Source organism: Stenotrophomonas sp. STEN023 (assembly GCF_056760135.1).
This window is the reverse complement of the sequence record NZ_JBRREF010000007.1, coordinates 1-54,480: the sequence shown is the minus strand read 5'-3', so window position 1 is coordinate 54,480 and position 54,480 is coordinate 1. Positions and strand designations below refer to the sequence as shown.

At 64.7% G+C, this 54,480-nt stretch carries 58 protein-coding genes and 1 tRNA gene (1 of these 59 only partly in view); 31 read left to right on the top strand and 28 right to left on the bottom strand.

Features of this window, described 5'->3' with window-relative positions; all coding sequences use genetic code 11:
* The 20 genes from ACVOLV_RS03305 to ACVOLV_RS03210 form a co-directional block, all read left to right on the top strand.
* A protein-coding gene (locus ACVOLV_RS03305; RefSeq protein WP_481553130.1) for a hypothetical protein crosses the window boundary here: on the top strand, positions 1-120 show its 3' portion. Its footprint begins 489 nt before the window's first position; the window shows 120 of its 609 coding nt (coding positions 490-609); its start codon lies off the left edge, out of view; its stop codon occupies positions 118-120.
* Positions 121-225: 105 nt separating this feature from the next.
* Positions 226-573, top strand: coding sequence for a hypothetical protein (locus tag ACVOLV_RS03300; protein WP_481553129.1), 348 nt, complete (start codon positions 226-228; stop codon positions 571-573).
* Positions 570-722, top strand: a complete 153-nt coding sequence (locus ACVOLV_RS03295) for a hypothetical protein (RefSeq protein WP_481553128.1) — start codon at positions 570-572, stop codon at positions 720-722. The genes ACVOLV_RS03300 and ACVOLV_RS03295 overlap by 4 nt, the downstream gene beginning before the upstream one ends.
* A complete protein-coding gene (locus ACVOLV_RS03290) occupies positions 722-856 on the top strand; it encodes a hypothetical protein (RefSeq protein ID WP_481553127.1) in 135 nt (44 codons plus the stop codon). Before ACVOLV_RS03295 ends, ACVOLV_RS03290 begins: the two co-directional genes overlap by 1 nt.
* Positions 853-978, top strand: a complete 126-nt coding sequence (locus tag ACVOLV_RS03285; RefSeq protein WP_481553126.1) for a hypothetical protein — start codon at positions 853-855, stop codon at positions 976-978. Before ACVOLV_RS03290 ends, ACVOLV_RS03285 begins: the two co-directional genes overlap by 4 nt.
* Positions 975-1,199, top strand: a complete 225-nt coding sequence (locus ACVOLV_RS03280) for a hypothetical protein (protein ID WP_481553125.1) — start codon at positions 975-977, stop codon at positions 1,197-1,199. The genes ACVOLV_RS03285 and ACVOLV_RS03280 overlap by 4 nt, the downstream gene beginning before the upstream one ends.
* 34 nt (positions 1,200-1,233) lie before the next feature.
* Positions 1,234-1,911 carry a pentapeptide repeat-containing protein gene (locus ACVOLV_RS03275; protein WP_481553124.1) on the top strand — a complete coding sequence of 226 codons (678 nt, stop codon included), beginning with the start codon at positions 1,234-1,236 and terminating at the stop codon, positions 1,909-1,911.
* 43 nt (positions 1,912-1,954) lie between these two features.
* The gene (locus tag ACVOLV_RS03270) at positions 1,955-2,242 is read left to right on the top strand and encodes a hypothetical protein (RefSeq protein WP_481553123.1); all 288 of its coding nucleotides are present in this window, start codon (positions 1,955-1,957) and stop codon (positions 2,240-2,242) included.
* Positions 2,243-2,358: 116 nt separating this feature from the next.
* Entirely contained in the window at positions 2,359-3,096 is a 738-nt protein-coding gene (locus ACVOLV_RS03265) for a Gabija anti-defense Gad2 family protein (protein WP_481553122.1), read from the top strand.
* Between the two features lie 106 nt (positions 3,097-3,202).
* The gene (locus ACVOLV_RS03260) at positions 3,203-4,066 is read left to right on the top strand and encodes a recombinase RecT (protein ID WP_481553121.1); all 864 of its coding nucleotides are present in this window, start codon (positions 3,203-3,205) and stop codon (positions 4,064-4,066) included.
* Positions 4,063-4,683 (top strand): hypothetical protein, encoded by a 621-nt coding sequence (locus ACVOLV_RS03255; protein ID WP_481553120.1) that lies wholly within the window; start codon positions 4,063-4,065, stop codon positions 4,681-4,683. The genes ACVOLV_RS03260 and ACVOLV_RS03255 overlap by 4 nt, the downstream gene beginning before the upstream one ends.
* Positions 4,680-6,347: a lambda-exonuclease family protein gene (locus ACVOLV_RS03250; RefSeq protein ID WP_481553119.1), complete on the top strand. Its 1,668-nt coding sequence runs from the start codon at positions 4,680-4,682 to the stop codon at positions 6,345-6,347. Before ACVOLV_RS03255 ends, ACVOLV_RS03250 begins: the two co-directional genes overlap by 4 nt.
* A 1-nt stretch (position 6,348) precedes the next feature.
* Positions 6,349-6,576, top strand: a complete 228-nt coding sequence (locus tag ACVOLV_RS03245) for a hypothetical protein (RefSeq protein ID WP_481553118.1) — start codon at positions 6,349-6,351, stop codon at positions 6,574-6,576.
* Positions 6,573-7,802 (top strand): hypothetical protein, encoded by a 1,230-nt coding sequence (locus ACVOLV_RS03240; RefSeq protein WP_481553117.1) that lies wholly within the window; start codon positions 6,573-6,575, stop codon positions 7,800-7,802. The genes ACVOLV_RS03245 and ACVOLV_RS03240 overlap by 4 nt, the downstream gene beginning before the upstream one ends.
* Positions 7,799-8,182 carry a hypothetical protein gene (locus ACVOLV_RS03235; RefSeq protein ID WP_481553116.1) on the top strand — a complete coding sequence of 128 codons (384 nt, stop codon included), beginning with the start codon at positions 7,799-7,801 and terminating at the stop codon, positions 8,180-8,182. The genes ACVOLV_RS03240 and ACVOLV_RS03235 overlap by 4 nt, the downstream gene beginning before the upstream one ends.
* A 210-nt stretch (positions 8,183-8,392) precedes the next feature.
* Positions 8,393-8,806, top strand: a complete 414-nt coding sequence (locus ACVOLV_RS03230) for a hypothetical protein (protein ID WP_481553115.1) — start codon at positions 8,393-8,395, stop codon at positions 8,804-8,806.
* Positions 8,807-9,019: 213 nt separating this feature from the next.
* Positions 9,020-9,217 carry a hypothetical protein gene (locus ACVOLV_RS03225; RefSeq protein ID WP_481553114.1) on the top strand — a complete coding sequence of 66 codons (198 nt, stop codon included), beginning with the start codon at positions 9,020-9,022 and terminating at the stop codon, positions 9,215-9,217.
* On the top strand, positions 9,214-9,396 hold the full coding sequence (locus ACVOLV_RS03220; protein WP_481553113.1) for a hypothetical protein: 183 nt from the start codon (positions 9,214-9,216) through the stop codon (positions 9,394-9,396). The genes ACVOLV_RS03225 and ACVOLV_RS03220 overlap by 4 nt, the downstream gene beginning before the upstream one ends.
* Positions 9,389-9,601 carry a DUF4224 domain-containing protein gene (locus ACVOLV_RS03215; RefSeq protein WP_481539775.1) on the top strand — a complete coding sequence of 71 codons (213 nt, stop codon included), beginning with the start codon at positions 9,389-9,391 and terminating at the stop codon, positions 9,599-9,601. The genes ACVOLV_RS03220 and ACVOLV_RS03215 overlap by 8 nt, the downstream gene beginning before the upstream one ends.
* Positions 9,601-10,629: a site-specific integrase gene (locus ACVOLV_RS03210; protein WP_481553112.1), complete on the top strand. Its 1,029-nt coding sequence runs from the start codon at positions 9,601-9,603 to the stop codon at positions 10,627-10,629. The genes ACVOLV_RS03215 and ACVOLV_RS03210 overlap by 1 nt, the downstream gene beginning before the upstream one ends.
* 71 nt (positions 10,630-10,700) lie before the next feature.
* Here ACVOLV_RS03210 and ACVOLV_RS03205 read toward each other — a convergent pair.
* From ACVOLV_RS03205 to ACVOLV_RS03125, 17 genes are all read right to left on the bottom strand, one after another.
* Positions 10,701-10,776: transfer RNA gene (locus tag ACVOLV_RS03205), tRNA-Lys, on the bottom strand.
* Positions 10,777-10,836: 60 nt separating this feature from the next.
* Positions 10,837-11,508 (bottom strand): 7-cyano-7-deazaguanine synthase QueC, encoded by a 672-nt coding sequence (gene queC / locus ACVOLV_RS03200; RefSeq protein WP_481553111.1) that lies wholly within the window; start codon positions 11,506-11,508, stop codon positions 10,837-10,839.
* Positions 11,509-11,586: 78 nt separating this feature from the next.
* Positions 11,587-12,276, bottom strand: a complete 690-nt coding sequence (gene queE, locus ACVOLV_RS03195; RefSeq protein ID WP_481553110.1) for a 7-carboxy-7-deazaguanine synthase QueE — start codon at positions 12,274-12,276, stop codon at positions 11,587-11,589.
* A 33-nt stretch (positions 12,277-12,309) separates the two neighbouring features.
* Positions 12,310-13,119 carry a tol-pal system protein YbgF gene (gene ybgF / locus ACVOLV_RS03190; RefSeq protein WP_481553109.1) on the bottom strand — a complete coding sequence of 270 codons (810 nt, stop codon included), beginning with the start codon at positions 13,117-13,119 and terminating at the stop codon, positions 12,310-12,312.
* A gap of 3 nt (positions 13,120-13,122) precedes the next feature.
* The gene (pal, locus tag ACVOLV_RS03185; protein ID WP_057628800.1) at positions 13,123-13,641 is read right to left on the bottom strand and encodes a peptidoglycan-associated lipoprotein Pal; all 519 of its coding nucleotides are present in this window, start codon (positions 13,639-13,641) and stop codon (positions 13,123-13,125) included.
* Between the two features lie 61 nt (positions 13,642-13,702).
* On the bottom strand, positions 13,703-15,022 hold the full coding sequence (gene tolB / locus ACVOLV_RS03180) for a Tol-Pal system beta propeller repeat protein TolB (RefSeq protein WP_481553108.1): 1,320 nt from the start codon (positions 15,020-15,022) through the stop codon (positions 13,703-13,705).
* Between the two features lie 157 nt (positions 15,023-15,179).
* A complete protein-coding gene (gene tolA, locus ACVOLV_RS03175) occupies positions 15,180-16,247 on the bottom strand; it encodes a cell envelope integrity protein TolA (RefSeq protein WP_481553107.1) in 1,068 nt (355 codons plus the stop codon).
* Positions 16,237-16,665 carry a protein TolR gene (tolR, locus tag ACVOLV_RS03170; protein WP_481515770.1) on the bottom strand — a complete coding sequence of 143 codons (429 nt, stop codon included), beginning with the start codon at positions 16,663-16,665 and terminating at the stop codon, positions 16,237-16,239. Before tolR ends, tolA begins: the two co-directional genes overlap by 11 nt.
* A gap of 38 nt (positions 16,666-16,703) precedes the next feature.
* Positions 16,704-17,486: a protein TolQ gene (gene tolQ, locus ACVOLV_RS03165; protein WP_481553106.1), complete on the bottom strand. Its 783-nt coding sequence runs from the start codon at positions 17,484-17,486 to the stop codon at positions 16,704-16,706.
* Positions 17,487-17,506: 20 nt separating this feature from the next.
* On the bottom strand, positions 17,507-17,932 hold the full coding sequence (ybgC, locus tag ACVOLV_RS03160; protein WP_481553105.1) for a tol-pal system-associated acyl-CoA thioesterase: 426 nt from the start codon (positions 17,930-17,932) through the stop codon (positions 17,507-17,509).
* Entirely contained in the window at positions 17,922-18,968 is a 1,047-nt protein-coding gene (gene ruvB, locus ACVOLV_RS03155) for a Holliday junction branch migration DNA helicase RuvB (protein WP_481553104.1), read from the bottom strand. The genes ybgC and ruvB overlap by 11 nt, the downstream gene beginning before the upstream one ends.
* A gap of 33 nt (positions 18,969-19,001) precedes the next feature.
* The gene (locus tag ACVOLV_RS03150) at positions 19,002-20,927 is read right to left on the bottom strand and encodes a potassium transporter Kup (RefSeq protein WP_481553103.1); all 1,926 of its coding nucleotides are present in this window, start codon (positions 20,925-20,927) and stop codon (positions 19,002-19,004) included.
* A gap of 35 nt (positions 20,928-20,962) precedes the next feature.
* The gene (gene ruvA / locus ACVOLV_RS03145; protein WP_481553102.1) at positions 20,963-21,550 is read right to left on the bottom strand and encodes a Holliday junction branch migration protein RuvA; all 588 of its coding nucleotides are present in this window, start codon (positions 21,548-21,550) and stop codon (positions 20,963-20,965) included.
* A 10-nt stretch (positions 21,551-21,560) separates the two neighbouring features.
* Positions 21,561-22,082 (bottom strand): crossover junction endodeoxyribonuclease RuvC, encoded by a 522-nt coding sequence (gene ruvC / locus ACVOLV_RS03140; RefSeq protein ID WP_282269162.1) that lies wholly within the window; start codon positions 22,080-22,082, stop codon positions 21,561-21,563.
* Between the two features lie 73 nt (positions 22,083-22,155).
* The gene (locus ACVOLV_RS03135) at positions 22,156-22,887 is read right to left on the bottom strand and encodes a YebC/PmpR family DNA-binding transcriptional regulator (RefSeq protein ID WP_481553101.1); all 732 of its coding nucleotides are present in this window, start codon (positions 22,885-22,887) and stop codon (positions 22,156-22,158) included.
* A 67-nt stretch (positions 22,888-22,954) separates the two neighbouring features.
* Complete coding sequence (locus ACVOLV_RS03130; RefSeq protein ID WP_481553100.1) at positions 22,955-23,602, bottom strand: esterase/lipase family protein; 648 nt, start codon at positions 23,600-23,602, stop codon at positions 22,955-22,957.
* 54 nt (positions 23,603-23,656) lie between these two features.
* Positions 23,657-26,722 (bottom strand): TonB-dependent receptor domain-containing protein, encoded by a 3,066-nt coding sequence (locus ACVOLV_RS03125; protein ID WP_481553099.1) that lies wholly within the window; start codon positions 26,720-26,722, stop codon positions 23,657-23,659.
* Between the two features lie 200 nt (positions 26,723-26,922).
* On the opposite strand from ACVOLV_RS03125, the gene ACVOLV_RS03120 reads away from it, so the two are divergent.
* Complete coding sequence (locus ACVOLV_RS03120; RefSeq protein WP_481553098.1) at positions 26,923-27,405, top strand: RNA polymerase sigma factor; 483 nt, start codon at positions 26,923-26,925, stop codon at positions 27,403-27,405.
* A complete protein-coding gene (locus ACVOLV_RS03115; RefSeq protein WP_481553097.1) occupies positions 27,402-28,412 on the top strand; it encodes a FecR family protein in 1,011 nt (336 codons plus the stop codon). Before ACVOLV_RS03120 ends, ACVOLV_RS03115 begins: the two co-directional genes overlap by 4 nt.
* A 41-nt stretch (positions 28,413-28,453) precedes the next feature.
* Here ACVOLV_RS03115 and ACVOLV_RS03110 read toward each other — a convergent pair whose 3' ends face one another.
* The 3 genes from ACVOLV_RS03110 to aspS form a co-directional block, all read right to left on the bottom strand.
* Positions 28,454-28,717 (bottom strand): transposase, encoded by a 264-nt coding sequence (locus tag ACVOLV_RS03110; RefSeq protein WP_481553096.1) that lies wholly within the window; start codon positions 28,715-28,717, stop codon positions 28,454-28,456.
* 317 nt (positions 28,718-29,034) lie between these two features.
* Positions 29,035-29,556 carry an N-acetyltransferase family protein gene (locus tag ACVOLV_RS03105; protein WP_481553095.1) on the bottom strand — a complete coding sequence of 174 codons (522 nt, stop codon included), beginning with the start codon at positions 29,554-29,556 and terminating at the stop codon, positions 29,035-29,037.
* Positions 29,557-29,559: 3 nt separating this feature from the next.
* Positions 29,560-31,317, bottom strand: coding sequence for an aspartate--tRNA ligase (gene aspS / locus ACVOLV_RS03100; protein ID WP_481553094.1), 1,758 nt, complete (start codon positions 31,315-31,317; stop codon positions 29,560-29,562).
* A 155-nt stretch (positions 31,318-31,472) separates the two neighbouring features.
* On the opposite strand from aspS, the gene ACVOLV_RS03095 reads away from it, so the two are divergent.
* Positions 31,473-32,438, top strand: coding sequence for a DUF3011 domain-containing protein (locus ACVOLV_RS03095; protein WP_481553093.1), 966 nt, complete (start codon positions 31,473-31,475; stop codon positions 32,436-32,438).
* A gap of 60 nt (positions 32,439-32,498) precedes the next feature.
* Here ACVOLV_RS03095 and ACVOLV_RS03090 read toward each other — a convergent pair whose 3' ends face one another.
* The 4 genes from ACVOLV_RS03090 to blaCESS form a co-directional block, all read right to left on the bottom strand.
* Entirely contained in the window at positions 32,499-33,098 is a 600-nt protein-coding gene (locus ACVOLV_RS03090; RefSeq protein ID WP_481553166.1) for a hypothetical protein, read from the bottom strand.
* A gap of 114 nt (positions 33,099-33,212) precedes the next feature.
* Positions 33,213-36,002 (bottom strand): protein kinase domain-containing protein, encoded by a 2,790-nt coding sequence (locus ACVOLV_RS03085; RefSeq protein WP_481553092.1) that lies wholly within the window; start codon positions 36,000-36,002, stop codon positions 33,213-33,215.
* A gap of 69 nt (positions 36,003-36,071) precedes the next feature.
* Positions 36,072-37,319, bottom strand: a complete 1,248-nt coding sequence (locus ACVOLV_RS03080) for a cation:proton antiporter (RefSeq protein WP_481553091.1) — start codon at positions 37,317-37,319, stop codon at positions 36,072-36,074.
* Between the two features lie 71 nt (positions 37,320-37,390).
* Positions 37,391-38,293: a CESS family extended-spectrum class A beta-lactamase gene (blaCESS, locus tag ACVOLV_RS03075; protein ID WP_481553090.1), complete on the bottom strand. Its 903-nt coding sequence runs from the start codon at positions 38,291-38,293 to the stop codon at positions 37,391-37,393.
* 167 nt (positions 38,294-38,460) lie between these two features.
* Here blaCESS and ACVOLV_RS03070 point away from each other — a divergent pair, with 167 nt between their 5' ends.
* Positions 38,461-39,336 carry a LysR family transcriptional regulator gene (locus ACVOLV_RS03070; protein ID WP_481553089.1) on the top strand — a complete coding sequence of 292 codons (876 nt, stop codon included), beginning with the start codon at positions 38,461-38,463 and terminating at the stop codon, positions 39,334-39,336.
* A gap of 236 nt (positions 39,337-39,572) precedes the next feature.
* On the opposite strand, the gene ACVOLV_RS03065 is transcribed toward ACVOLV_RS03070, so the two are convergent.
* The gene (locus tag ACVOLV_RS03065; protein ID WP_481553088.1) at positions 39,573-41,447 is read right to left on the bottom strand and encodes an ABC-F family ATP-binding cassette domain-containing protein; all 1,875 of its coding nucleotides are present in this window, start codon (positions 41,445-41,447) and stop codon (positions 39,573-39,575) included.
* 312 nt (positions 41,448-41,759) lie between these two features.
* On the opposite strand from ACVOLV_RS03065, the gene ACVOLV_RS03060 reads away from it, so the two are divergent.
* Positions 41,760-44,138 carry a TonB-dependent receptor plug domain-containing protein gene (locus tag ACVOLV_RS03060; RefSeq protein WP_481553087.1) on the top strand — a complete coding sequence of 793 codons (2,379 nt, stop codon included), beginning with the start codon at positions 41,760-41,762 and terminating at the stop codon, positions 44,136-44,138.
* Positions 44,139-44,244: 106 nt separating this feature from the next.
* Here ACVOLV_RS03060 and ACVOLV_RS03055 read toward each other — a convergent pair whose 3' ends face one another.
* Positions 44,245-45,138: a LysR family transcriptional regulator gene (locus tag ACVOLV_RS03055; protein WP_481553086.1), complete on the bottom strand. Its 894-nt coding sequence runs from the start codon at positions 45,136-45,138 to the stop codon at positions 44,245-44,247.
* A 121-nt stretch (positions 45,139-45,259) separates the two neighbouring features.
* Between ACVOLV_RS03055 and ACVOLV_RS03050 the strand changes: the two genes are divergently transcribed.
* The 5 genes from ACVOLV_RS03050 (at position 45,260) to ybaL (ending at position 51,753) form a co-directional block, all read left to right on the top strand.
* Positions 45,260-46,450 carry a serine hydrolase domain-containing protein gene (locus ACVOLV_RS03050; RefSeq protein WP_481553085.1) on the top strand — a complete coding sequence of 397 codons (1,191 nt, stop codon included), beginning with the start codon at positions 45,260-45,262 and terminating at the stop codon, positions 46,448-46,450.
* 20 nt (positions 46,451-46,470) lie between these two features.
* Positions 46,471-47,523, top strand: coding sequence for a zinc-binding alcohol dehydrogenase family protein (locus tag ACVOLV_RS03045; protein WP_481553165.1), 1,053 nt, complete (start codon positions 46,471-46,473; stop codon positions 47,521-47,523).
* A complete protein-coding gene (locus ACVOLV_RS03040; RefSeq protein ID WP_481553084.1) occupies positions 47,520-48,743 on the top strand; it encodes an MFS transporter in 1,224 nt (407 codons plus the stop codon). Before ACVOLV_RS03045 ends, ACVOLV_RS03040 begins: the two co-directional genes overlap by 4 nt.
* Positions 48,740-49,897 (top strand): MFS transporter, encoded by a 1,158-nt coding sequence (locus ACVOLV_RS03035; RefSeq protein WP_481553083.1) that lies wholly within the window; start codon positions 48,740-48,742, stop codon positions 49,895-49,897. Before ACVOLV_RS03040 ends, ACVOLV_RS03035 begins: the two co-directional genes overlap by 4 nt.
* Before the next feature lie 143 nt (positions 49,898-50,040).
* Positions 50,041-51,753: a YbaL family putative K(+) efflux transporter gene (gene ybaL / locus ACVOLV_RS03030; RefSeq protein ID WP_481553082.1), complete on the top strand. Its 1,713-nt coding sequence runs from the start codon at positions 50,041-50,043 to the stop codon at positions 51,751-51,753.
* Here ybaL and ACVOLV_RS03025 read toward each other — a convergent pair.
* Together ACVOLV_RS03025 and ACVOLV_RS03020 are read right to left on the bottom strand one after the other, a co-directional pair.
* Positions 51,729-52,607, bottom strand: a complete 879-nt coding sequence (locus ACVOLV_RS03025; RefSeq protein ID WP_481553081.1) for an AraC family transcriptional regulator — start codon at positions 52,605-52,607, stop codon at positions 51,729-51,731. The genes ybaL and ACVOLV_RS03025 overlap by 25 nt on opposite strands.
* A gap of 44 nt (positions 52,608-52,651) precedes the next feature.
* Positions 52,652-53,578, bottom strand: coding sequence for a LysR family transcriptional regulator (locus tag ACVOLV_RS03020; protein WP_481553080.1), 927 nt, complete (start codon positions 53,576-53,578; stop codon positions 52,652-52,654).
* A gap of 119 nt (positions 53,579-53,697) precedes the next feature.
* On the opposite strand from ACVOLV_RS03020, the gene ACVOLV_RS03015 reads away from it, so the two are divergent.
* Positions 53,698-54,348, top strand: coding sequence for an NAD(P)-dependent oxidoreductase (locus ACVOLV_RS03015; RefSeq protein ID WP_481553079.1), 651 nt, complete (start codon positions 53,698-53,700; stop codon positions 54,346-54,348).
* Positions 54,349-54,480 lie beyond the last annotated feature (132 nt).

The following is a 54,480-nucleotide window of genomic DNA, read 5'->3' as shown; positions in this document are numbered from 1 at the left end:
TCATCACGCCATGACATCGTCCGCGCTACGGCCCGAGCCGCCCTAGGCGATGCCGACACATTCCACCACCTCCACCAAAAGCGCGTGGTCTGGCTCCGTCGCTCTAGCTCCGGTCTCTAAGTTCAGTTGATTCAAAAATTTCTATGGAATCCCATTGACACGTAATTATGGGATGCCATAGTCTTACCCCGTCGGCCCACCCGGGCCATCCACGGGGCAAGGCTCATGGCTTTCCAGCTCTCCAGCGACCGCCAGCACTCAGCGGCTCGCCAGTACGACCACCAGGAAGACCCGGCGATCACCCGCCGCGAGGCTGCAGAAGCCGTCCAGACCGCCAAGGCTCCGCTGCTCGCCAGCCCTGCCCTGTTCTCGGAGCTGCTGGGCGACCTGACCACCTCCGACCACGAAGCTCTGGCCGCCGCGCTGGATTCCGGCGACGCCATCGAGTTCGCCCGGCTGTTCACTGAGGCCCGCGAGAACTTCGCTGATGCGCTGATCGACAACCGCCTTGATGACCAGCCGTGGCTGTCGCGCGGTGCTGCTGCAGAGCAGCTGGCGAGGATCTACGCATGAGCGCCCGCCGCCTCAACGCATGGCTGCACTGCTTCGCCAAGTCGCGGGAATACAGCGCCCTGCTCTACGCGGGCTGGCTGATCGTAGCTGCAACAGCGGTGCTGTTCGTACCGCTGCGCCTGCTGCTGATCGCGGAGGGCCTGTGCTGATGGACGCAATGGTCATTGTCCGCGCCGTGCTTGCCAACAACCGCAAGTGGCCCGACGAGCTGACTAGCGGAGTGATGTTCTTCGAAGGCCAGCGAATCACCTACACCGCGTTCATGGAGGTTGCTCGCTCATGACTCCGCACATCCCAACCGCCGCCGACATAGGCGCAGTGGTGTTCCCGCCGATCAAGGCACCGGACCCGCTGGACTCGCTCGAAGCATCCGAAGGCGTGTGCGCGCAGGAAGGTGACGAATGATCCGCCTGCTCGTCTACACGATGGCGCTGTTCTTCTTCGCCGACATGCTGCGGAAAGCATGGATGGTGCGCGCCGACTCGCTGCCGCTACCCATCGCCGCCGTCGTGCTGGTGTTCCTGGTGCTGGTCATCAAGCACTCCCGCCTGCAGCTGCGCCGCCTTCGCCGCAAGAACGTCGCCTTCGTCCGCCCGCGCCGTCCGCGCTGGGACGACATCCGCTGATTCCCCGAAGTACCCCGCCCAACAAGGAAGAACCATGAAGTTCGAAATCAAGAATCGCTGGACGGGCAACGTCCAGTACAGCTGTGAACTGTCGGCCGAAGTTGCTGGCAAGTCTTATGGCCTGAAGCTCGGGTTTGCCGTGAAGTCGGCGGTAGCCGGCGGTGCCGTCCTGCGCGATGCCGTCCTGAGCGGTGCCGACCTGAGCGGTTCCGACCTGAGCGGTTCCGACCTGAGCGGTGCCGTCCTGCGCGGTGCCGACCTGAGCGGTTCCGACCTGAGCGGTTCCGACCTGAGCGGTTCCGACCTGAGCGGTTCCGACCTGAGCGGTGCCGTCCTGCGCGATGCCGTCCTGAGCGGTGCCGACCTGAGCGGTGCCGACCTGAGCGGTGCTGATGGCACTGCCTGCCCCGTCGTCATCCCGAACATTCACCAGGCCGTCTATGCCGCCGTATCCGAGCCCATGGCACTGGATATGGGTAGCTGGCACAGCTGCGATACCACGCATTGCCGCGCCGGCTGGGTCACGCATTTGGCTGGTGCCGGCGGCCGCGCCCTGGAGTTCGCATTCGGTACGCCTATCGCCGCAGCCCTGATCTACATGGCCAGCGATCCGAAGCTGGAGCGTGTACCGGATTTCTACTGCGGCAACAGCGAGGCGCTGGAAGACATGCGCCGCCTTGCCGAGGCAGAAGCGGCTGCAGCCCAAGAGTGATTCCCCGCTGGCCCGGCCGGCATACCAACGAGGCAATACCGCAATGAACGGACCTAAAGCTTATGTAGCAAACGATCCCAAGCGCTCTAGCGAGGTCGAATCGCAACTCGACCTGCAGCAGGCGAACATCGATCAGTTGCATGAAGGAATTTCAATTCTCGAGGGGCGCTTGGCACTCGTACTGCGCCCGAGTCCGCCCACTGGCACCGAGCCGAGCGGCGGGGCAATTGCAACGTCCTCTCCGCTTTGCTCTGCAATCGAAGGCAAGACTGATCAAATCCGCTCGGCGCAACGCCGCATCGAAAGCCTCATCGACTGCCTGACCACCTGACCCTCTGCCCTGCGCACCTCCCCAGCGCAGGGCACATAGCGGCAACTGGCCTCCCCACCGGAAGCCGCACCCGCGCCGGCCGAGCAATGCCGGCACCTATTCCCAAGGACACGCTCATGACCGCCCACGATCCCGAACTGAAGAAGCTGCTTACTGCGGCGTCGAATTTCACCCCTGAAGGGGCTTTCATCGCCGGCGGCGCGCTCACCAGCGTGTTTACCGGCCAGGCAATCAATGATGTTGATCTCTACTTCAAGTCGAGGGCGGCATTCATCGAGGCTGTGCGAGATGCATACGACGATGGTCTGTGGTGCGTTGCCGCCACTGATCGCGCGATTACCTTCACCCGTGGCAACGACGTCATCCAGCTGATGCACTTCGACTTCTTCGAGACGGCAGAAGCGGTCTTTGATGCGTTCGATTTCACCGTTTGCATGGCGGCCTACGACCTCGATACCGAAGCCTTCACGTTCCACCCGGACTTCTTCAAACACGCCAGCCAGCGGCACCTCAGCTTCCACAGCGGTACCCGCTATCCCTTCGGCTCGCTGCTGCGAACGATCAAGTATCGCGAGCGCGGCTACAAGTTCGGCAAGGGCGATCTCTTGCGTATTGCGCTGTGCTGCCACCAGGTGCCGCTGGAATCGTGGAATGACCTTGCCGCAGCCATCGGCGGTCAGTACGGCGAGCGTGTCGCCCTCGATACCGATCAGCCCTTCTCGATCCCTGCTGCAATCGACCTTCTCGCCAGCACCGAAGTGACCGTCCCCACTGCTCCAGAAGAAATGCCGGGCAGCGCGGATGAGTTACTGGTGAAAGTTGGCGTGCTGCCGGGCAACGCGCTCGCAGCCTGACCCAGATAGCACCCCGCGCGTAGGGCGCGATCGAGCCCCGTGTGGCCCCGGCGAAAACGGGGCACCTATTCCCACAACGCCGGCCGCGCCGGCTGGAGCCAACCACATGAATCTCCCTGCACAGCAGCAGAGCACCGTCGTCGCTCAGCCGCGCCAGCAGTTCGACCTCAGCCCGCAGACCTTCGAGCAGGCGCTGACCTTCTGCGACTACCTCGCCAACAGCGACCTGGTCCCGAAGGACTTCAAGAACAAGCCCGAGAACTGCTTGATCGCGATCCAGTGGGGCGCGGAGCTGGGCCTGAAGCCGCTGCAGGCGCTGCAGAACCTCGCCATCATCAACGGCCGTCCGGCCCTTTGGGGCGATGCCGTCATTGCCCTTGTGCGCAGCTCGCCGCTGTGCGAGTCCATCACCGAATCCGACGACGGCAAGACCGCGACCTGCAAGGTGAAACGCCGCGGCGAGGAGGAGGAAGTCCGCACCTTCAGCATGGACGACGCGAAGGCTGCAGGCTTGGCCGGCAAGCAGGGCCCGTGGACGCAGTACCCGAAGCGCATGCGCCAGATGCGCGCCCGTGCCTTCGCCCTGCGTGATGTGTTCCCCGACGTGCTGCGTGGCATGCCCATCGCCGAAGAAATCATGGATATCCCGGCATCGGAACCGCACCGCACCACGGCCACTGTCGTCTCCACCGAGCCAGCCGTCTACTCGGCCGAAGAGTTCGACAAGTACCTGCCCAACTGGAAGGTGGTGATCGAGTCCGGCCGCAAGAAGCCGGACGACCTGATCGCCATGGTCGAAGCGAAGGCTAAGGCGCGCATGACCGACGAACAGCGCAAGCAGCTGCGCCAGTGCGAAGCCGTGGACGTAGCCGAAGAAGTCGCCGAGCCGGAGCCCGCAGCCGCTGAGCCGACCAACACCGAAACCGACACCGATCCCATCGACTGGGATGCCGAAGGAGACCGCGCATGAATGAACTCGTTGATATGACGGGTTCGCAAGCCGGCGGCGTACTTGTCGTCCGGCGTGACGGGCACCGGGCCGGGAGGCCAGCATGGCTCTGCCTCTGCTCCTGCGGGGCCGAGTTTCAAGCGACAGGCGCTCAGTTGCGGAGAGCGAAAACAAAGGGTTGCTCCAGTTGTACGAACAAGCGCGCCATCAATGTGGCCACGATCCACGGCGGGACAGGAAAGTGCGAGTACGTCAATTGGACCGCCATGAAGGGCCGCTGCTACAACCCGAATGACCGTCGTTTTTCCAAATATGGCGGGCGGGGCATTCGAGTGTGTGCCCGCTGGCTGCAGTCCTTTGCCAGCTTCCTCGAAGACATGGGGCGAAAGCCGAGCGCTGACCACTCCATCGAGCGGATTGATCGCGATGGTGACTATTGCCCAGAGAACTGCGCGTGGGCAAATCGCTTTGAACAGGCAAATAACCGAAGCAATAACACTCGAATCGAGATCGGCGGCCGCACCCAGAACCTCACCCAGTGGTCAAGGGAGGCCGGCATTCATAGGACCGTGATCATGCGCCGAATGAAGCGCGGATTCTCCGGCGAAGCTCTGATCAAAAAAGGAATCCTCAAGTGAAAATTCTTAATCTGATACAAGGCAGTGCCGCATGGTTGAGCCACAGGCGCTCTGCACTGAATGCCAGCGACGCGCCGGCAATGATGGGCTGCAGCCCGTACAAGACCCGCGCGCAGCTGGTGCGCGAAGTGGCCACTGGCATTGCCCAGGAAGTGGATGCCGCCACGCAGCGCCGCTTTGATGACGGGCACCGCTTCGAAGAACTGGCCCGGCCGCTGGCCGAGCAGATCATCGGCGAAGAGCTGTTCCCGGTCACCGGTACCAACGGCAAGCTGTCGGCCAGCTTCGACGGCCTGACCATGGACGGCGAGACGGCGTTCGAGCACAAGAGCCTGAACGATACCCTGCGCGCCGCGATGGCGGACGGCAACGATGATCTGCCGCTGCAGTACCAGGTGCAGATGGAGCAGCAGCTGCTGGTTTCTGGCGCAGAGCGCGTCCTGTTCATGGCGTCGAAGTGGGCCGGTGATGAGCAGGTCGAGGAACGTCACTGCTGGTACGTCTCCAATCCTAAGCTGCGCGCCAAGGTCGTCGCCGGCTGGGCGCAGTTTGAAGCCGACGTGGCCGCATACGAGCCCGAGTCAGCCGCCGCTGCACCGGTCGCCGCCGTGGTCGCCGGCTTCGGTAACCTCTCGGTGCGCGTCGAAGGCCGAGTTCTTGCATCCAACCTGGACGCCTTCAAGGCCAATGCCGAGGCGTTCATCGCCAACCTGCCCAAGCCTGCCGACCTACAGAGCGATCAGGATTTCGCCGATGCCGAGGCCGCGGTAAAGGCATGCGCTGACGCCGAGGCCCGCATCAAGGCCGCGAAGGAAGCCGCGCTGGGTGAGATGGTCGATGTGGACGCGCTGCTGCGTACCGCTGACGGCATCAACGAAGCCATCCGCTCGGCGCGACTCGCTTTGGACAAGGCAGTGAAGGCCGAGAAGGAGAATCGCAAGGCCGACATCGTGCAGGCTGGCGCCGCTGCTGTGCGCGCCCATATCGCAGGCGTCAACGCCTCGCTGGCAGAGCATGCAATCAGCCCGCCGGCGAACCTAGTCGCAGAGCTTGGCCTGGCCATCAAGGGCAAAAAGTCGCTGTCCAGCATGAAGGACGCCGTCGACGCGGCTGTTGCCGGGCAGAAGATCGCAGCCAGCCAGTTCGCTGACGCCATCCGGGCCAGCATCGCGGTACTGGCTGAGTTCCCGGACCACGCCCACCTCTTCGCAGACCGGGTGCAGCTGTGCGCCAGCAAGATCCCGGAAGACCTCCGCAACCTGGCCAAGGCCCGCATCGCAGAACACGACCAGCGCGAGGCCGACAAGCTCGAAGCTGGGCGCGAGAAGATCCGCGCCGAGGAAGCGGCGAAGCTGCAGCAGGCCCAGGCACCTATGCCCCAGCCGGCCCCAGTGGAACAGCCGCGCGCCAATGTTCCAACCGCTGGAACATCCGCATCAGCGCCAAGCGCTGAGGTTGCTGGCCAGCGCATCAAGCTGGGTGACATCAACGCGGCCATCGGCCCTCTGTCGGTCACCGCCGATGGTCTGGCGCTGCTTGGATTCAGGCCGGTAGCACTGGAGCGCGGCGCGAAGCTCTACGACGTAGGCCAGCTGCCGGCGATCTACGAGGCCTTGCGCTCGCTGATCGTGGATGCGGAGAACAATTATCCGCTGGCCGCCTGACATGCGCGGCATCCCGACCACCCGCTACGTCATGCCGCATCACCGCAAGAACTGCACCGCCGCGGCGTCCAAGCGCTTCGCCCACGTTGTCGAGGGGAAGCTGGTCACCACCGGCCAGATCGCGAAGCGCATCGGCATCCACGAAGAAACCGCACTCAGGCGCGCAAAGCGTGGCCCGTTCCCTCTGACCTGGGAAGGGCTCGCAATCCATGGGAGGAACATGCAGTGAACAGCAACGCATTTTCAGCAGCAGACATGACCACCGCAGCGGCAAACGGGCATCGCGACGGCTATCAGGCTGGGTACGCGGATGCGGTGAAGGCGTTCGATGCTGCACAGCCCGCCGCAGCGCAGGAGGCGGTGGCGTATCTCGACATCGGCGCTGGCGGTTATCTTGACCTCGGCAGCAACCTTCCCGAAGTGCAGCTTTTGGCGTTACCGAAGGGCCGCCACGCGCTGGGGATCATTGGCACCTATGGCATTGACGGCTATGCAGCCGCCCCCGTCGCCGCAGCGCCGGCTGTGGACGTGGCAACCCTGCGCGCATTGGCTGATCGCTGGGCGAACGACCGCAGCTACACCGGCAGCCCTGTCGATGACATTCGCGCACTGATCGAGCAGCCGACAGTCAGCACCCCCGCATCGTCGGCTGATAGCGCCGTCCTGACGAACCCGTACACCGGCCAGCCGCGCGACTACCGCGACGTGGAATCCGATCCTGCCGGAACGCTGATCGTTGAGCCGGGTAAGCCGCTGGAAGCAGCAAGCGCACCCGCAGCGCCGGTTGTTGATCCGTCGCGCCTCGGTGCGGCCATGAAGGCATTCGATGACGCTGGCGGCCATGCCGTTAGCTACGCGCCCGCATGGATGCGAAAGGCACTGGAAGCGGCCAGCACCCCCGCAGCGCCGGGGATCGACCTTGAACAGTTCCGCCCCTTCGTTGAACTGGAGCGCGGCTTTATCGCCAACCGCATCGACAGGTGCGACGCCATCGGAACCGGCGAGCGCCTGACCGTGCTGCAGGCCGAGTTGGCGAACGCTGATCGACTGCTGCGCCTGATTGATGACAGCCGACTGATCGACGCCAGCCCCAAGGGTGGCATCGATGCATGTGCCTGGGCCGGCGATGGCGAAGGGAATTGGCACACGGCGTGCGGCGAAATTTTCACCTTGATGGAAGGAACGCCCACCGACAACAAGATGCGCCACTGCCCGTACTGCGGGAAGAATTTGCGGGCAACTAGCGCCGATGTATGTGTGGCGGTGATCAGCGCCAGTTACGAGGACACCCGCAGTGAGGCGCGGGACGCGGCACGGTATCGGTGGCTGCGGAATCACTATGAACCGTCTTTCCATGACAGTGAGTGCGATTCATTAATCGGCCTTCACGGTGAAGACTTGGATGATGCTATTGACGACGAAATGCAGGCCACCAGCGCCGAGGTGGGGGCGTGATGAACACAAAGTCATTCCGCGCCGAGCTTGTGAAGATCATGCCCGGCTACAAGTGGAAGGTGCACCGCTTGCCGAAGGGTTGCATCAGCAAACAGCTGGAGGCCACTGGTACACAATCCAGCGGCTCGAACCGACTCTCTACCCTCGAAGTAAAGCGTAACGAGCTCGATGGACGGGTGGTCTACGAGGCGCGGTCGTCGGGCTACGGCCTGCGCGCCCCGTGGCTAGGAAATGGAAACGGCCGCACCTTGGCCCAAGCCCTACGCAGCCTACAGGAAGGATACGAAAGGCACGCGCAGCAATACCGCATCCACGCAGATGCGCTGGATCGCGCACGCACTGAGCAGCCCACCAGCCACGGCGCGGGGGTGTCGGAATGAACTTACAACGAGACGGGAAGCGCTGTCCGTGGAGGGCCATGCAAGTAATTGACGACTTGCACACGATGCTGGCTGCCGACAACTTCAAGGCGGGGAATAACAAGCGTGCTCGCTGGCACATTGCGGCCCGCGACCAGCTTCGCGCTGCCGTAGACGATGCGGTAAGCATCTGGTGCGGGAAACCAGTTACCGGACATACGGAGTTACGCCATGACTGATGATCAGCAGCGCGCCAGGGAGTTGCTGGCGCAGGAGTACGAGCGCGACGGCATCACGCACGTTCCTGATTGCATCCGCCGCGAAGCAATGCTGACCACGATGGAGGACCGTGCAATTCGCGCCATCACCGCCGCCCTGCGCGCCGCGCCGGAGTGGCAGCCCATCGAATCTGCGCCGGAAGGCAGGCTGGTGGTGGTCGGCTGGATGGATGATGAAGGCGCGGATCGTCAGGAATTCGACTACATCGAGGACGGCTTGTGGATTCACCACGCCGATCTTGTCGAGCACGCACAGATGGTAGCGCCGCCCGGCAGCAAGATGCCGAAGGAACAGCCGCCGTACCAGTGGTGGATGGACCTGCCTGCATTTCCTACCGCCCGCCCGCAGGGGGCGAAGGATGCGTAAGACCTGCACCAAATGCGTCCGCTCCCTGCCGCTGCAGCAGTTCAACCGCGCGGGGAAACAAGGCTTGTCCAGCGTGTGCGTGCCGTGCACCAATGACATGCGCAGGTTGCGTGCTCCGCTGCCGCCGATCCCGCGCGATCCAGTGCAAATCAACCTCAACAACCGCGCGGATCGCTGGTATGGCTTCGTGCGGCCCAATCTGAGGCATGTGATATGAGCGCCGCTGAATCGATCGACCACATCGCCGTCGGCCACGACCTCGCGCGCAAGACCGGCGTGAACCTCGACAAGGTCCGACTGAAGACCCGCCGCATGTGGGAGGCGCGCGGCCTGGCTGTGATCGCCCTCGCCCGCGGCGATCTGGATGAGGCCACCAAGATCATGGCGCCGTTCGCGAGGAAACGCCGATGACCGCCCCGCAGCTATTCCCCAAGCCGGCCAAGCGGATGCGACAGCCCAGCAAAGACACTTTGCGCGACTGGCTCGCAGTATCGGCAGCAGAAATCGAACGGCTCCGCGCTGTGGAGCTGGCCAACGAAGACCGAATCAAGAGCGCCCGCGCGACGCTGGAAGGAGAACAACATGGCTGATAGCCCGTACCTGTCCCGGGACGACATCAAGGACCTCACGCGGACGCCGCAGCGCAAGCGCCAGGCCGAGTTCCTGCGCAACAACGGAATCCGCCACTATCTCGATGCACACGGCTGGCCAGTGGTGCTGTGGTCTGCCATTGAGGGCCGGCAGGAAACCACCAAACCGGCCGCCCCCGAGTGGAGGCCAAACAAGGCAGCGTAATGGGAAGGAAGCCTACAAAGTCTGGAGCGGTGCCGCGGCTGCGCAAGCGCATGCAGAAATCGGGCGTGGTGCATTACTACTACGACCACGGCGGAAAGCCGCGCAAGGAAACGCCGCTGGGCAGTGATTATGGTTTGGCGATCCAGAAATGGGCGCAGCTTGAGCGTGCCGCCATGGTTCCGGTGCACGCCCAACTGACGTTCCGGCAGGCCGCCGAGCGTTACCGCATCGAGGTTATCCCAGGAAAAGCCGAGGGTACTCAGCGGGCAAACCTGCGCGAACTGGACGTGTTGCTCCGGTTCTTCGATGACCCACCGGGTCCGTTGGATGCAATTCGCCCCACACACGTATTCAACTACCTGCAGTGGCGCAAGGCTGCCCCGGTCAGCGCAAACCGGGAGAAATCCTTGCTCTCGCACATGTGGAACTGGTTCCGACAGAAGGGGTACACCGACCTACCGAACCCCTGCGCCGGCGTGAACCGAAACCGTGAGGAAGGCCGGCGCGTGTACGTTGAGGATGATGTGCTGCAGCGGGTCTACGCTGCCGCAGACCAGGTGCTGAAGGACGCCATGGATCTGGCCTATCTCACCGGACAGCGTCCCGCCGATGTGCGCGACCTCGACAGGCGGAACATCAAGGACGGCATGCTGGTGCTGCAGCAGCGGAAAACGAAGGCGCTGATGCGGATAGCCATCACCGGGGAGCTGAAGGTCCTGATTGACCGGCTTCTGGCCCGTCGCCCACCGGACGGCACGCCAATCAGCACGCGGCTGCTACTGGGCGAGGACTGGCTACCGATCGGAAAGGATGCGCTGCGCTACCGGTTCGACCGCGCCCGCGAGCTGGCAGGCATCCCCAAGGCGGAGTTTCAGTTCCGCGACCTGCGAGCGAAGGCCGGCACCGATAAGGCTGATTCCGCCGGTGACATCCGTCAGGCGCAGCAGCAGTTGGGCCACAAGTCGGTCACCACCACGGAGATTTATGTGCGCAAGCGCCGCGGCGCAGTGACCACGCCAACGAAGTGAGTTGCGGAGCGGCCGCATTTTTGCGGAGCAATAAAAAAAGGCTTCGGATCGCTCCGAAGCCTTTGCAATGCTGGTGGGCCGTGATGGATTCGAACCATCGACCAAAAGATTAAAAGTCTTCTGCTCTACCGACTGAGCTAACGGCCCAAACAAAGACCCGGCCGTGGCCGGGGCGCGTATTCTAACGCAATAAACGCAAAAACAACATCACACGTAGTGGGTCGGGTCCTGCATGCCGGCGGCGCTGAAGCCATCGGCGCGCAACTGGCAGGCATCGCAGTGGCCGCAGGCCTTGCCGTCCATGTCGGCCTGGTAGCAGGACACGGTCAAGCCGAAGTCCACGCCCAGGCGCTGCCCTTCCAGTGCGATCTGTGCCTTGCTCAGGTATTGCAGCGGTGCATGCACGCGGATGCCGGCACCTTCCACGCCCGCCTTGGTGGCCAGATTGGCCAGCGCTTCGAAGGCGGCAATGAATTCCGGGCGGCAGTCCGGGTAGCCGGAATAATCGACTGCGTTGACACCACAGAAGATGTCGTTGGCCCCCAGCACTTCGGCCCAGCCCAGCGCCAATGACAGCATGATGGTATTGCGCGCCGGCACATAAGTGACCGGAATACCGTCACCCTCGCCTGCCTCGGGCACATTGATATCGTCGGTCAGCGCCGAGCCGCCGATGCTGCGCAGGTCGACCGCGACCACTTTGTGCCCGGCCACGCCCAGCGCTTCAGCCACGCGCGCGGCCGCTTCCAGTTCGGAGGTATGGCGCTGGCCATAGCGCACGCTCATGGCGTGTACTTCGAAGCCCTGTTCCTGGGCGATGGCGACGACGGCGGCTGAGTCCATGCCGCCGGAAAGAAGCACGACTGCTCTCTTTTTCATGGTGATGATCCGGTTGGGAGAGGAAAGCCAGCACGCTGTCCCGCGCCGGGATAAACAATTGAAGCGGGCGACGCGGGCTCAATAGCCCGGTGCGTCATCCCACAGCAACTTGTGCAACTGCATCTGGAAGCGTACCGGCAGACGATCGGCGACGATCCAGTCTGCCAGTTGGCGTGGTGTCACCTGCGATTTGCTGGGCGAGAACAACACCATGCAGCGCTCCGGCAGGCGGTGCTCGCTGAGCATGGACCTGGCCCACTCGTAGTCGCCACGGCTGCAGATCACGAACTTGAGCTGGTCGCGCGCGGTCAGCAGCGGAATATTCTCCAACCGATTGCGCGCCATTTCCGCCGAATCCGGGGTCTTCAGGTCGACCACCCGCGACACGCGCGGGTCGACCTCGGCGATATCCAGCGCGCCCGAGGTCTCCAGCGAGACATCCAGGCCGGCATCGCACAGCTTCTTCAGCAGGATCAGGCAACGCTTCTGCGCCAGCGGCTCGCCACCGGTGACGCAGACGTGGCGTACGCCCTGCTTCAGCACTTCGGCAACGATATCGTCGATGTCCCACCAGTCACCGCCGTGGAAGGCATACGCGGTATCGCAGTACTGGCAACGCAGCGGGCAGCCGGTCAGGCGCACGAACACGGTCGGCCAGCCGGCGGTGTCGGCTTCGCCTTGCAGGGACAGGAAGATTTCAGTGATCTTCAGTCGCGGCAACGGCGACTGCACGATCTCGCTGGGGACAGCGGCGCTCGGAGAGTTCATATTCTTTGGCCGCACCGTCGGTGCGGCACCACATCAACGCAGTTGCTGGCCGAGCCGGATCGACTGCAGTCGGTCCTGGGCGGTACGGGCCGCATCACTGCCGGGAAAACGGGAAACAACCTGTTCCAGGGTTTTCTGCGCCTGGGCGCTGTTGCCTTCACCGAACTGCGACAGGCCAAGCTTCAGCAAACCGCCGGCAGCCTTGTCGTGGGTGGGATAGCGGGCAACCAGATCGCTGAACTGTGCCTCAGCCATCTTGAAATTACGGGTCGCGTAGAAGCTCTCACCCAGCCAATACAAGGCATTGGGGGTGTAAGCCGCGTTCGGGTACAGCTCGAGGAAGCTCTGGAACAACTGCGCCGAGTCGGCATAGTTGCCAGCCTTCAATGCGTCGAACGCCACGTTATAGGCAGCGCGCTCGTCGCCGGCCGAAGCCAGCGTGCCAGCGTCACCACGTACCGTCGGCGGACGTTCGGCAGCAGCCGCTGTCGGCTTTGCGGCCGCAGCGGCGGGCGTCGCCGCGCCAGTGGCCGGAGCAACCGGTGCACCTGCACCGCCTTCAAGGCGATTGAGGCGACCGTCCAGGTCCAGATACTGATCGCGACTCTGCTGCTTCAGCTGTTCTTTCTCGTGCTGAAGCTGCTCGATCGTGCTCTGCAACGCCTGCACTTCCGTGCGCAGCTGCTGCAGCTGATTGAGCATGTCGGTATTGGCCTGACTGTTGTTGACCTGCGTTTCCAGCACGCCAACCCGGTCAGCCAAACTTGCACGCTGTGCATACGCGGGCGCGGCAGCCACCAGGGCTACCGCGACCACCAGCATCAGTTTGAGGCTGATGCGCATCGATTACTGCGCGGTGTAGACGATTTCGACGCGACGGTTCTGCGACCAGCAGGACTCGTTCGAATCGGTGCAGACCGGACGCTCTTCGCCGTAGGACACGACGGTCAGCTGCGAAGCCGAACCACCGTTGGCCTGCAGAGCCGAGTTCACGCCGTTACCACGACGCTCGCCCAGGGCCTGGTTGTAAGCGCGGCTGCCGCGTTCGTCGGTGTTGCCCTGCAGGGTGATGCGCGAGGACGGACGGTCACGCAGGTACTTGGCGTGGCAAGCCATGATGGCCTGGAATTCCGGCTTGACCGAATCCTGGTCCAGATCGAAGTAAACGACGCGCTGACGCAGGCATGCGTCGGTGTCCAGGTCGCCCGGGCCGTACAGGCCGGAGGTGGACGGAGCGGTCGGCTGGGTGGTCGAACCGGTATCAACCGGCGGCTGTGCCGGCTGTTCCTTGACCTTCTTCGAGCAGCCAGCGAGCGCGGCTACCGACAGCAGCGAAACGAGCAAAACACGAGTTGACTTGTTCATGGCTATACCTAGTGGCTCCTGGCCAATGTTGGGATTAATGCGGGGAAAGATTAACATTTTATCAACGCGCAGTGCGGTACGGACCCCATGCCGGTTCGCGCACATCGCCATCAGCCAGCACCAGGCGCTGACGCACCCGTCCATCGGCCGACACTTCATACAACACCCCACGCCCACCTTCACGAGCGGCGTACAGCACCATGCTCGCATTGGGCGCAAAACTCGGCGATTCGTCCAGCGAACCCGGCGACAGCGTGCTCCAGCGCGGGGAACCCAGGCTGCTGTCCATCATCGCGATCTTGTAGCTGCTGCCCGCGCCCTGCGCAACGGCAATCTTCTTGCCGTCAAAGGATACGCTGGCCTTGGCATTGTAATTGCCCTGGAAGGTCACCCGGCTGGCGCTGCCACCGGTGGACGCCACCTGGTAGATCTGCGGGCGGCCGCCGCGATCGGAGGTGAAGTAGACCGAGCCGCCATCGGCAGCCCAGGTCGGCTCGGTGTCGATGCCGAAGTGGTTGGTCAGCTGGGTCAGCTGCTTGCTCCCCAGGTCCATCACATAGATTTCCGGGTTGCCGCTGCGCGACAGGGCCAGCGCCAGACGGCGACCATCCGGCGAGAACGACGGCGCGCTGTTGATGCCGCGGAAGCTGGTCAGCAGCTCACGGCCACCGGTGGCGATGTCCTGCACATAGATGGAGGAGTTGCCGCGCTCGAAGCTGACATAGGCCAGCTTGCGGCCGTCCGGGCTCCAGCTCGGCGACAGCAGCGGCTCGGCCGAACGCACGATGGTCTGCGGGCTGTAGCCATCGGAATCGGCCACCATCAGCGCGTAGCGCATGTTGGCGCCGCTGCCGCTGGCGGTGATGTAGGCGATGCGGGTCCAGAAGGCGCCACGCACACCGGTGATCTTCTCGTAGATGGCATCGGCCATCTGGTGGGCGACATCACGCATGGCGCTGGAACGGGCGGTCATCGCCAGCCCGAGCATGCGCTCGCCCTTGGCCACGTCGAACAGTTCGTATTCCACGCGATAGGCGCCGGCACCGGCGTCCTGTACCCGGCCGACGACCAGGAAATCCTGCTTCAGCGCGCGCCAGGTCGGGTATTGCACCTCGCTGCCACGGCTGGGGCGCTCGGCGATCTGCGCTTCGGGCAGGTTGCGGAACTGGCCGGAGCGGTCCAGGTCGGCACGCACCACGGCGGCCACGTCGGTCTGCGGCGCGCCGGCCGAGCCCTGGTAGGCCATCGGCACAACGGCGATCGGGGTTGCCGATGCGTTGCCACCAGTGATTTCAATTTCCAAAGCGCCCTGCTGTGCCGCAGCCGCGAACGGCAACAACAGAACAGTAAGGGCGACCAGCCAGCGTGACAGATTCTTCATGAGGCGCTCAGCAGTACGAGTGAAGATGAAAGAGGGATAGCAGCAGACAGATGAACATTTTCGCAATCGTGAACGAAAGTCATGTGAAATCCACTGGTTACCACCCCCGATATTAAATTTCCAATGAAACCAGTTGCATGCCTGAAGCGGCCAGCACTCAATCCTGAGCGGTGAATGTAAACAACAGCTCGCGCCGGAACACCGCTTCGTAGCCCCGGAACGGCAGCGGCTGTGCCCTCAGCACGGCACGCTCGATTGAATCCTGCGCTGCGGCGTCCATCGCGCAACCCGGCTGCACCTCGGCACTGGCCACGCCGCCGCCTGGCAACTGCTTGATCAGGATCCTGCAACGGGTGCCGTTGGGGACATTGTCCGGCCGGGTCCATTGGGCAACCACGGCCTGCTGGATCGCAGCAGCATATTTGGCGGTCAGGTCATTGCTGGTGCCACCCTGCCCCGGCGATGGCGTGCTCGGCCCGCTGCTGCCAGTGCTGGTGGAGGTGGCCTGCGCACGGGCGCGGGCATCGGCCACCTGGCGCAGGCGCTGCTCGGCCAGCTTGGCCTCGCGTTCGGCCTGCTCGCGCTTGCGGCGGATCTCGGCGATCTTCTGCTGACGCTCCTGCTCGGCCTGGTTCTCGTTGGCCTGGCGCTGCTGGTCGGCAACCTTCTTGCGATCCGCCTCTTCCTGCTGCTTGGCCAGGCGCAGTTTCTGCTCGGCCTCTTCCACACGCTTGCGTTCGGTCAGGTCGATCTGCTCCTGGCGGCGCTTGGCTTCCTGCTCCTGCTTGGCCTTCTCCTGCGAGATGGCCAGCGCGCTCACCCGCTCCTGGTCCACGTTGTCCGGCTGGGCAATGCGTTCCTGGGCGTTGTGCTGCTGCGGGGTCGGTGCGTCCTGCGGCTTCGGCTCGGGGATGGGCTGCGGCGGCGGCACGGTGTCTTCCGGGACCGGCTCGGGCTGGGCTTCTTCCACCGGCTCAGGCAGATCCGGCAGTTTTTCCGAGGCACGCAAGGCCTGCCGCGCCGCCGAAGCCTCGGCAGCGGACAGCTGCATATTGGCCTCAAGCGCCGGGTCACCAGCGGCGGCTTCGGTACTGCGCGAAGGCGACCACACCCAGGCAATGATGAAAATCGCCGCTACCAACAGGTGTACCAGCAGCGCCAGTACGACCGGTAGGCCCCACTCGTTGCGGCTGTCGTGCGGCGGTGGCAGTGCGTCAGCGTGCATCGGTCGCCAGGCCCACCTTTTCGATCTTCGCGGCCTTGATCACGTCCATGGCGTCCATGACCTTTTCATAGGCCACGCTCTTGTCGGCGGCCACGATCACGCGAAGTTCCTTGTCCTGCGAGGCCAGGGCGCTCAGCTGCGCCTGCAGCGCGCCAGCATCCATGGCTTGTGGGTCCTTGGCTTCGGGCAGCTTCAGGCTCATCTGGCCGTCGGCACGGACCGAGACCACGATCGGGTCCTGCTTGCTTTCCAGCGCCTTGGCGGTGGAACTGGGCAGGTCGACCTCGAAACTGAGGGTCAGCAGCGGCGCGGTCACCATGAAGATGATCAGCAGCACGAGCATCACGTCGATATATGGCACGACGTTGATCTCGGACTTGAGCTTGCGGCGCTTGCGGCGGGGAATGGCGGCGGTCATAGATTGGCTCCTGCGGTCAGAGGAAGGCGCTGGCGCACTTACTCTTCGCTGCCGCTCTGCTGGCGCTGCAGGATGGAGCTGAACTCCTCGGCGAAGGTTTCATAGCGCACCGACAGCCGCTCGACGCGGGTGGTGAAGCGGTTATAGGCCCACACCGCCGGGATGGCCACGAACAGGCCGATCGCGGTGGCGAACAAGGCTTCGGAAATACCCGGTGCAACCGAGGCGATACCGGCCTGCTCACCGCTGCTGATCATGTCGTGCATGGTCACCATGATGCCGAACACGGTGCCGACCAGGCCCACGTAGGGGGCGGTGGAACCGATATTGGCCAGCAATTCCAGATTGCGCTCCAGCCCGTCCACTTCGCGGGCATAGGTGGTGCGCATGGCGCGCTGCGCGCCTTCCAGCTGGGTGCGGCCATCAAAGGCGCGGCGCCCCTGCAGGCGCGAATACTCGCGGAAACCGGCTTCGAAGATGGCTTCCAGGCCATCAACCTGACGGTTGCGGTCGGTGGCCGAGGAATACAGCTTGCCGAGGTCGGCGCCGGACCAGAAGCGGTTTTCGAAGTCGCTGGCCTCGTTGTCGGCGGCCTTGAACACACGCGCCTTGCGGAAAATGATCACCCAGCTGATGAACGAACCAGCGAGCAGCAGCAGCACGATCAGCTTGACCGGGATACTGGCCTTGATCATCAGGTCCAGGTAGTTGATGCCGCCGCCATGGCTGGCCTGCGCCACGGTCTGCGCGGCGGCTGCGCTGACATCGGCCGGCAAGGCCTCGGTCACGGTGGCCTGCAGGGCCAGAAGCAAAGCGATCATCCGATCTTCCTCAGTGTTGCTTAAGCGGGTTGTGTTTGAAGGGGTTTCAGTACTGCGTACAGCGTGTCATCGAGCGCCTGCGGACGGAAGTCGCGGGCACCGACAGCGGCAAGGCGGACCTGCGCTGTCGCCAGCACCTGGTCATCGCGCATCACCGCCTGCGCCATCAGCAGGCTGGCCCGCCGGCATTGCAGCAGTTCCACCGTGGTGGTCAGCGCATCGTCCAGCTTGGCCGGCTTCAGGAAATCCAGGTTCATGGCACGGACCACGAATACCTGGCCGTCACCACAACGCATGGCTTCCTGGCCATAACCGAGGGCGCGCATCCATTCGGTCCTTGCCCTCTCCATGAAGGCCACGTAGCGGGCGTGGTACACCACGCCGCCAGCGTCGGTATCTTCCCAGTAAATGCGTGTCGGCCAACTGAACCGAGACTCATTCGTCATCGCGTTGCTCCGCGAACAGGTCCACCGGAGCCGGTGCAGCCTTGGGTTTGAGGCCCAGATGGCGGTAGGCCTTGTTGGTGGCCATGCGCCCGCGGGCGGTACGCACCAGGAAGCCCTGCTGGATCAGGAAGGGCTCGACCACGTCTTCCAGGGTGCCACGCTCTTCGGAGAGGGCCGCCGCCATCGACTCGACCCCGACCGGGCCGCCATCGAAATACTCCACCAGAGTGCGCAGCATGCGTCGGTCCAGCTCATCGAAACCTTCCGGATCGACCTTGAGCATCTGCATCGCGGCCTGCGCCACATCCTGGTCGATATGCCCGCCAGCCTTGACCTGGGCGTAATCGCGCACGCGCCGCAGCAGGCGGTTGGCGATACGCGGGGTGCCGCGCGAACGGCGGGCGATCTCGCCGGCGCCTTCGGCACTGCAATCGATGCCGAGGATGGCTGCCGAACGCCGCACGATGCGGGTCAGTTCCTCAGCCGAATAGAACTCCAGCCGCTGCACGATGCCGAAGCGGTCGCGCAAGGGCGCGGTCAGCAGGCCGGCACGGGTGGTGGCACCAATCAGGGTAAACGGTGGCAGATCAAGCTTGATCGAACGTGCGGCCGGGCCGTCGCCGATCATGATGTCGATCTGGAAATCCTCCATCGCCGGGTACAACACTTCCTCGACCACCGGCGAAAGACGATGGATTTCGTCGATGAACAACACGTCATGCGGCTGCAGATTGGTCAGCAATGCCGCCAGATCGCCGGCTTTTTCGATCACCGGGCCAGAGGTGACGCGCAGCGCCACGCCCAGCTCGTTGGCGATCACATGGCTCAGCGTGGTCTTGCCCAGCCCGGGTGGGCCGAAGATCAGCACATGGTCCAGCGCCTCGCGGCGGGCCTTGGCGGCCTGGATATAGATATCCATCTGCTCACGCACCGGCGCCTGACCGAGGTAATCGGCCAGGCTGCGCGGGCGGATGCTGGCGTCGGCGGCGTCGTCCTCGCGGGTCGCGCCGGCGCCGATGATGCGGTCGTCAGTCATTTCTCAATTATGCGCCAAGCACGTCGCATGCGATCAGATTTCCACCTGCGCACCCAGCTCCACCAGCCGGTTGCCCGGAATGCGGAAGAAGCCGGTGGCAGGCGCCGCGTTGCGATGCATGAAGGCGAACAGCTTGTCGCGCCAGATCGGCATACCACGGTTGGCGCTGGCCACGATGGTCTCGCGGCTGGCGAAGAAGGTGGTATCCATCGGATCGAAATAGATGCCGCCATGGTCGCAGGAACGCATCAGCGCCAGTGGAATATCCGGGGTTTCCATGAAGCCGTAGCGCACGTAGACGCGGTAGAACTCATCGCCCACCGAATCGATGCGCAGGCGCTGGCCCTCGGCCGCGTACGGCATCGGCAGGGTTTCCACATGCAGGAACACATTGCGCTCGTGCAGCACCTTGTTGTGCTTGAGGTTGTGCATCAGCGCATGCGGGACCACGGTCGGGTCGGCGGTCAGGAACACCGCCGTACCCGGCACCCGCACTGGCGGAGCCAGCATCAGGCCCGGCAGGAAGGTGTCCAGACGGATACCGTCCTTGCGGATCTCATCACGCAGCAGCTCGCGGCCACGCCGCCAGGTGCGCATCATCGTGAACAGCACCAGGCCCAGCACCAGCGGGAACCAGGCGCCCTGCAGCAGCTTGGCGCCATTGGCGATCACGAAGCCCAGGTCGATGAAGAGGAAGACCACGCACAAGGCGATGATGGCGTGGCGCGCACGCGGCCACAGCACCCGCGCCACCAGCGCCAGCAGCAAGGTGTCAATCAGCATCGTGCCCGACACCGAGATGCCATAGGCCACGGCCAGGTTGCTGGAGCTGCGGAAGGCCAGCACCAGACCGAACACCATCACCGCCAGGCCCCAGTTGATGCCGGGGATATAGATCTGGCCGATGGTGTCGTGCGAGGTATGCAGGATGCGCATGCGCGGGATGTAACCCAGCTGCATGGCCTGACGAGAGACCGAGAATGCACCGGTGATCACCGACTGGCTGGCGATCACCGCCGCCATTGTGGCCAGGATGATCATCGGGATCAGCGCCCAGCCCGGCACCGCCTCGAAGAACGGATTGGCCACCGCGTCCGGGCGCTGCAGCACCAGTGCGCCCTGCCCCAGGTAGTTCAACACCAGGCACGGCAGCACGAAGAAGTACCAGGCATGGCGGATCGGCGGCGCACCGAAGTGGCCCATATCCGCATACAAGGCCTCGCCACCGGTCACTGCCAGCACCACCGCGCCGAGGATGAAGACACCGTGCCAGCCATGTTCCATGAAGAAGCGTGCCGCCCATAGCGGGTTGAAGGCCTTGAGCACCTCCGGTGCGGCGATCACGTTCCAGATGCCGATCGCAGCCAGCGACAGGAACCAGATGGTCATCACCGGGCCGAACACCTTGCCCACCTTCTCGGTACCAAAGCGCTGCGCGGCGAACACCGCCGCCAGCACCACCAGGGTGATCGGCACCACGAAGTGGCCCAGCCCCGGCGCCGCGACCTCCAGGCCTTCGACTGCACCCAACACCGAGATCGCAGGCGTGATCACGCCATCACCGAAGAACAGCGAGGCACCGAAGATACCGAGGATGCCGACCACATAGGCCGAGCGCGAACCGTTGCGCAGGGTGCGCTGGGCCAGCGCCATCAAGGCCATGATGCCGCCCTCGCCGTCGTTGTCGGCGCGCATGATGATGGTCACGTACTTGAGCGTGACCACCATGTTCAGGGCCCAGAACGCCAGCGACAGCACGCCCAGCACCGTGTCGTGGTCGCTGTTGAGCCCGTAATGCGGCGAGAACGCTTCCTTCAAGGTGTAAAGCGGGCTGGTACCGATATCGCCGAACACCACGCCAATGGCGCCGACAACCAGCGCCATGCCGCCGGCAGCGCCGCCGTGACCGTGGCCATGGCCTTGAGTAGAAGAATCAGACGTGGAAGGAGCGTGGGACATGGCGATCTCAGGTTGGCGTCATGCTGCCGAAAGGGTTAACGCAGCGCTGCCTGCAGCGCTTTACGGATGACCGTGGCGACATCATCGCCCTCGGCACCGGCATCGCGCGCCATCTTGGCGGCCTCTGCCGGTTTATAGCCCAGTTGCTGCAACGCCACTGTCGCCTCGGACACCGCATCGGTGCCCAGCTGGCCGGCAATGGGGGCGCCGCCACCGGTGAAATTGGCTGCACGGTCGCGCAGTTCGACCACCATCCGCTCAGCGGTCTTCTTGCCTATACCCGGGATCCGGGTCAGCGCAGTGACATCGCCGGTCTGGATCAGCCGCGCGAACTCGTCCACGCTGGCCCCGGACAGCACCGCCAGCGCGATCTTGGCGCCGATACCCGTCACCTTCTGCACGTCACGGAACAGCCGCCGCTCGCCCTCGCGCAGGAAGCCGTACAGCGAAACGCTGTCTTCCTTCTGCGCGTAGTGGGTGAACAGGATGATCTCGCGGCCCACATCGGGCAGGTCATAGAAGGTGCTCATCGGCGCCTCCAGCTCATAACCAACGCCATTGACGTCGATCACCAGCCACGGCGGGGCCTTGTAGGCCAGGATGCCGCGCAGGCGACCGATCATGCCAAGTACCTCATTTCCGACTCCAAGCCTGGCGCACATCCACTCCCAGCCGGTTGGCCGTGGCGCGGACATGCGCATGCGTAATGGCCACCGCCAGTGCATCGGCGGCGTCTGCCTGTAATTTGCCCTGCAGGTTCAGCATCAAACCCACCATATGCTGCACCTGCTGTTTCTCCGCACCACCACGACCGACCACGGCCAGCTTGATCTCGGTGGCGGCGTATTCGCTGACCGGCAGGTCGCGCATCACCACCGCGCACACCGCCGCGCCGCGCGCCTGACCCAGCTTCAAGGCCGAATCGGCATTCTTGGCCATGAACACCTTCTCGATCGCCACTTCCTGCGGCTGGAATTCCTCGATCAAGGCATGCAGCCCGTGCGCCAGCAGCCGCAGCCGCTGTGGAAAATCCGCCGCCCCCAACAGCACCAGTGGCGCGTGGTGAACATGGCGGGCGCGGCCGTTGGCGTCGATGTCGATGATGCCGACGCCGGTGCGCTGCGAGCCGGGATCAATACCAAGGATGCGGGTCATGCTGCCTCTATCAGTAAAAAACGGCGCCCAGCATGGCCGGACGCCGTCTCACCCGGTGGGACCGGGCGGGTCGTCAGACCCGCTCCAGGCCTGCCTGGTCGACGTTGGAATACACGTCCTGCACATCGTCCAGGTCTTCTAGCATGTCCAGCAGCTTCTTCACCTGCACGGCGGTATCGGCATCGACGGCGACGTCGTTGTCGGCACGGAAGGTGATTTCGCTGTGGTCCGGCACCAGCTTGGCGGCTGTCATCGCGTCCTTCACCGACTGGAATGCCTCCGGTGCGGTGATGACATCGATCGAACCATCTTCCGGATAGACCGCGATATCGTCGGCACCGGCCTCGATCGCCGCCTCGGTGATGGCCTCTTCATCCGCACCCGGTGCAAAGCTCAGCACGCCGAGCCGCTTGAACATGAACGACACCGAGCCTTCGGTGCCCATGTTGCCACCGCACTTGCTGAAAGCATGACGTACGTCGGCCACGGTGCGCACGCGGTTGTCGGTCAGGCAGTCGACGATCACGGCGATGCCGCCCGGGGCATAGCCCTCGTAACGCACTTCTTCGTACTCGACGCCTTCCAGCTCACCGGTGGCCTTCTTGATCGCGCGCTCGATGACATCCTTGGTCATGTTCGCGCTCAGGGCCTTGTCCATCGCGGTGCGCAGACGTGGGTTGTTGTTTGGGTCGCCTCCGCCACCACGGGCAGCAACGCTGATCTCCCGGATGATTTTGGTGAAAATCTTGCCGCGCTTCGCGTCATTCGCGTTTTTGCGGCCTTCGATGGAAGGACCTCGACCCATGGGAATACCGTACATCTGTCAGGAACAGGACGGTGATTCTACCTGATCCCCCGCCCAGCCCCCGTCATCAGCCGGTTGCGGCGGCAACCGTCGGGAAGCGCCCCTGGCGCAGGAAGCCGGCGGTCAGCGTGGCCACCTCCGGCGACAGCACCAGCCCGCTGTGGCTGACCGGCACCACGCAATGGTCGGCCAGGCCCGGCAGACGCGTCTCGGCCAGGCCTACAGTGCCATCGGATTCACCTTCCAGCGCACCCATCATCGCGCCCAGCCCATGCGCGACAGAACCGGCAATCAGCCCAACCTCGGCCTGTCCCTGCCAGTCGGGCAAGCCATGCAGCAGCAGGTCACCGCTACGCCCCAAGGCCGCCAACCAGCCATGTTCGGCCATCGAACGGGCGGTGCCACTGCCTCGCAGCGGCGAACCCAGACAGACCACGCGCGGTACCTCCAGCCCCGGCGCCTGCCGCAATGCCTCCAACGCGACCAGACCACCCAGGCTGTGCCCGACCAAGGATACCGGGCCGTGCGCGCGCAGCCGCTGCACCAGCTGTGGCACTGCCTGCTCCGGACCGCCGAACACGCTGGCATAACCAAACGTATCCACCACAAAGCCCTGCGTGCGCAGGCGCCATGCCAGCGGCAGCAGCCAGGAGCGGGTGTTCCAGATACCGTGCAGTATCAAAACACGGGGACGCGGAGAATTCTGCAATGCCATGCGTGCAGTTTCCGCCATCCGCCTTGCCCGCCACAACGGGCGGCGACAACGCCTTTAGTCGAAGTTGTAATCCAGCTGCAGGGCCAACTGCCGCCCCATCGCGCTGTAGACCTCGTCGTAGTAATACGGGAACTCGTCATTGCTGCCGTCACGCGGTGGCGCTGAATCGAACAGGTTGCTGATGAACACGGTCACCGTCGCGCGCTCGCTCACACGCTTGCCCAGGTTGGCATTCCACAACCATAGCGGGGCGATCCAGCCCTGGCCATCGACCCGCGCCAAGCGTCCATAACGGGTGCCGGCAAGGTTCGCCGACCATCCCTGGCTTCCCTGCCAGCCAAGACTGGTGCGGAGGTTGCTGCGAAATGCCAGATTCTCGCCCATGGCCCACTGAGCATCGCGCCACTGGTCATGCAAGGTACCCGGCGAACGGACTCGCCGCTCGCCCCAGAAGGTATGCGACCAGGCCGTGTGCAGATTGAAACTTCCGAAGCGGGTGATGCGGCGCCAATCGAGCACCGCATCGACCCCCCGGATGCGTTGCTCGGACTGATTGGCCGCCATCGATTCGACCATCAGAATCCGGCCAGTGCCCGTCGCGTCGCTGCGCTGCACCCGTGCTCGCGCCATACGGCACTGCCAACCCCGCAGATCCACCTCCGCGGGGCTACCGTCCAGGCGCCGACCGGTGACACACTCGGCCTCATCGCGCAGAAGTTGCGCCGGCGAAATCCGGCCGATACCACCCTTGTTGCTTATGTCCCAGTAATCCACGCTCATCGACAGCGCTTCACCCGCGTCCCACACCAGGCCGGCCGTGGTGGAGCTACCGGTCTCCGCACCCAGCTCCGGATTCCGGTATGTCCAGGTCAGGAACTCAGTGACATAGTTGTCACAGCGAGGATTGGCACCAGCATTGATGCAACGGGTGGCATCCACCGCCGAACCGAAACTGCCGCCACCATCGCTGAAAACCCAATGCATGTCGGGGGCCTTGAAGCTGGTGGCATGGCTGGCGCGCAGCAGCAACCGCGAGCTGGGCCGCCACTCCAAACCAGCATTCCAGGTGCGGGCAATATCGAGCTCGGTTGCATCGTCATAGTCGTCCAGCCGACCAGCCAGGCTGAGCTTGAGCGTGGAGGCCAGCGGAACGCTCAACTCGGCGCCCGCTGCGTAACGATCACGCCGGCCACCACCAACGCTGCCGGTCATGTTGTACACCTCCATCCGCAGCGGTAGCAGCGATGGGGTGTTCTGCAACTGGTAGCGCTGGCGACTAGCCTCCAACACCACCGCCATACCGAGCGGACCTGCAGGCAGATCAAAAAGACTGCCGGAAACCACGTAGGAGGCGCTATCCACCCATGTCTGCGCGTCGTAATGCACGATGCCCGACATGGACGCATATTCCTGCGATGTTATTGGCCGATACCAGTGCTGCAGGTCCAGCGGCTGGATGATGATGCCGTCAGCGGTCATACCCAGCGGTGCGCCGAAGAAAAAAGCGTTGACCTGGTCACCCAGCAGGCGGCGCTGGTCGCGCTGCACCAGGTAGTCCGAGCGGCCCGTGGTCAGACTCCAATCCAAGCGCCCGCCATACTGCCCGCGCAGGCCCAACGCCAGATCCCACATCCGCTCGCGGTAATGATCATTGGCGGTACTGAGCCCACCGACTTCCTGCGGCGTCAGCAGCCGCCGCGGCGCGATGTATCCCAATTGCGGATCATAAATCTCATTCACCCTGCCCGCCGTGCGCGAGTGCGGCCCGGTGATTGTTTCCAGCCCGGGTGCCAACTCGCTGCGTGCCTGCCATACCTGCAGCGTCGCCCATGCCTGCGTGCTCGGCGACAGATTCCACTCCGCCTGCAGCTGACCAGATAGCTCCTGTACACCATCTGCCAAAGAGGGATAGCCTGCGTTACGCCATGTGCCGCAGCCAGCGCCCTGCATACCGTCTGACGGCAGTGCGCTGCGGTAGCCCCAATCAACAAACTCGCCGTTCCAGCGCCGGCACACATCCGCTGGCATCGGCAGCAGCGCACCGTTTCCCGCACCACCGCGCAGCAGGCCAAGACCCAACTCGGGCTGTGTCTGCGCAGCGCCCAGACGCGGTCGCTGCAGGTCACGCTGTGACCCCTGCAACAGCTCCCGGTGCGAATACTGCAGACCGTAACTCACCCCCCACGCATCGGCACCATGCCCGCCCGACCATTGCAGGTCCACCCGATCAGCACCGCCTTGCGTACTTGTACCCGTGCGCAGTTTTACCTGCGAGCCACTGCGCGGTCGCTTCAACAGGATATTGATCACCCCGCCGATTGCATCAGCACCATAGATGGCCGACGCGCCCCCAATCATCAGCTCAACCCGGTCCACGCTCCCCAGCGGAATACTGCCCAGGCTTTGGAAATTGCTGCGCCCATTGGACGGAAACGGATAATCCGGCACACGCCGGCCGTCGACGAGGATCAGCACCCGGCCAGGGCCAAGCCCGCGCTGATTCAGCGGCTGCGCGTTGGCGGAAAAGCGCCCCTGCGCAGCTTGCGACTCTGTGCCGTAGTCAATCATGCCATTGGTGGCCAAGGCTTCGGACAGGGTCATGTATCCATCGCGCTGCATCTGCTCGGCAGTGATGACAGTGACAGGTGCTGCACCTTCGAATTCACTGCGGCGTATGCGCGAGCCGGTGACGTGCAGTGATGGCAACGAGCTTTCCACAACAGGCATCACATGTGCTCGTGTGGGGGCCGGCACTACGACAGGCAATGGCTGCGTCACTTCGACAATGGTGATGACGCCGCTGCCGGTCAGCCGGTAGCTCAGGCCACTGCCTGCCAGCAGCTGCTGCAGGGCCTGGGCGACACTGTAGCGTCCACTCAAGGCCGGCGCGGTCTTGCCGCGCAGCATCTGCGGCGCCATCAAGATCTGCAGACCGGAATCCGCAGCCATCCTGGCCAGCGCCTGCTGCAGCGGCTGCCGTGGCTGCTCATAGCCGCGCGTCGCGGCACTGTCCCGTGCCCAGCCCGGAACAGCCAGCGCTACAAGCAACAGCAACAGCCACGACCGGAACGCCCCGCCGTACCTGGTCCGCTGTTTGTATCTGCCTGCGCTGGCGATCATCCCTTCTCCAGTGACATTCCGGCTGACACCACGCCCTCAACCCCCTGTACAGACGCAGCGCCGGCGAAATCCCTCATCTGGCAGAATCACTGGCACTGCCTCAAGCTGCGCGTGTCGCCTCAGACTGTCAACGCCTGCCAATGACCGCAGCCCTGCCGCCCGTTCAGCCACCACCCGACAACCTTCGGGACGCTGGCGCCATGGCGCAACAGTACCGCCCACGCTTGATGCGCTACTTCAGGAACCACCTGGGCACGGTTGAGGATGCGGAAGATCTCACCCAGGAAACCCTGGTACGGATGATGCGCGATCCGCAGGCCAACAAAGTCAACAACGTCGAAGCGTATTTGATGACGATAGCCGGCAACCTGCTGCGCGATCGTTTTCGTCGCGACCGTACCCGCCACGTTGGCCAGCATGTACCCATCGATGAGACCGCAGAGGGCTGGCCAACCGAAACGGTAAGCGGTGAGCGCGTCTATCAGGACCGCGAACGCCTGCAGACCTTCCTCAGGGTTCTCGACGACCTGCCACCGCGCTGCCAGCAGGTATTCCTGCTGCATCGCTACGAAGGCCTGACTTACGGCGCGATAGCCAGCCAGCTGGGCATCAGCGTCAGTGCGGTCGAAAAACAAATGATGCGTGCCCTGCTCCACTTCGGCACGCGGCTGGAGCAACCATGAAAGAAACCAAGCTGGAAGTCGTTGAAGACGCTGATCCGGTCCGCACCCAGGCCGCGACATGGTTCGCACGCCAGCACGCTGATGATCTGAGCGAGCAGGAACAGGCTGAGCACCAGGCATGGCTGGATGGCGACCCTGCGCATCGGCTCGCCTATGAACGAATCGAGCGCATGTGGTCGACGCTAGCCGACTTCTCATCCGCACCGGAGATCAACCAGCGCCTGGCTTCAGTTCCCGTACTCGCCGAACACCCCAAGCCGCAATCGCAGCATCGGCCGCGACGCCTGCGATGGTTGGCCGCGTGCGCAGCAGCAATCACTGCCGTGGTCATCGGCTGGCGGCTGCTGGCGCCAGCAGCGGTGAGCGAACAGCGCTACGCCAGCGCGGTCGGCGAGCAACGCAGCATCACCCTAGCCGATGGCACTGAAGTCGAGCTTGATACCGACACCACGCTGCGTGTGCGCTACAGCGACCAGCAACGCCGCATCCGCCTCGACCAGGGCCGTGCATTCTTCAAGGTCGCACATGACAGCGCACGCCCACTGACTGTGGATACCGCGCAGGGCAGCGTTCGCGCGGTCGGCACCCAGTTCGAGGTGTATCGCCTCGACAATGGCCTGGATGTAACCCTGTTCGAAGGCAAGGTACAGCTCCGTGCTGCCGCAGCTGACGACAACGCCGCGGCTGTAGCCACGCTCAGTCCGGGGCAACGCGCGCACATGGCCACCGGCATGGCGCCACAAGTACAAGACTTCCAAGGTGGCAACGCGCCAGCCTGGATGAACGGCCAGCTGGTATTTGAAGACCTGCCCTTGCGCACCGCTGTCGAAGAATTCAACCGCTATGGTGGCAGCCCGCTGCGGATCCGCGATGCAGCACTGGGGGAACTGCGCGTTTCCGGCGTGTTCCGCAGCAATGACAGCGCCGGTTTCGTCGAGGCACTGGCTGCGCTGCACAAGGTCTCGGCGCATACCAACGCGGCTGGCGAGACCGAGCTCAGCCGCTGATCAACGCGCGCCCGGCCATCGCCGTGGCGCGGGTCAGCAGCTCATAGCTGCTCGCGCAGGGCCTGCCTGATCCGCTCGCGCTCCAGCATCTGCAACCGCAACAAAGCCTTGAGCCGTTGGTTCTCCACCTGCAGCCGCCGCAGGTGGCTTGCATGAGGTGCGCGCAGACCAGCGCAGATGCGCCGCAACAGCACGTGCGATGCCTCACTGATGCCATGCTTCCTGCACAGCTCCTGCAGGGTTTGGCCGGCATCCAGCTCGCGCAGGAAGCCGATCACCTGAGCCTCGTCAAAATGCTTTCTCATGTTTGCTTCGCCTTGCCGGCAACTGCTTGCAACGCCAGTCTCGCCGTCCGTACCCACGCCCTTGCATTCCGCACCCTGGCCGCAGCAACAAGGCTCAGCTATCAGGTCCGTTGTTCAGGAGGCCGCGCGCGCTTGCACACGCAAACCAGCCCCTTTCCTGTGTAGACGCAGCGGCCAAGCATGGCCACAGCGATGCAGCGCACACTTTGATGCATGCAAGGAGGGTTACAAGTACAGGCACACAACTGTAGTGCCGAGCCATGCTCGGCAAGACACTTGCGCTGCAATGCGACAGCTCAACAGCGACCAGCTGTCAATCAACCAGCAAGCCGCCGCAGAATGAACTCATTGTCACGCACCGTGCCGACCGGGAACTCATAGGCGCCAACCTTCTCGAAGCCATGCCGCGCATAGAAACGCTGCGCGCCAAAATTCTCAGACCACACGCCAATCCACAGCGTACGCCCCGGTGCCTGCAGCCACTGCAGGGCCGCGTCGAACAATAATCCACCACGACCGCCGCCTTGGTACTGGCTCAGCACGTACAGGCGTTTCAGCTCGCCGTCGGTCGCGCTGGCATCCGCGTGCGGTAAACCGCAGGGACCGGCAAACGCGAAGCCAACGACCTCGCCTGCCACTTCCAGCAGCCATGCCGCGTAATCACCGGATTGCAGCTGTTGCCGCTGCAGTTCGGGCGGATAGGCCGTGGCCAGGTAGTCGGCCAGGTCCTGCGGCGGATACAGATGGCCGAACGTCTCCACGAAGGTACGTTCGGCCAGCGTGCACAGCACGCCAGCATCATCGGGCGTCGCGCGACGGATGCTGGCGTCAGCGGACAAGGCTCAGGCCTTGTCGGCGCGCGGACGCACCTGCACGTGCACTTCGGCCAGCTGCGCGTCGGCGATCGGCGACGGCGCGTCGGTCATCAGGCACTGTGCGCCGGTGGTCTTCGGGAACGGAATCACGTCGCGGATGGACTCGGTACCGGCCATCAGCGCGGCGATACGATCGATACCGAAGGCGATACCACCGTGCGGCGGTGCGCCGAAGTTCAGTGCGTCCAGCAGGAAGCCGAACTTGGCGCGCGCCTCTTCGGCACCGATGCCGAGCAGCTCGAACACCGCGCTCTGCATTTCCGGGCGATGGATACGGATCGAACCACCGCCAATCTCGTTGCCGTTGAGGACCATGTCATAACCACGCGAAACCGCAGTCTTGGCATGCGCGCGCAGCTCGGCCACATCGTCCACCGCCGGCGCGGTGAAGGGGTGATGCAGGGCGACATAGCGCTGCTCTTCCTCGTCCCACTCGAACATCGGGAAGTCGGTGACCCACAGCGGTGCCCAGCCGTCGGCGACCAGACCGAAGTCCTTGCCGGCCTTCAGGCGCAGCGCGCCCATGAAGTCGGAGACCTTGTTGTAGCCGCCGGCACCGAAGAACACGATGTCGCCATTGCCGGCACCGACCTGCTTGAGCAGGGCAGCGAAGGCGTCTTCGGCGAAGAACTTCTGGATCGGCGAGCTGATCTCACCGTTCTCGGCGATCTTGATGTAAGCCAGACCCTTGGCGCCGTACTTGGCGGCATGGGCGGCGTACTCGTCGATCTGCTTGCGGCTGAGGCTGGCACCACCCGGGATGCGCAGCGCAGCCACGCGGCCGTCGGCGTCATTGGCAGCAGCGGTGAACACCGGGAACTCGCTGGTCTTGACCAGCTCGGCCACGTCCACCAGTTCCAGCGCGATGCGCAGGTCCGGCTTGTCCGAACCGTAGCGACGCATCGCCTCGGCCCAGGTCATGCGCGGGAAGCTGGCGTCGAGATCGACGTCGACCACTTCCTTGAAGATCGAGCGGATCATGTCCTCGACGAAGTCCTGCACGTCGCGCTCGCGCACGAAGGCGAACTCCATGTCCAGCTGGGTGAATTCCAACTGGCGGTCTGCACGCAGGGCCTCGTCACGGAAGCAGCGGGCGATCTGGTAGTAGCGGTCGAAGCCGGCCACCATCAGGATCTGCTTGAACAGCTGCGGGCTCTGCGGCAGGGCGTAGAACTCGCCCGGGTGCATGCGTGCCGGCACCAGGAAGTCGCGTGCGCCTTCCGGCGTGGCCTTGGTCAGGATCGGGGTTTCGATGTCCTGGAAGTTGCGCGCGTCCAGATGGCGGCGCAGCGCCTGCACCAGCTTGATGCGGGTGCGCTGCATGCGCTGCATTTCCGGGCGACGCAGGTCCAGGTAACGGTACTTCAGGCGGGTTTCCTCGCCCGGGTTCTCGTGCGCGTGGAAGGGCAGCGGCGCAGCCTTGTTGAGGATGCTGATGCGGGTGGCGATCACTTCCACCTTGCCGCTGCGGATCTTGTCGTTGATCGCATGACGCGCGCGCACCACGCCTTCGACCTGCAACACGTCCTCGTAACCGAGGCTGGCGGCGACGGCGAACACTTCGGCGTTGTCCGGCTCAACGGTGACCTGGACGATGCCTTCGTGGTCGCGCAGATCGATGAAGCAGACGCCGCCGAGGTTACGGGCAACGTCGGTCCAGCCGGCGAGGGTCACGGTTTGGCCGATCAGGGTCTCGTCGACCAGGCCGCAGAAATGGGTACGCATGGAAAGCTCCGCAGGGGGCCCGGCACGAAACGGTGCCGGGTAGCCCCGTATTTTGGCGCTCAGCGGGTGCAGGAGCAAATCCGGCGATCAGTCACGCGGCCTTAAGTGGCCCTGCGCCTATAGTTCGGCCACTCAACCTGAACAGGGAAGCCGCCATGAACCGTCCTCTTCTGCTCGCTGGCCTGGCTGCCCTGCTGGGGCTGGCCATGAGCCCGTCCCCTGCTTCGGCCCAATCCGGCTTCCCGGGCGGCCAGAGCGGCACCATCCGCTGCGACAGCAACGGCAGCCGCCAGCAGGTCTGTAATACCGGCTGGCGCAGCGCGGTACTGGTCCGCCAGGTTTCCGATACGCGCTGCGTCGAAGGCCGAAACTGGGGCAGCAACAACGGCAGCGTCTGGGTCAACGGCGGTTGCCGCGCCGAGTTTGCCGAGGGCCGCGGCGGCGGTGGCTGGGGCGGCGGCCCGGGTAACAACAACGGCAACCGCACCATCCGCTGCGACAGCAACAGCAACCGCCAACAGGTCTGCAATACCGGCTGGCGCAGCGCGGTACTGGTGCGCCAGGTCTCCGATACCCGCTGCACGGAAGGCCGCAACTGGGGCAGCAACAACGGCAGCGTCTGGGTCAGCGGCGGCTGCCGTGCCGAGTTTGCCGAAGGCCGAGGCGGTGGTGGTGGCTGGGGTGGCGGCCCGGGCAACGGTAATGGCAACCAGACCATCCGCTGCGACAGCAACAGCAACCGGCATGTGGTCTGCAACACCGGCTGGCGCAGCGCGGTGCTGGTAAGGCAGATCTCCGATACGCGCTGCACCGAAGGCCGCAACTGGGGCAGCAGCAACGGTACGGTCTGGGTCAACGGTGGTTGCCGCGGCGAGTTCGCCGAAGGTCGCGGCGGTGGCGGTGGCGGCTGGGGTGGTGGCTGGGGTGGCAACAATTACTTCGTGGACTGCCACAGCAACAGCAATCGCTTGAACACCTGCGCATGGGACCGTCGCCAGGGGCGACCGGTCATCGTCCAACAGACCTCCGACACGCGCTGTGTGGAAGGCCGCAACTGGGGCTACAACGGCAACAGCATCTGGGTGAACGGCGGTTGCCGCGCCCGCTTCAGCGGGCGCTGATACCTGCACCACCGTGACATGCAAAGGGCGCCCGACCAGGCGCCCTTCGCGTTTGCATGCTCAGGCGCCTTCCGCGCCGGCGTCGTCACCCCATGGCGGCGGCGGAAGCGTGATCGGCTTGCCCAGGTCGAACTCGACCTGGAACAGACGCCCGTCCGGCCGCGACAGCTCATAGAGAAAGCGTTTGCCCGGCTCTATCTCCATCGCCCAGCTGTTCTTGTTCGATGCGGTCATCGCCTGCGCGGTGAACATCGCCACCGACTCCGCATCGACCGGGAACTGCTGGCGCTTGGCACTGCCTGCGGCTGCGGTATCGCCGCCATACATGGTCACCGCATCCGGACTGCCGTCGGCATGGCGATGATCATGTTTCAGCCGCACGCCGGCGGCGCTACGGGTCAATACCCATGTGCGTGAGCGATCCTCACCCACATGGAACGGCACCCGCAGCTCCTGTGTGGGCGCATCGCAACCGCGCACATGCATCACCAGCTGCTTGCCGTCGAACGGGTCCGGCGTGGCCGAAGCCGGCGTATTGGTGATCACGCGCCCGGCAAACGCCTGTCCGCAATGACTGGCGACCGCGGCCATGAACTGGTCCGCTGGCTCGGCGGCGAGCGCTGTGGTCGGGACAGACTGGAATGCGGCGGCCAGCAGCATCCAAGGCAAAACTTGAAGAGGTTTCTTGGTCATGCCCCGACCCTAGCCGCTGCGACCGGTGCCGGCAAGCCCGTCAGCTGGACTCCGCAGCCGGCGCCAAGGCAAGCATGCCGATCATTGCTTCGGCATAGCGACAGTTTGGGCGCCAGCGACCGCGCCACAGTCCGCCCCTGCCAGCAGCACCTGCGCCCGCTGACGCAGGCGGTTACCCGGCAGCAGCTGTTGCTGCACTGCCGGCATCGCCTTGCGCAGCGCCGCCCGGGCCTGATCGCACTGACCTGCTGCCGCCAGCGCATCGGCATAGGCAATGCGTTGCCGGGCAGTCTCCACCGAATCTTCGCCAACCCCGCTTGCGTACACGCCGACCAGTTCCTGCAGCGTCTGCGCCGCTGCCGCGTCATCGCCGGCCCTGCGTTGGCGCTGCGCCAGCACCGCAAGATAGCGGCGCTGGACGCGGATGTCGTTGTCCTGCAGGTGTTGCTTGATGGTCGCCAAGGCCTGATCGGCAGCAGCCAGATCACCCTGGGCAACCTGCAGCTGCGCCCAGGTTGCTTCCGCCAGTTGGCGTCGCCAATACCCGGGCGCAACCTGCCCGGCCCAACCGGCGCGGGCATGTGCGATCAATGGCTGCGCCTGCTGCAGATCGCCTTCTTCAATCAACAAGCGGGCCAGGTTGGCCTCCACCACCCATACCTGCGATGCGTCATTGCCCAGCGCCGCACGCCGGATCTGCAGGCTGCTCTCGAACAACGCGCGGGCAGCCGCGGCGTCACCACGTACCTGCTCCAGCCCGGCCAGGTTGTTCTGGGTAACCGCGGCATCCATGGTCTGCGCCTCGCCTAGGCGCGTGTATTGATCCAGGGCCTTGCGGTACTCAAGCACCGCCTCGGCGTAGTTGCCCAGATCCTGCTGCAGGCCACCACGTTCGTTGTAAATCACTGCGACATTGCTGTTGGCCGCGCCAAACAGATGCAGCGCCAGTTCCAGCACCTCATCACTTGCGGCCAGCGCCTCCTGGTAGCGGCCCTGCGCAGCGATGGCGCGCATCAGCGCGAACTGCCCGCTCCACCATTCAGAAGTCCGCGTACCCCACGGCCGACGTAGTTCCCCGGCCTGCCGCGACATCTGCTCGGCCAGCACGTAGTCGCCCTTCTCGATGTACATCAGCGCCTTGTTCTGGGTAACGGTGGCTACGCGCAACGGCCCGCTGTGCAGGGTCAGATGGATGGCCAGTGCCTGATCGTAGGCCTGTGCCGCTTCATCGAAGCGCCGCTGCGCATTCAACGCCAGACCCAGCGAGTTGTACGCCTGCGCCTGCCGCACCAGCGGAGGCTGTGGCGACTGCAAGGCCAATGACTGGCGGGCGAACTGTTCGGATTCCTTGCCGCGCTGTGCATTGGCCAACAAGGTCGACAGCTCATTGAGCGACACCGCAGTGATGTCGCGACTGCCTGCACCTGCTGCCTGCAGTACCGGAATCGATGCAAGGTACAAGGCTTCGGCGGAGCTGGTTTCGCCAACATTCTGGAAGGCCTGCGCCAATACCGACTGCAGCCGCGCCTTGACCAACGACGAGCTCCACCGCTGCTGATCGATACGTGCGCGACTGGCCTCCAGCACCTCGCGCGCGGTGACCTCGTTGCTGCCGCGCAGCTCGCCCTTGCGCGGGTTGGCTGCGTCGAACGCAGACACCAGGAAATCACTGACTTCCTGGGCGACCCGTGCTTCCTGCTGGGCCTGCGCACGGGCCTGTTCCAGCCGCCAGACGAACCATGCAGCCAGCAGCAACATCGCCAGCAACATGCCAGCGCCCTTCCAGTTACGCTGCAACCAGCGGCCTCCGCGGTACAGGCGCCCACCGTTGCGTGCCTGCACCGGCCGATGCTGCAGATGGTTCCGCAGGTCGCCCGCCATCGCCTCCACCGAGGGATAGCGCTGCTCCGGCACCAGCGCACCGGCGCGCACCACGATCGCATCGATATCGCCACGCAAGGCGCGCCGCCATGAGCAATCGGCGCCAGCGCGCAGGCTTGGCGCGGCCACTGCCTTGCCAGCCTCGGCACTACCGCGGCGTCCGCCCTTGCCTGCCAGCAGTTCCCCGAGCACGGCAGCCAGACCGAACACATCACTGGACACCCCGCTTACCTGCCCTGCCTGCAGCTCCGGTGCGGCATAGGCCGGGGTGAAGAACTGCGCCGCCGCTTCGCTGCTCGCGTCATCCAGCAGCCGCGACACACCGAAGTCCAGCAGCACCGGCTCGCCATCCTCGCGCACCAGGATATTGGAGGGCTTCAGGTCGCAATGCAGTACCAGTTTTGCATGCGCAGCCTGCACCGCATTGCAGACCTTCAGGAACAACTGCAGGCGTTGCCGAAGATCGAGTTTCCGGTGCGTGCAATACACATCCAGCGGCTCACCACGCACGTACTCCATTACCAGATACGGATGCCCTGCCGGCGTGGTTCCGCCATCGTACAGGCGCGCGATATTCGGGTGCAGCAGGCTGGCGAGGATGCGCCGTTCGGCCGCCAGCCGCTCGGCAACGCGTGCGCCGGGCCGACCCTGCAGGAACTTGATCGCCACTTCCTGCGCATACAGCCCATCAGCGCGCTCGGCGCGGAACACGATGCCCATGCCTCCACTGGCCAGGCGCTCACACAGCCGCCACGGGCCGATCACATCGCCAATGTTCAATTCCGTTGGCACGGCAGCGGCAAAGAGCTGTTCCATCGGCTCACGCGCATGGCCCAGATCGGAGGTCTGCGACTCCAGCAATTCCAGCGTCTCGGCAATAACCTGCGGATCGGCACTGAGTCGTGCCAGCTCGGTCCGCCATTGCCACGGTTCAAGCTCGCACACCGCATCAAACAGCTCGCGTACCTGCTGCCAGTTTTCCCGATCCACGCCTATCCCCTTTGCCGCATGCCTGCTCCGAAGCGAGGCCATGTCGATTCAGGGGATGATAAGCGCCACTCAACGCTGCGGTACGTAAGAGTCGGGTACAGAGGAAGAGGACGCAGGCTGACTACCTGCATCAACCGCCTGTTCTCTTACGACCAGGGCATCCACCGGCTCCGGACTCTCGTTGCTCAATGGATCCACATCCAGCGGTCGGCGGAACACCAGCGATGGCAGCAGCGTCGTCAGCGCCGCATATAGCAGCAGCGCGCCAAACAGCACCGGCGAGATCGCAAAACGTTCGCGCATGATCGCCGCCAGCACCAGGGTGAAAATCAAGGTCGGCGACAAGGCCAGCGCCACCCGCAGGCTGGTGCGGAAGCTCTCGCCGAACAGCACTCTCCGCTGCAGCCAGATCACCGCGATACGCAGCGGCAGCACCACCAGGGTGATCAGCAGGCCCAGGCCCAGCGCTTCGAAGCTCAAGGCTTCCGCTGGCACCTTGGTACCCGAGTTGAAGAAGTAGAACGGCACGAAGAACGATGCGAACAGGCGCAGGGCGTGCAGGTTTTCATGCGAGGCCAGCGATGGCATGCGCTGCTGCAGCAGGCGCGCGACCAGGCCAGCGATGAACGCGCCCACCAGGTAGTACACGCCCAATGCATAGGTGATGTAGGCAGCCAGCATGCCGACCATCACCAGCAGCGAAAACTCCGAGCCCGGTGCATGCGGTGCCACCCAGCGGCCAAGACCGATGAACAGCAACGGCAAGCCCACCATCATCGCGACCAGTGCCAGGCTCGACAGTGCCATATGCATTGGATCACCGGCCTGCAACACCACGAACAAGGCAGCCAGCGCCAGCAGCTCGCCGGCAATGGCCTTGCTGCTCACCCAGAAGCGCTCGGCGTCATCCAGCCCAAGCTGGGACAGCGAATCCATGATGAAACCGGTGGAAGGTGTGAGCAGCGCCAGCGCCAGCAGGGCCGCTGCCTGCCACGGCAGGCCAGCGTAATGCCAGGCCAACCAGGCCACGCCCGTCAGGGTGGCGCTGCGGATCAGCAGGTGGGTCAGCAGCGGCCACATGCCTTTGCGCAGATCAGCCAGATCCACTTCCAGTCCGGCAAACAGGAACAGTGAGGAGATGCCCAGGGTGGCGAGCAGATTGACCACCGGATCGTGCGATCCATCCCCCAGCCACAGCATCGCGCCGATACCAAATACCAGGCAGGTCAGCGGTGCCGGGATGCTGAAACGCTGCAGCGCGCGCGGGATGACCAGCAGCGCGAAGATCAACAACAGATAGATTACTTCCTTGCTCATGACGCGAATTCCCTTGGACCGGTTGCGCGGGGTCACGCATACCGGTCACCGCCGCGCCAACGGCGAAGTCGTCAGCGCAGGCGGGCGCCGGCCAGCTCCCCTACCTGGCGCAGGATGCCATTACGGGCGTCATCATCCAGTGCAGAGCCCTGCAGGTAGCTGACCAGCAACCATGGCGTACCACCCGCCAAAGGCCATAGCACCGCGATATCGTTGGTGGTGTCGCGACCGTTGCTGCCGGTCTTGTCACCAACCCGCCAGCCCTGCGGCAGGCCGGCGCGCAGGCGTGCGTCGCCGGTCTGGTTGTCGATCAGCCAGTCGGCCAACTGTTGTCGCGACGCTTCTTTGAGCACATCACCGAGCAGGAAGCGCTGCAGATTGCCGGCCATCGCAGCCGGACTGGTGGTGTCGCGCGGGTCGCCCGCCGCAAAACGATTGAGCTCGGGTTCGTTGCGCGCACTGAGGGTGACGCGGTCGCCGTGCTCACGCAGGAATGCAGTAAGCCCGGCGGGGCCGCCAACCAGCGGCAGCAGCAGGTTTGCCGCGGCGTTGTCGCTGACGATCATCGTCGCCCGGCACAGGTCACGCACGCTCATGTCCTTGCCGACGTGGCGTTCGGTGAACGGCGAGTGGTCGATGATGTCGGCCTGCTGCACCGGCACACGCTGGTCCAGCGACAACTTGCCTGCATCGACACGGTGCAGAACCGCTGCAGACAGCGGAAATTTGACCGTGCTGCACATCGGAAAGCGCTCGTCCATGCGATGCCCATAGCGGGCCCCGCTGGCCGGGTTCCAGAGGCAGACACCCAGACGGCCGCCGCTGGTGTTCTCAAGTGCGACGAAGTCGGCGTCACTGACTGCCGCCGGCGCTGGCGTCGCATTGGCACTAGCTGCACGCGCCAATGCGGTGGGGATGAATGCACTGGCCAAGGCGGCACCACCAAGCGTGAGGAACTGACGACGAGCAAGCATTGAGACTCTCCTTGGGCGTGATCGGGCTGATATTGCCAACCACTACCGCCGCCGACCATCGCGAATAATCATCGCCAGCCATTAGTTAAATTTGTATATTCGATGGGATTTCGGCCGTCAGACGCTGAATAATGCAGTTGACCATCAAGTTTCGTCATGACTGCACCATGATCCGACCCCAGCTGCCGCTCAACGCCCTGCGTGCCTTCGAGGCCGCCGCCCGCCATTTGAACTTCACCCGTGCCGCATTGGAGCTTTGCGTCAGTCAGGCAGCCTTGAGTCACCAGATCCGCGGTCTGGAGGATCGCCTGCAGGTCAGCCTGTTCCATCGGCTGCCGCGCGGGGTGGCCCTGACCGACGAAGGTGCGGCGCTGTATCCGGTGCTGACCGAGAGTTTCGACCGCATCGCGATCGCGCTTGACCGCTTCACTGGCGGGCGTTTCCGCGAGGTTCTGACCGTGGGCGTGGTCGGCACGTTTGCCACCGGCTGGCTGTTGCCGCGCCTGCCGGAATTCGAGGCGGTACATCCGGATATCGAACTGCGCGTGCAGACCCACAACAACCGCATCGATCTGGCCGGCGAAGGCCTGGATCTGGCAATCCGGTTTGGCGATGGCGACTGGCAGGGACAGGACTGCACGCCCATCGTCGATACCCCGTTCGCGCCACTGTGCGCGCCGGCGGTGGCGCGGAAACTGCGGCAGCCGCGTGATCTTGGCAGCGTGCCGTTGCTGCGTTCCTATCGCAACGACGAATGGCCGCGCTGGTTGCAGCTGGCTGGCGTCAACGGCGTGGAAGCACGCGGCACGGTGTTTGATTCGTCACTCACTTTGGCCAGCGCTGCAGCTGCGGGTGCTGGCGTGGCGCTGCTGCCGCTGCGCATGTTCGAGCAGGATCTGGCCGAAGGCCGGTTGTTGCAGCCCTTCGCGCAGACCTTGTCGTTGGGCAGGTATTGGCTGACGCGATTGCGCTCCCGGCAGGAGCGCGAACCGCTGCGACGCTTCCGGCAGTGGCTGCAGGCGCAGGGACAATTGGACCTGTAGTGCCGAGCCATGCTCGGCAAGCGCATCACCTGTAGTGCCGAGCCATGCTCGGCAAGCGCATCACCTGTAGTGCCGAGCCATGCTCGGCAAGCGCATCACCTGTAGTGCCGAGCCATGCTCGGCAGGAGCGTCACCGATAAAGCCTCAGCCGAGCATGGCTCGGCTCTACATTGGCATTTCAGGCATTGCCAGCTTCGCGGCTTACGCCGCTCCCACAAGCAAGACCGAGCCCGGGCTCAGTCCTCCAACATCTCCATCCACGCCGCCTCGGCCTGCTCCAGCTGCTGCGCCAGCACTTCGCGCTCGCCGCCCAGCTTGGCCATCTTCGCGGCATCGGCATAGTTGGCCGAATCGGCCAACTGCGCATCCACCTCAGCCAGCGATGCACCCAGCTGCTCGACCTTCTTCTCGGCCGCTTCCAGCTTGTGCGGATTGACCGGCTTCTTGTTCGAGGCAGGCTTGGCCGGGGCAACCTGCGCCACCGGCGCGGCGGCAGGCTTTTCCTGGCGGTCGCTCTTGGTGCGAGCACCCTGCGCGCTGGCACGGGTACGCAGCCACTGCGCGTACTCGTCCAGGTCACCAGCAAACGGTTCGACCACGCCATCGGCGACACGCCAGAACGTATCGCAGACCAGACCGATCAGATGGCGGTCATGCGAAACCATCACAATCGCGCCTTCAAACAGCGACAGCGCTTCGGCCAGGGCCTCTCGCATTTCCAGGTCAAGGTGGTTGGTCGGTTCGTCGAGCAGCAGCACGTTCGGCTGCTGCCAGGCGATCAAGGCCAGTGCCAGACGTGCACGTTCGCCACCGGAGAAACCATCCACGGTCTCGAACGCGCGATCACCCGGGAAGTTCCACTTGCCGAGGAAATCGCGGAACGACTGGTTCACACCGTCCGGCGCGATCTCGCGGAAGTGATCCATCGGCGTCATGCCAGCGTGCAGCGATTCCACCGTGTGCTGGGCGAAGTAACCGATCTGCAGGTCCGGGTGGGCCATGCGGTCACCGGCCAGCAACTCCAGGTCACCGACCAGCGATTTCACCAATGTGGTCTTGCCTGCGCCGTTCGGGCCGAGCAGACCGACACGCTGGCCGGCTTCCAGACCGAAGCCGACGTTGTCCAGGATTACCGCGTCCGGGCCGTAGCCAGCGGTCACGTCGTTGAGGCGGATCAACGAGAACGGCAGCTTGGCCGGCGGCGAGAACTCGATGCGGAACTCGCGCTCGGCGCGCACCGCTTCGGTGCCGGCCATCTTGGCCAGGCGCTTCATCCGGCTCTGTGCCTGGGTGGCTTTGCTGGCCTGCGCCTTGAAGCGGTCGATGAAGCTCTGCAGATGCGCGCGCTCGGCCTGTTCCTTCTCGTGGGTGATCTGCTGCTGGCGCAGGTGCTCGGCACGCTGGCGCTCGAAGTCGGTGTAACCACCCGGGTAGAGCTTGGCGGTGCCACTGTGCAGGTGCAGGGTGTGCGTAGCCACGTTGTCGAGGAACTCGCGGTCATGCGAGATCAGCAGCAGCGTGCCCGGGTACTTCAGCAGCCACTGTTCCAGCCAGTACACGGCATCCAGATCCAGGTGGTTGGTCGGTTCGTCGAGCAGCAGCAGGTCGCTGGGCATCATCAGCGCGCGGGCAAGGTTCAAACGCGCGCGCCAGCCACCGGAGAACGCAGACACCGGACGCTCATGCGTATCGGCCGGGAAGCCCAGGCCGTGCAGCAACTTGCCAGCGCGCGCTTCGGCGTCATAGGCATTGAGCTCGGCCATCTTCTGGTGCGCGTTGGCGACGGCTTCCCAGTCCTCGCGCGCAGCGGCAGCGGCTTCTTCAGCCAGCACCGCGGCGACCACATCGTCACCACCGAGCACATAGTCGATGGCGCGGTCGGGCAGCGCCGGGGTTTCCTGGGCGACGTCGGCGATACGGATCTTGCCGGGCAGCGAGACGTCGCCCTTGTCGGCCTCCAACTCACCGCGCACGGCGGCAAACAGGCTGGATTTGCCCGCGCCATTACGGCCCACCACGCCTACGCGATAGCCGGCATGCAGGGTGAGGTCTACGTTGGACAACAGCAGGCGCTCGCCCCGGCGAAGGGCGAAATTACGAAGGGAAATCATGAATGGGTCCGTTATAACGAAAAGGAATGTGCATGTGAGCAGCATTCCTGCGACGCAATTCTAACGTTAACCAATACTTGACTCACGCCCTGTTATCGCACGCGCCTGAACGGCGTTGCCTGACAAGGGCCAAGTACTCGCATAGCCAAATCGCCCTTGCTGAACTGAAAAAGCTTTCAAAAGCAACAATTTAGCTGAACCGTCCGGTTTGACACGAGGTAAAAATTCCATTAATTCGTTGATGGCGCACCGCAACAGCCGCGAACCCCACGCGCCGCCGATGCCGCCACTCAATACCGGAGCTGCAACCTGATGACCCGCAAGTCCAGCACCCTCGCCGTCGCCATTGCCATCGCCCTTGGCACCCCGGCCCTCCCCGCTTTCGCCCAGACCGCCGCCAATACCCTGGATACGGTGATCGTCACCGGCACCCGCGTGGCCGACCGCACCGTGGCCGAGTCGCAGTCGCCGATCGACATCATCACCCCGGAAGCCCTGCAGTCCACCGGCACCACCGAGCTGGCCACCGCCCTCTCGCGCGCTCTGCCCTCGCTGAACTTCCCGCGCCCGGCGCTGACCGACGGCACCAGCGGCATCCGCCCGGCGCAGCTGCGCGGCCTCTCGCCCGATCAGGTGCTGGTGCTGGTCAACGGCAAGCGCCGCCACACCTCGGCGATGATCAACGTCAACGGCAGCATCGGCCGTGGTTCTTCGGCGGTCGACATCAACGCCATTCCGATCGCCGCCATCGAGCGTGTGGAAGTGCTGCGTGACGGCGCCTCGGCCCAGTACGGCTCCGACGCCATCGCCGGCGTGGTCAACATCGTGCTCAAGGGCAGCGGCAAGGGCGGCAGCCTGGCCGTGGACTATGGCCAGTACTCGGCAGGAGACGGCAACAAGTACCAGCTCTCCGGCGATACCGGCGTCAGCTTCGCCGATGGCCGTGGCAGCGTGCATTTCGCTGGCCAGGTCAGCCAGCAGGACGAAAGCAACCGCGCCGGCCCCTACCAGGGCACCGCGCCGAATACCGGCAATTTCCCGTCCATCGGTGAAAAGACCTTCGTGGTCGGCGATCCGCGCGTGGATGCCACCGCTGCCTCGGTCAATGCCAGCTTCAACTTCAGCGACAACATCAGTGCCTACGCCAGCGCCCTGCTGAGCAACCGCGACATCACCTCGTTCGCGTTCTACCGCTCGCCCAACCATAGCGGCCAGACCGCGCTGCTGGCGCAGACCTACCCGGACGGCTTCGTGCCGCAGATCAACCAGTACTCCAAGGACCGCTCGCTGGTTGCCGGCGTCAAGGGCAATACCGAGAGCGGCTGGACCTGGGACGTGAGCGTCAACCACGGTGAAAACACCCTGGATTTCCACACCCGCAACAGCATCAACTACAGCCTGGGCGTGAACAGCCCGAGCTCGTTCTACGACGGCACGCTGAAGTACCAGCAGGACATCTTCAACGCCGACATCACCAAGTCGCTGGATTGGGGCCTGGCCTATCCGGTCACGCTGTCCTTCGGTGGCGAGTACCGCCGTGAGAAGTGGGAGCAGAACGCCGGTGAGCTGAACTCCTATACCGGCAGCGCCGCGCAGGGCTTCGGTGGCTTCACCCCGACCAACGAAGTGCATAACGACCGCCACAACTACGCCGTGTATGCCGGCCTGGAAGCCGACCTGACCGAGAAGTTCTCCGCCGGCCTGACCGGTCGCTACGAGGACTACTCGGACTTCGGCGACAAGTTCTCCGGCAAGCTGTCGGCGCGCTACGCCTTCACCGACAAGGTCGCGCTGCGCGCCACCGCATCCAGCGGCTTCCGCGCACCGTCGCTGGCCCAGCAGAGCTACCAGGCGGTGACCAGCACCATCATCAACGGCAGCTTCGTCGACCGCGGCACCTTCCCGACCACCAGCGCTGCCGCACAGGCGCTGGGTGCAGCACCGCTGAAGGCGGAAAGCTCCACGTCCTACAGCCTTGGCCTGGTACTGCAGCCGGTCGAGCGCCTGTACCTGACCGTCGATGCCTACCAGATCGACATCGATGACCGCATTGTGCTGTCCACCAATATCACCACCAATGCCGCCGCCAACGCGCTGTTGGCCGGTCTGGGCCTGCCGCAGGTCACCGCGTTCTCCTACTTCACCAATGGCGTGGACACCCGCACCCGCGGTGTCGATGCGGTGTCCAGCTACAGCATCCCGTTCGCTGCCAGCAATCTGGAGCTGACCGCTGCCTACAGCTACAACGAAACCGAGGTGAAGAAGTTCATCGCTTCGCCGGCGGTGTTCGGCAGCCTGGGCATCACCCAGTCGCTGATCGGCCGCGACGAGATCGGCCGCATCGAGGACAGCTTCCCGCGTGACAAGGCCATCGTCAGCGGCACCTGGCGCTCGGACCGTTGGGAGCTGGGCCTGGCAGCGACCCGCTACGGCAGCTTTACCGTGCGCAACTCGGCCACCGCAACGCGCGACCAGACCTACGACGCCAAGTGGGTGCTGGATGCTTCGGCCAGCTTCAAGCCCAGCGAAAACTGGAAGCTGACCCTGGGCGCGGACAACCTGCTGGACGAATACCCGGACCGCACCGCCGACCTGCAGAACTCGACCTGGGGCATGTTGCCGTACAGCAACTACTCGCCGTTCGGTTTCAATGGCGCCTACGTGTACGGCCGCGTCAGCTACACCTGGTAACACCGGACCAACGTCGTGGAAGGAAGATGCCCTGGGAAACCAGGGCATTTTTCTTTGTGCTGTTCGGGCTCAGCGGCGGGCAACGCGATGCGCGCCGAAGACCGCCTCAAGCCGTTTGCGGAAACACCTTCGCGCAGAGGAAATCCACCAGTGCCCGCACCTTCGGTGAGGGGTATTTGCTGGCCGGCCACAGCACGTTGAAAACACCGTCGCCGCCCACCTGATCTACCAGGATCGGCTGCAGCAGCCCCGCTGCCAGCGGTTCGCGGATGGCGAAATCCGGCAGGTAGGCAATTCCCAGCCCGCGCAGCGCGAAGCACACGCGTGTCTCGATGTTGTTGCAGATCATCGAAGTCGGCAGTTGCAGCTCGGCCTCGCCCGGCTCGCGCCGCAGTGCCCAGGTTTCCAGCTTGCCGCTGTTGGGAAAGCGATAGTGCAGGCAGCTGTGCTGCTCGAGATCGGCTGGCGTCTGCGGCTCGCCGCAGCGCGCCAGATACTCCGGCGAAGCCACCAGCCGCATATGGAAGCTGCCCAGGCGACGCGCCGAAAGACGAGAGTCGACCGGTGCGCCGGTGCGCACCACCGCATCGAAGCCCTCCTCGATGACATCGACCATGCGGTCAGTGAAGTCCAGGTCCAGCTCGATCTGCGGATAGGCGCGCATGAACTCACCAAGCACCGGCAGCACCAGCGAACTGACCAGCGGCAGGCTCACCCGCAGGCGTCCGCGTGGTGCCGCGCTGGCCTGCGACAGTTCCAGCTCGGCGGCGTCAATCTCGGCCAGGATGCGGCGGCTGCGTTCCAGAAACAGCGTGCCTTCGGCGGTGAGGGTCACGCTGCGGGTGCTGCGGTGGAACAGGCGCACCCCCAGCTTCTCTTCCAGCCGCGCCACGCTCTTGCCGATCGCCGAGGCCGACACCCCGAGCTCACGCCCGGCCGCGACGAAGCTGCGCGTCTCGGCCACCTGCACAAACACCACGAAGCCATTGAGGCTGTCCATGATCTGCTTTCCGCTTGATTGCGGACATTTTATTCCGCGCATCACGGAACTGCAGCCTGCTTTTTCTTCAATCCTCGGATTTCTATCGTCACGGCCTGCCCTTTCAAGTGAGCCAGCTGCCATGACGATCGCCGCATTCCCCCTCCCCTCAACTGCCGCGCCTGACCCGGTTCTGGCCCCCGTCCAGACCGTCGTGCAGCAGGCACTGGACCAACAACGCCTGGTCGGTGCCGTGGTGCTGGTCGCCCGTGACGGTGCGTTGATCCACCGCCAGGCCAGCGGCCTCGCCGACCGCGCCAGCGCGCGCCCGATGCGCGTGGACACCGTGTTCCGGCTGGCTTCGGTCAGCAAGCCCATCGTCTCCACCGCAGCCATGGTGTTGGTGGCACAGGGCAAACTCGAGCTGGACGCAGGCATCGAACACTGGCTGCCGGAATTCCAGCCGCGATTGGCCGACGGTTGCCCAGCGCGGATCAGCACGCGACAGCTGCTGAGCCACACCGCCGGTCTGGGTTACCGCTTTTTCGAAGCCGACGCAGACGGTCCGTATGCACGGGCTGGTGTTTCCGACGGCATGGATGCCTCCGGCATCAGCCTGCAGGAGAACCTGCGTCGCATCGCCGAGGTACCGCTGGCATACGAACCCGGCAGCGCCTGGGGCTATTCGCTGGCGACCGATGTGCTGGGTGCCTTGATCGAACGCATCCACGGCACGCCGCTGCAACAGGCAGTGGATCAACTGGTTACCGGCCCATTGGTCATGACAGATACCAGCTTCGTCGCCCGCGATTCCCAACGCGTGGCAAGCGCCTATGTAAGTGATGCACCGCAGCCCCACCTGCTCAGCGAAGGCGAGTTTGTGCCGCCCTTCGATGGCGCCATCGGCATCAGCTACAGCCCGGCGCGCATCTTCGATGCGCAGGCCTTCCCCTCGGCGGGCGCCGGCATGGCCGGCACTGCCGGCGATCTGCTGCGCTTGCTGGAAACGCTGCGCGTGGGTGGTGATGGCCTGCTGCCGGCCGAACTGATCGCTGAAATGGGTCGCGACCAGACCAACGGCCTGGAACTGCCCAGCGCACCGGGTTTCGGCTTCGGCCTGGGTTTTTCTGTGTTGCGCGATCCAGTGTTTGCCGCCACGCCGGAATCGCCGGGCACCTGGCGCTGGGGCGGCGCCTATGGCCACTCCTGGTTCGTGGACCGGGCACAGGGACTGAGCGTGGTCGCCTTCACCAATACACTGTACGAAGGCATGTCCGGTCGCTTCGTCACTGACCTGCGCGATGCGGTTTACGCTGCAGTGGAGGCGCGCTGATGACGATCACCACTGCGCGCATGCGCGCAATCACCTTCCGTCGTGGCTCCAGCCTGGCCGATCCACAGTGTCTGCTCGACGCCGATGTCGAATGCCCGCAACCTGGTCCGCACGATCTGCGTGTGGCAGTGCGCGCGGTCTCGGTCAATCCCCTGGATGTAAAAGTCCGCGCTGGGCTGGTCGCTGTGCCTGATGAGGTTCGTTCGCTGGGATGGGATGCCGCGGGAGTCATCGACGCCGTTGGCGAGGCTGTCACCCTGTTCAAGCCCGGACAAGCGGTTTACTACGCAGGCTGCTTTGATCGCAGCGGCAGCAATGCCGAGTTCCAGCTGGTCGACGAGCGTATCGCCGGCCACATGCCTGGCACGCTCGGCTTCACCGACGCTGCAGCACTGCCATTGGCTGCGCTGACCGCATGGCAGCTGCTGTTTGAGCGTTTGGGTGTCGTCCGCGGCAAGTCTGCTGCCAGCGGCAGCCTGCTGGTGCTGGGCGGCGCAGGCGGGGTCGGCTCGATGCTGATCCAACTCGCGCGGCGGCTGACCAACCTGACCGTGATCGCCACCGCCTCACGCGCGCAGAGCCGCGCTTGGTGCCTGGCCATGGGCGCCCACCTTGTCATCGACCACCGGCAACCGCTGCCGGCACAGATCGCGGCCCTGCCGGTGCCACCGGTCGACCATGTCGCAGCGCTGTCGAACACCGCCGAACACCTGCACGAGTTGGCAGAGTTGATCGCGCCGCAGGGGCGGCTGGCGATCATCGATGACCACGACACACTCGATGCAGCTCCGTTCAAGGCCAAGAGCGTGTCACTGCACTGGGAAATGGTGTTCACCCGGCCGCTGTATGGCACACCGGACCAGATCGCCCAGCACCGGATCCTCAATGAAGTCGCGGCGCTGGTGGATTCAGGTGTGCTGCGCTCGACCGCCACACAGGTATTGCAGCCCATCGATGCGGCCCGGATGATCCAGGCCCACCGCCTGCTGGAAGCCGGTGGCATCAACGGCAAGGTGGTGCTGGCCCGCAGCGAGCAAGACAACACCGCACGCACGCTGGAGGACGGCCAATGAGTGCCGCCTCCAACGCACGCCTGCCGCTGGGAGCGTTGCTTGCGCTGGCGATGGCAGGCTTCATCACCATCCTCACCGAAGCCCTGCCGGCCGGCCTGCTGCCGCAGATGGCGCATGGACTCGCTGTGTCCGAAGCATGGATCGGACAGACCGTGACGGTCTACGCGATCGGCTCGCTGCTGGCGGCGATTCCGCTGACCAGCGCCACCCAGGGCGTGCGCCGTCGCCCATTGCTGCTGGCGGCGATCGCCGGCTTCGCCATCGCCAATACCGTCACCACCTTCTCCAGCAGCTACGCGCTGACGCTGCTGGCGCGCTTGCTCGCAGGTGTTTCTGCAGGTCTGCTATGGGCCCTGTTGGCAGGCTATGCAGCGCGCATGGTTCCGGCGCATCAACAAGGCAAGGCGATTGCCATCGCGATGGTGGGCACGCCGCTGGCGCTGTCGCTGGGCGTACCGGCCGGCACCTTGTTCGGCAACCTGCTGGGCTGGCGGATCTGTTTTGGCACGATGAGTCTGCTGGCGTTGGCGCTGATGCTGTGGGTGCGGCTCCAGGTGCCGGACTTCGCCGGCCAGGCCGCAAGCCGGCAGTTGCCACTGCGACAGGTGTTCTCCATCGCCGGGGTGCGCCCGGTGCTGTTCGTGGTGCTGGGCTTCGTGCTGGCCCACAACATCCTCTACACCTACATCGCCCCATTCCTGAGCGCCGCCGGCATGGGCGCGCGCACCGACCTGGTGTTGCTGGTGTTCGGCATGACCTCACTGTTGGGCATCTGGATCGTCGGCGTGCTGGTCGATCAGCACCTGCGCGTGTTGACGCTTGCCAGCACCGTACTGTTCGGCGCGGCAGCACTGGCACTCGGGCTGGCCAGTGAAACGCCGCTTGTGGTCTACGCGGCAGTCGCGGTCTGGGGTGTTGCCTTCGGCGGTGCCGCAACCCTGTTTCAGACGGCGTTGGCAAAGACCGCCGGCGACGCCGCCGACGTCGCCCAATCCATGCTGGTCACTGCCTGGAACGCGGCAATCGCCGGTGGCGGCATCATCGGCGGCGCGCTGCTTGAGCGCTGGGGCGTCGGCGCTTTCGCCCCGGTGCTGCTGGTGTTGTTGCTGGCAACGCTGGTGGTGGCCTGGCGTGCCAGACGCCATGGATTTGCAGCCGCCGATGCTTCAGCCGGTGCAGCCAAGGCAGCGCTGGGCGGCAGCAGCGAGGCGCAGCCATGAACAGGTCCAGCGCACTGTTCTTCATTGCCTTGGGGCTGTTCGGGCTGTATGCCGTCGAGTTCAGCGTGGTCGGCATCCTGCCTGCCATCATCCAACGCCATGGCATCAGCGTGGCCCAGGCCGGTTGGCTGGTCGCGCTGTTCGCAGCGGTGGTTGCATTGTGCGGGCCTGCGCTGGTGCTGTGGTTTGGTCGCTTCGACCGCCGCAAGGTGCTGGTGGCGTCCTTGCTGGTCTTCAGTCTGTGCAGCCTGCTGTCAGCCTGGGCACCCAGCTTCGCGGTACTGATGGCCCTGCGCGTGCCCTCTGCCCTGCTGCACCCGGTGTTTTTCTCGATGGCCTTTGCCTCTGCTATCGCGCTCTACCCGCCACAACGGGCGGCGCATGCCACTGCGCTGGCCTTCTCCGGCACCACATTGGGCTTGGTGCTGGGCGTGCCGGTGGCAAGTTGGGTCGGAGCAACCTTGTCCTATGAGGCCCCGTTCCTGTTCTGCACGGCAGTGAATCTGGCGGCCGCCATCGGCCTGTGGATCACGCTGCCTGACGGGCGTGGAGCTACGCGGACGACGACCGGCAATCCGCTGGCGGTGCTGCGGCGGAGCAAGCTGTGGCTGTCGATCGCGACCGCGGTATGCGTGTTCGCCGCGATGTTCTCGGTCTACAGCTATGCGGCCGAATACCTTGCCCGCCAAGCCCAGCTGGACGGCGAGGCGATCAGCCTGCTGCTCGGCGTGTTCGGCGTGGGCGGCGTACTCGGCAATCTGTTGGCAGGCCGCGCCCTGGACCGCCAGCTCGGTTGGACCGTGCTGGCATATCCGGTGCTGCTGGCGGCAGCCTATGCGCTACTGCTGCGCTTCGCTTCACCGGCGCTGGCAGGGATGCTGCCGGTCTGCCTGCTGTGGGGGGCAGCCCATGCCAGCGGATTGATCGTCAGCCAGATGTGGATGAGCTCGGCCGCGCCCGAGGCACCCGAGTTCGCCACCAGCCTGTATGTTTCCGCCGCCAACCTCGGCGTGGTACTGGGCGCCGCACTGGGCGGCAGCCTCATCGGCGTCCTGGGGATAAGCGGAATAATCTGGAGTGGCTGGCTGTTCGCCGCGTTGGCGGCTGTCACGGTGCTGGCCAGGAAGCCATGGCAGACCGCTCGTGCGACATGAAGCGGGCAACGCGAGCGGTCGTCGAGAGGACCACCGCAACCCTCAATTCCAAAAAAATATCGGATATTTCCGGCATTTAGCCGCATGTACACCGGTAGCACCTTTAGAATCGAGGCCCCCCCCACCCGACCCAGCGAGCCCTGATGCACCATGACACCGCCCTGATCAACATGCTTGCCATCGGCTTGGGCCTGGCCTTCGTGCTTGGTGCCCTGGCCAACAAACTGCGGCTGTCGCCGCTGGTGGGTTATCTGGTTGCTGGTGTCATCGTGGGGCCGTTCACGCCGGGCTTTGTCGCCGACCAGGCGCTGGCCAACCAGCTGGCCGAGATCGGCGTAATGCTGCTGATGTTCGGGGTTGGCCTGCACTTCTCGTTGAAGGACCTGATGGCGGTCAAGGCCATCGCCATCCCCGGCGCGATCGGCCAGATCCTGGTCGCCACCCTGCTCGGCTGGGGCGTGGCCACGCTGATGGGCTGGCCGGTGCTGCATGGCGTGATCTTCGGTTTCTCGCTGGCCACGGCGTCGACCGTGGTGCTGCTGCGGGCGATGGAAGAACGTCGCCTGTTGGAAACCAAGCGCGGCAAGATCGCGGTCGGCTGGTTGATCGTGGAAGATCTGGCCTGTGTGCTGGCACTGGTGATGATGCCGGTGATCGCCGACGTGTTCGGCCCCGAGGCCAACGGCAAGGAGTTGTCGATCGGTGGGCTGCTGGCTTCGATTGGCTGGACCTTCGTGCAGCTGGGCCTGTTCGTGGCGGTGATGCTGGTGGTCGGCCGCCGTGTCATTCCGTGGGTGCTGGAGAAAGTGGCCGGCACCGGTTCGCGCGAACTGTTCACTTTGTGCGTGCTGGCGATTGCCCTGGGCGTGGCGTTCGGCGCTGCCGCCTTGTTCGGCGTGTCGTTCGCGCTGGGCGCGTTCTTCGCCGGCATGATGCTCAACGAGTCCGAACTCAGTCACAAGGCCGCGCATGACTCGCTGCCGCTGCGCGACGCGTTCGCGGTGCTGTTCTTCGTCTCGGTCGGCATGCTGTTCAACCCGATGATCATCGTCGAGCATCCGTGGCAGGTGCTGGCAACGGTGCTGATCATCATGTTCGGCAAGTCGGCTGCGGCCTTCTTCATCGTCCGTGCGTTCGGCCATTCCAAGAGCACCGCGCTGACCATTTCCGCCTCGCTGGCGCAGATCGGCGAGTTCGCTTTCATCATCGCCGGCCTCGGTGTGGCGCTGAAGATCCTGCCGCCGACCGGGCAATCGCTGGTACTGGCCGGTGCACTGGTGTCGATCATGCTCAACCCGGTGGTGTTCGGCCTGCTCGACCGCTGGCAGGCCCGCCACAAGGAAACCACGCCGGTACCGGAAGTGCCCGAAATCCCACCGGGCCCGTCGCTGGACCTGCAGGACCATGCCATCGTGGTCGGCTATGGCCGGGTTGGCAGCGAGCTGGCGCAGGTGCTGCGCGACCGCGGCGTGCCGGTGCTGGTGATCGACGACAACCGCGAGCATGTGGAACGTGCGCACGCTGCCGGTATTCCCGGCATTCGTGGCAGTGCGGCCTCGGACAAGGTGTTGGCAGAAGCGCATCCCGAGCGCGCGACGATTGCAGTGCTGGCGATTCCCCAGCCGCTGGAATCCGGTGAAGTGTTGGCCAAGCTGCGCGCGATCAACCCCAACCTGACCCTACTGGCCCGCGCCCACAGCGATGCCGAGGTCAAGCATCTGCTCGACCACGGCGCCGATGGCACGGTGATGGCCGAGCGCGAGCTGGCCTATTCGCTGGCGGAAATGATCATGTCCACCCCCCCCTACCGCAGCCTGCGCCCGGGCATGCCTCAGCCCGCGGCCAGCGGTACGTAAATATCGGCGCGCAGGATCGCCTCGGGCACTTCTTCGGGGTCGTCGAGGAAGTGGTAGTGCAGCGGTGCATCACGCAGGGCGTGACCGCTGCCCGGCAACCAGTCGCGCAGCAGCTGGTCGGTTGCGTCTTCCAGCAGCGCGTAACTGCCAACGTGGCGTAGCCGCGCCATGCGGCCGCCACCCAGCACCTGCCGCTGCAGTGAGCTTGGCAATGCCGGCAGTTCCGCATCGAACGCCAACGCGCAATCGAACAGCAGCTCCTCGGCAGGCAGCTCGCGGTGATCGCCTTGTGGCATTCCGATCAACTGTTGCAACTGCTCGATCAGGCCCTGCTCTGCAGCCCAGCCGAACAATTCGCCGAACACCTGATCCAGATCATCAAAGGCACCCTGCGCACGCAGTGCCACCACTTCGAATGGTTCCAGGGTGATGACTTCAACGCTCAGCGGTGCGGTCTTTTCAGCCAAGGACAGCGGTCGTGACAGCTGCTCGATACTGGCCGCCAAGTGTCGCGGATCAAGCCGCAACTCACTGGCGCTGGCGTTCACGGTTTCGCGCAGCACCCGCGCCAAGGCCTGCGGCGTGTCGTAGCCGGCCAACAGTGCAATCTCGGAGACACTGGCATCGCTATGCGCCAAGCGCTGCAAGGCCTTGACCACGCGCAGCCGCTGCACGGTGCGCCCAATGGTCTCGCCGGTCAGCGCGCGATACACGCGATGGAAGTGGAACGGCGAGTAATGGGCGATGGCCGCCAGTGCATCCAGATCCGGCAACGGCCCACCGGCATCGATGCTTTGCTGCAGGCAGGCGACGACACGGTCCAGGCGTGGCAACTGCGCGACATTGGCTTTCATTGCGGCATCTCCGTTGGCTGGTGCGGCTATTGCAGCGCGCTTGCTCAGCGCTGGCGTTTCCGATCTTGCGCAACCTCAGCATCGGCGCCGGGAAGCCGCGCCAGATGATCCTGCAGCAATACGATGGCCTGACGCACCTTGGCGGGCTGGGTCTGCCGATGCGGAGTGACCGCCCATACCGGCAACGCCGGCACCTCCCATTCCGGCAGCAAGCGCTGCAGACTGCCAGCCTCCAGCAGCGGCGCAGCATCCAGACTGGTCAGCACCGCAACGCCCAGGCCCGCCTCGCACAGGCGCAGCACCGCCGGCTGGTTCTGGCTGGCGATGCGCGGGTGCGCGGGCACCAGCCGTTCCTCGCCGTTTTCACTGTGCCGCCAGACCAGCCCCGGCACCTGCGACAGGCCCAGCCATTCGGCCGCCGGCACCTGCAGCGGGTCAGCGGGCAAGCCGTGCCGCTGCAACCAGGCCGGTGCCGCGCACGGCCAGCGTTGCAGGCTGCCCAGCCGCTGCGCCATCCAGTCGCTGTCCGGCAGCTGGCCGAAGCGCAACGCCAGATCGATCCGCGCCTGCAACAGGTCGGTCCAGCCGTCGTCGAAGAACAGGTGCAGGCGCAGCTGCGGGTTGTCCTGCAACCAAGCCCCCAGCGCCGGCCCGATATGCGCGGCCATGCCCAACGGCGCTGACAGCCGCAGCTCGCCGCTGGGCGCCTGCCGGGCCGCTGATAGTTCGGCTTCCGCTTCGCCCGCCGCATCCAGCAGGCGCGCGCAGGCGGCGTAGTAGCGGCTGCCGACATCGGTCAGTGCCAGCCGCCGGGTCGAACGGTGCAGCAAGGCCACGCCAGCGTCCTGCTCCAGGGCGCGCACCTGCTGGCTCACCGCCGAGGTACTCATGCCCAGCGCCCGCGCCGCCGCACTCATCGAACCGTGCTGCACCACCTGGGCAAACAAGGCCATCCGTTTGACGCTGTCCATGGGCCACCTCCTTGCCACCATTGTGAAGCACAGCTTCAAGGTGATTGTTATTTTTTGCGACTGCCACTGCCCCGGCTATCGGCGGAGACTGGCCACATTCCCCACCCAAGGACGTTCCCATGAAAGTTGCCCTGATCGGTGCCACCGGCTTTGTCGGCAAGGCCGTACTCGACGAACTGCTGGCCCGCGGCCATGACGTGACCGCGCTGGTCCGCGACCCGGCCAAGCTGGAAGCCCGCCCGCACTTGCAGGTGACCAAGGCCGATGTGCTCAATGCCGATGAAGTGCAGGCCGCCGTTGCCGGTACCGATGCGGTGATCAGCGCCTACAACGCCGGCTGGGCCAACCCGGATCTGTACAACGAGTTCCTGCGCGGTACCCGCGCGATCGTGGCCGGTACCAAGGCCGCAGGCGTGAAGCGTTACCTCGTGATCGGCGGCGCCGGTAGCCTGTATGCGGCGGACGGCACCCAGTTGGTGGATTCACCGAATTTCCCGGCGGCAATCTATCCCGGCGCCAGTGCCGCACGTGATGCGCTGACCGAGCTGCGCAATGAGACGTCGTTGGATTGGACCCAGCTGAGCCCGCCGGTTGCGTTCCATCCGGGCAGCGCCACCCAGCGCACCGGCACCTACCGGATTGGCGGCGAGACCCCGCTGAGCACCGGCGATGGCCCGGGCACGATCAGTGCTGCGGATCTGGCGGTCGCAGTGGTGGATGAGCTGGACGCGCCGCAGCATGTTGGCAAGCGGTTTACCGTTGCCTGGTAAAAGCTGAAAGCTGCCCTCACCCCAACCCCTCTCCCGCCTGGGGGGGAGGGGGTCGGGTGGCGCCGGGGCCAAGTGGTCAAGCCCCCGAGGCGCAACCCGGCCCCCGGGGGGGGGGGGGCGGACGCTACTAGA

Bases quoted from the DNA above. Each gene is read 5' to 3' on its own strand.
- ACVOLV_RS03060 (WP_481553087.1), top strand. From the start codon at position 41,760: ATGACCCGCAAGTCCAGCACCCTCGCCGTCGCCATTGCCATCGCCCTT.
- ACVOLV_RS03095 (WP_481553093.1), top strand. From the start codon at position 31,473: ATGAACCGTCCTCTTCTGCTCGCTGGCCTGGCTGCCCTGCTGGGGCTG.
- ACVOLV_RS03045 (WP_481553165.1), top strand. From the start codon at position 46,471: ATGCGCGCAATCACCTTCCGTCGTGGCTCCAGCCTGGCCGATCCACAG.
- tolQ (WP_481553106.1), bottom strand. From the start codon at position 17,486: ATGATCGCTTTGCTTCTGGCCCTGCAGGCCACCGTGACCGAGGCCTTG.
- ACVOLV_RS03255 (WP_481553120.1), top strand. From the start codon at position 4,063: ATGAATGAACTCGTTGATATGACGGGTTCGCAAGCCGGCGGCGTACTT.
- ybaL (WP_481553082.1), top strand. From the start codon at position 50,041: ATGCACCATGACACCGCCCTGATCAACATGCTTGCCATCGGCTTGGGC.
- queC (WP_481553111.1), bottom strand. From the start codon at position 11,508: ATGAAAAAGAGAGCAGTCGTGCTTCTTTCCGGCGGCATGGACTCAGCC.
- ACVOLV_RS03150 (WP_481553103.1), bottom strand. From the start codon at position 20,927: ATGTCCCACGCTCCTTCCACGTCTGATTCTTCTACTCAAGGCCATGGC.
- blaCESS (WP_481553090.1), bottom strand. From the start codon at position 38,293: ATGCTTGCTCGTCGTCAGTTCCTCACGCTTGGTGGTGCCGCCTTGGCC.
- ACVOLV_RS03280 (WP_481553125.1), top strand. From the start codon at position 975: ATGATCCGCCTGCTCGTCTACACGATGGCGCTGTTCTTCTTCGCCGAC.
- ACVOLV_RS03050 (WP_481553085.1), top strand. From the start codon at position 45,260: ATGACGATCGCCGCATTCCCCCTCCCCTCAACTGCCGCGCCTGACCCG.
- ACVOLV_RS03245 (WP_481553118.1), top strand. From the start codon at position 6,349: ATGCGCGGCATCCCGACCACCCGCTACGTCATGCCGCATCACCGCAAG.
- ACVOLV_RS03135 (WP_481553101.1), bottom strand. From the start codon at position 22,887: ATGGGTCGAGGTCCTTCCATCGAAGGCCGCAAAAACGCGAATGACGCG.
- ACVOLV_RS03120 (WP_481553098.1), top strand. From the start codon at position 26,923: ATGGCGCAACAGTACCGCCCACGCTTGATGCGCTACTTCAGGAACCAC.
- tolR (WP_481515770.1), bottom strand. From the start codon at position 16,665: ATGACCGCCGCCATTCCCCGCCGCAAGCGCCGCAAGCTCAAGTCCGAG.
- ACVOLV_RS03040 (WP_481553084.1), top strand. From the start codon at position 47,520: ATGAGTGCCGCCTCCAACGCACGCCTGCCGCTGGGAGCGTTGCTTGCG.
- ACVOLV_RS03210 (WP_481553112.1), top strand. From the start codon at position 9,601: ATGGGAAGGAAGCCTACAAAGTCTGGAGCGGTGCCGCGGCTGCGCAAG.
- ACVOLV_RS03065 (WP_481553088.1), bottom strand. From the start codon at position 41,447: ATGATTTCCCTTCGTAATTTCGCCCTTCGCCGGGGCGAGCGCCTGCTG.
- queE (WP_481553110.1), bottom strand. From the start codon at position 12,276: ATGAACTCTCCGAGCGCCGCTGTCCCCAGCGAGATCGTGCAGTCGCCG.
- ACVOLV_RS03080 (WP_481553091.1), bottom strand. From the start codon at position 37,319: ATGAGCAAGGAAGTAATCTATCTGTTGTTGATCTTCGCGCTGCTGGTC.
- ACVOLV_RS03090 (WP_481553166.1), bottom strand. From the start codon at position 33,098: ATGCTGCTGGCCGCCGCATTCCAGTCTGTCCCGACCACAGCGCTCGCC.
- ACVOLV_RS03055 (WP_481553086.1), bottom strand. From the start codon at position 45,138: ATGGACAGCCTCAATGGCTTCGTGGTGTTTGTGCAGGTGGCCGAGACG.
- ACVOLV_RS03260 (WP_481553121.1), top strand. From the start codon at position 3,203: ATGAATCTCCCTGCACAGCAGCAGAGCACCGTCGTCGCTCAGCCGCGC.
- ACVOLV_RS03290 (WP_481553127.1), top strand. From the start codon at position 722: ATGGACGCAATGGTCATTGTCCGCGCCGTGCTTGCCAACAACCGCAAG.
- ACVOLV_RS03265 (WP_481553122.1), top strand. From the start codon at position 2,359: ATGACCGCCCACGATCCCGAACTGAAGAAGCTGCTTACTGCGGCGTCG.
- ACVOLV_RS03110 (WP_481553096.1), bottom strand. From the start codon at position 28,717: ATGAGAAAGCATTTTGACGAGGCTCAGGTGATCGGCTTCCTGCGCGAG.
- ACVOLV_RS03115 (WP_481553097.1), top strand. From the start codon at position 27,402: ATGAAAGAAACCAAGCTGGAAGTCGTTGAAGACGCTGATCCGGTCCGC.
- ACVOLV_RS03025 (WP_481553081.1), bottom strand. From the start codon at position 52,607: ATGAAAGCCAATGTCGCGCAGTTGCCACGCCTGGACCGTGTCGTCGCC.
- ACVOLV_RS03215 (WP_481539775.1), top strand. From the start codon at position 9,389: ATGGCTGATAGCCCGTACCTGTCCCGGGACGACATCAAGGACCTCACG.
- ACVOLV_RS03275 (WP_481553124.1), top strand. From the start codon at position 1,234: ATGAAGTTCGAAATCAAGAATCGCTGGACGGGCAACGTCCAGTACAGC.
- ACVOLV_RS03035 (WP_481553083.1), top strand. From the start codon at position 48,740: ATGAACAGGTCCAGCGCACTGTTCTTCATTGCCTTGGGGCTGTTCGGG.
- ACVOLV_RS03125 (WP_481553099.1), bottom strand. From the start codon at position 26,722: ATGATCGCCAGCGCAGGCAGATACAAACAGCGGACCAGGTACGGCGGG.
- ACVOLV_RS03295 (WP_481553128.1), top strand. From the start codon at position 570: ATGAGCGCCCGCCGCCTCAACGCATGGCTGCACTGCTTCGCCAAGTCG.
- ruvC (WP_282269162.1), bottom strand. From the start codon at position 22,082: ATGACCCGCATCCTTGGTATTGATCCCGGCTCGCAGCGCACCGGCGTC.
- ACVOLV_RS03220 (WP_481553113.1), top strand. From the start codon at position 9,214: ATGACCGCCCCGCAGCTATTCCCCAAGCCGGCCAAGCGGATGCGACAG.
- tolA (WP_481553107.1), bottom strand. From the start codon at position 16,247: ATGCACGCTGACGCACTGCCACCGCCGCACGACAGCCGCAACGAGTGG.
- ACVOLV_RS03270 (WP_481553123.1), top strand. From the start codon at position 1,955: ATGAACGGACCTAAAGCTTATGTAGCAAACGATCCCAAGCGCTCTAGC.
- ACVOLV_RS03225 (WP_481553114.1), top strand. From the start codon at position 9,020: ATGAGCGCCGCTGAATCGATCGACCACATCGCCGTCGGCCACGACCTC.
- ACVOLV_RS03285 (WP_481553126.1), top strand. From the start codon at position 853: ATGACTCCGCACATCCCAACCGCCGCCGACATAGGCGCAGTGGTGTTC.
- ybgF (WP_481553109.1), bottom strand. From the start codon at position 13,119: ATGCGCATCAGCCTCAAACTGATGCTGGTGGTCGCGGTAGCCCTGGTG.
- aspS (WP_481553094.1), bottom strand. From the start codon at position 31,317: ATGCGTACCCATTTCTGCGGCCTGGTCGACGAGACCCTGATCGGCCAA.
- ruvA (WP_481553102.1), bottom strand. From the start codon at position 21,550: ATGATCGGTCGCCTGCGCGGCATCCTGGCCTACAAGGCCCCGCCGTGG.
- ACVOLV_RS03230 (WP_481553115.1), top strand. From the start codon at position 8,393: ATGACTGATGATCAGCAGCGCGCCAGGGAGTTGCTGGCGCAGGAGTAC.
- ACVOLV_RS03070 (WP_481553089.1), top strand. From the start codon at position 38,461: ATGATCCGACCCCAGCTGCCGCTCAACGCCCTGCGTGCCTTCGAGGCC.
- tolB (WP_481553108.1), bottom strand. From the start codon at position 15,022: ATGAAGAATCTGTCACGCTGGCTGGTCGCCCTTACTGTTCTGTTGTTG.
- ruvB (WP_481553104.1), bottom strand. From the start codon at position 18,968: ATGACTGACGACCGCATCATCGGCGCCGGCGCGACCCGCGAGGACGAC.
- ACVOLV_RS03015 (WP_481553079.1), top strand. From the start codon at position 53,698: ATGAAAGTTGCCCTGATCGGTGCCACCGGCTTTGTCGGCAAGGCCGTA.
- ybgC (WP_481553105.1), bottom strand. From the start codon at position 17,932: ATGACGAATGAGTCTCGGTTCAGTTGGCCGACACGCATTTACTGGGAA.
- ACVOLV_RS03130 (WP_481553100.1), bottom strand. From the start codon at position 23,602: ATGGCATTGCAGAATTCTCCGCGTCCCCGTGTTTTGATACTGCACGGT.
- ACVOLV_RS03020 (WP_481553080.1), bottom strand. From the start codon at position 53,578: ATGGACAGCGTCAAACGGATGGCCTTGTTTGCCCAGGTGGTGCAGCAC.
- ACVOLV_RS03300 (WP_481553129.1), top strand. From the start codon at position 226: ATGGCTTTCCAGCTCTCCAGCGACCGCCAGCACTCAGCGGCTCGCCAG.
- pal (WP_057628800.1), bottom strand. From the start codon at position 13,641: ATGAACAAGTCAACTCGTGTTTTGCTCGTTTCGCTGCTGTCGGTAGCC.